Raw genomic sequence first — 56,000 nt, forward strand, 5'->3', positions numbered from 1 at the left:
GATCGAGACCGCGCCTTTCGGGCCGACGACATCCTTCACGAAATAGGCCGTCTCGCTCATCATCGGGCCCCAGCCGGCCTCGTACCAGCCGACCGAACCGTCATCGAAGGTGACATGCAGATGGCCGTAATTCTGCTTGTCGGCTTCGGCCCAGAGTTTGGCGCCGATGCCATGCACGCGTACCGGCTTGGCGCCGGTCAGCTGGCACATGACGTCGACATAATGCACGCCGCAATCGACGATCGGGATCAGCGAATCGATCAGGTTCTTGTGCCAGTGCCAGGCGCTGCCGCTGCTTTGCTGGTTGAGGTTGAGCCGCATGACCAACGGCTTGCCCAGCGTCTTGCCGACCTCGATGAACTTGATCCACGAGGGGTGGACGCGCAGGATGTAGCCGAGCACCAGCTTGCGGTTTTTCGCACGCGCGGCCGCCACCACCTTTTCGGCGTCCTCGATGTTGGTGGCCAAAGGCTTTTCCATGAACACGTGGCAGTTCGCCGCGATCGCCTTCAGCGCGTATTGAGCATGCGTGTTTGGCCAGCTGTTGATCGAGACCGCGTCGGGCTTGGTCTCCTTCAGCGCCAGATCGAAATCCTCGTAGAGCGGATAACCGGCGAGTTCGGCCGGGATTTTCGTGTTGCTCTTGATCGAGCGGCTCATGATGCCGACGATCTCAAACCCCTCCGAGCGGTGATAAGCGCTGGCGTGCGACGCACCCATATTGCCGAGACCCACCACCAGTACTTTTACCTTGTCGGCCATGTCAGCCTCCCAAATTCTTGATTGGATCGTGTGGGCGGCGCGCTGCCGCCCTTGTTGGTCATCCCGCGTTTGCGCTGCCCCTCATCCGCCTGCCGGCACCTTCTCCCCGTATAGAGGCGGGGAGAAGGGAGCTTGCCGCAACCTCCGCGCCCTTCTGGAAACATTGGAGATGGGCGAAACCATTGATGACAGCATCTTTCTCCCCGTCGCTATACGGGGAGAAATGCCCGGCAGGGCAATGAGGGGCTCCGCCGCCATCGACAGATCTCGGATGCGATTTGCGCAGCCCTACTTCACCGCCGAATCGAACAGATGCGCCTTGATCTTGTCGACATCGAGCGCGGCAAAGCCTTCCGACAGTTTGACGCCGTCGGCGTCGGCCTTGACCTTGGCCTTGTCGAAGTCGTTGGCGGCCGGGATCAGGTCGTTGGTGCAGACATCCTCGGCCTTCACCGGGTTGGTGATCTGGCCGATCTTGTGGATCTCGTCGAAGAAGCCCTGCCAGCTCGCCATGTCGTGAGAGCCCCAGCCGCCGCGCTTGTCCATGTCGCCGCGGAAGACGTTGATCTGCTGCAGGATCGAGGTGGTGCCGAGCTCCGGTCCGAGGTTCTTGGCCAGCGTCGGGAACTGCTCGAACACCGCTTCAACCGCCGCGCGTGGATTCTGATATCCAAACTCAAGGCCCATCGCCCAGCCGCGCAGATACTTTTCCAGGAACGCCTTCTTGTCGGGGTCCTCGAGGTCGGCGGCGCGCACGACGAAGGTGTTGGCCGGCAGCTTCGAGTTCTTCACGCCGAGCCAGTATTCGAAGTCGAGACCCTTGGCGATCCATTCGGCGCGCAGCCCTTCCCATGACAGCGCCGCGTCGCCCTGGCCGCCGGCAAGCGCGGTGCCCCAGGTCGGCCAGCCGGCCTCTACATATTTGACCTTCTTGATATCGACGCCTTGCGCGGCAAGCAGCGGATCGGTGATCGACTGCCAGGCGGCGGAGCCGAGCAGGATGGTCTTGCCTTCGAGCTTCTTCAGATCGTTCGAGCCCTCGCCCTTGCGGAAGGCAATGCTGAACGTGTCGCGCGCGCCCATGTGGAACACCGACTTCAGCTTCATGCCGTTCTGAATGGCGAAGGAAAACACGCCGGGCGAGGGAAAGCCCATATCGGCCTGGCCGACATCGACGAACTTCACCGTCGCCGTGCCGTCGGACGGTCCCGGCTGCATGTCGGTGTCCAGCCCGTCGAAATAGCCGGCCTTCTTGGCCGCCCAGTAGGGATAGTCGTCGAGCACTTCGAGCGTGCCGCGCGGCGAAATCCAGGTGAACTTTCCATAAGGCTCGGCCCTTGCCCTGAGGCCGGTGGCGCCGAGCGCGGTCGCCGTCACCAGCCCGGCGCCGGTCACCTGCAGGAAGGTGCGGCGGCTCATTCCCGCCTGTTGGATGAGATTGTCCTTGGTCATGGCACTCCCCTTTGTTGATTGTTGGTCTGCCGCCCGCCTCCGGGCGTGCTCATTGCCTTCGCTTCAAGCCTCCCAGCTCGCCCATTTCTTGCCGATGAGGAAGAACAGCACGTAGATCAGAATGCCGAGCATCGACAGGATCAGCACCACGGCGAAGAATTGCGGCATCTGGATCATCGACGAATAGGTGGTGAGCCGGTTGCCGAGGCCGAAGCCACCGCCGACCATCTCGGCGCCGACGGCGGTGAGCAGGCCGAAAATGGCGCCGATCATCAGCCCGACCAGGATCATCGGCAGCGCCATCGGCGCGCGGATTTTCCAGAAGATCTGCAAGGTGCTGGCGCCATAGGACCGCGCCAGCGCGATCTTGGCGCTGTCGACGCGACGAAAGCCGGTGGCGGCATTGATCATCACCATCGGTCCGGCGGCCAGCGCCACCGCGATGATACGCGGCGTGTAGCCGAAACCGAAACGCAGGATGAGCAACGGCACCAGCGCCAGCATGGGCGTGGTGACAAGCAGCAATATATACGGCGCGACGATCTTTTCCGCGAACGGGAACTGGGTGATGACGGCGGCCAGCATAAGACCGACGGCGGCGCCGACGGCAAAGCCGGACACCAGCTCGACCAGCGTATAGCCGAGATGCGGCGCGATCAGCGGAAACTCGTCGAACAGGGCATACGCGATCGAGCTCGGTGGCGGCATGATGTAGAGCGGCACATGGAACAGCCGCAGCGCCAGTTCGATGCCGCCGATGATGATGACGGCGACGGCGAGGATGGCCGCCACCTCCTTGCCCGACTTGATGCCCGGGCCGCTGGCGAAGGCCGAGAGGTTGGTCAGGCTGACGTCTTGCCCATCACCTGATTTCGCCCTCGAAAATTCGGGAATGGCGTCGCTCATGGCCTGATCCTCACGATCTCGGCGCTCGGTCGCTCCAGCGCCTTCGGTCTGGTGCGCTCTCCGACAATGTCCATCTTGATCCGGTTGGTGAGGTCGAACACCTCCTTCGTCGCCATGATCTCCAGGGAGCGCGGCCGCGGGAACGGCACGCGGTACTCCTTGGCGACGCGGCCCGGCCGCGCGCTCAGCACCACGACGCGGTCGGAGAGGAAAATCGCTTCCTCGATCGAGTGGGTGATGAAGACGATGGTGGTCTTGGTGTCGAGCCAGATCTCCTCGACCAGCCGGTTCATCTCCTCGCGGGTAAAACTGTCGAGCGCGCCGAACGGCTCGTCCATCAAAAGCACCGACGGTTTCAGCGCCAGCGCCCGCACGATCGCCGCACGCTGCTGCATGCCGCCCGAAAGCTCGCGCGGGAACTTGCCGCCGAAACCGTCGAGGCCGACGCGGTTCAGGAGATGCGCGATCCAGGCGCGGTCCGGTTTTTCGCCCTTGATCTCGAAGGGGAAGCGGATGTTGGCGTCGAGATTGCGCCAGGGCAGGAGGTTGGCTTCCTGGAAAACGATGCCGATATCGGGATGCGGCCCGGAAATCTCTTTGCCGTCGAGCTTGATCGCGCCGCTTGTCAGGCCGTGCAGCCCCGACATCGACCACAACAGCGTGGTCTTGCCGCAACCGGACGGGCCGACGATTGAGACGATTTCATTGGCTCTGACGTCGAGGCTGCAGCGGTCCAGCGCCAAGAGGTCGCCGGACGCCGTGTGATAGATCTTGGTCGCTGCCTGCACGCCAAGCTTCGGCGTTGTTATCTCGCCCGCGTTCATCCGCCCCTCGGAGATTGCGTGATGATCCAATGGTCATCAGACTGCCAGAAATCAGTGTGTAACTATCCTACTTTGCTGTCAAGCGTCGACGATGGCAAGCGTGGTACGAGAATCGCTGGCTTGGTATAACTATCTGTTTTGATGTGGTATTCTTTGCCTTGAAATCCGTGTTGCTTTCCTACATGATTTGTCAGACGCACACGCAGCTGCCCTGGCGGCACGCATCGGTTGCAGCGGTGCCGTGCGCATGGAACGACAGCGTGCGAACATGATAAGAGGTCAGGTCGAAAACGGGGTAGGGAACACCGCCTTCATGACCGAAGCTGCCAGCCATACGATCGCGGACGAAGAGGGAGCCGGGGGCGAACCCGTCCGGCGCATTCCCGACATCATCTCACTGGTGAAGGATTCCTACGGCGAATTGCGCCCGGCCGAACGCCGCGTCGCCGATGTCGTGCTCGAAAATGTCAAATATGCCGTCGACGCTTCCAACGCGGCGCTGGCCCAGCGAGCCGGGGTCAGCGAACCGACGGTGACCCGGTTCTGCCGGGCCATAGGCTGCGAGGGCGTGCGCGATTTCAAGCTGAAGCTGGCGCAGAGCCTCGTCGTCGGCGCACTCTACCTGGACACGTCGCCGGCCAGGGAGGGAGACGCCGCCATGCCGTTCTGGAACGCGGTGTTCGGCGAAGCGCGCCGGGCGCTGCAGGAAGCCGAGCGGCAACTCGATCCGGGTGAGCTGGAAAAGGCCGCCGAGCTGATCGCCCGGGCCCGCCAGGTCACCGTATTCGGGCTCGGCGGCAGCTCTTCGGCGCTGGCGCAGGAAACTCAGTACCGGCTGTTTCGCTATGGCATCTCGATCAGCGCCCAGTGCGACCCCTATTTGATGCGCATGACCGCCTCGACGCTGAAGCCCGGCGACCTGGTGGTCGCCATCTCGGCGACCGGGCGCACGCGCGAGGTGATCGAGGCGGTCGAACTCGCCAAGCACTATCGCGCCAACGCGATCGCCGTGACGGCACCCGATACCGAGCTCGCCCGCGCCTGCGACGTCAAGCTGACGGTTGCCGTGCCCGAATATCCCGACACGCTGAAGCCGACGGCCTCGCGCTTCGCCTTCCTGGCGATGATCGACCTCCTGGCGGTGGCCTCGGCCTACAAGCTCGACGGTCCGGCCCGCGAGACCGTGCGCCGCATCAAATACAACGCCCAGATCCACCGCACGGGCAAGGAAATGGAGCCGCTCGGGGATTAGGCAGGCGGATGAGGGGCAGCGCCGGGTTCAACAATTACCGTCCCAACTCAGGTTGGGCGGATGCAGCAAGAGGGAAGAAATGCTCGAAATGGCACCGACGAAACAGGCAGCCGCATGGCTCGCATCCCTGGCGCAAGCGCTCGAAGCCGGCGATGTTCCCGCCGCAAGCAACCTGTTCGTCGACGATTGCTATTGGCGCGACCTGCTGACCTTCACCTGGAACGTCACGACGATGGAAGGCCGCGAGGCCATCGCCGACATGCTGAAAGCGACGCTGGCGACGACCAAGCCTGCCGCGTGGCGGCTCACCGGCGAGGCGACCTCGGATGACGGCACCATCGAGGCCTGGTTCACATTCGAAACGGCGGCGGCCACGGGCGAAGGCATTATGCGGCTGCGCGACGGCCGCTGCCGTACCCTGTTCACGGCGATGACCGACTTGAAAGGGTTCGAGGAGCGCAAGGGCGCGGCGCGGCCGCTGGGCGTGCGCCACAAGGCGGACCCGGAACGCGAGACCTGGTCGGAAGCGCGGGCGCGCGAGGCGCGCGAACTCGGCGTAACGGAGCAGCCCTATTGCCTGGTCATCGGCGGCGGCCAGGGCGGCATCATGCTCGGCGCACGGCTGCGGCAGCTCGGCGTGCCCAGCATCGTCATCGAGAAGAACGCACGGCCGGGCGATTCCTGGCGCAACCGCTACCGCACGCTCGTGCTGCACGATCCGGTCTGGTACGACCATCTGCCCTACATTCCATTCCCCGACAATTGGCCCGTCTTTACGCCCAAGGACAAGATGGGCGACTGGCTGGAAATGTACACGCGCGTCATGGAGCTGAATTACTGGGTCGCCACCAGATGCCTTAGCGCCAGCTTCGACGAGGCGGAGAAGGAATGGACCGTTGTGGTCGACCGCGTCGGGCAGCGCATCACGCTGAAGCCGAAGCACATCGTCTTCGCCACCGGCGCCTACGGTCCGCCGCGCAAGATCGACCTGCCGGGTTCCGACCAGTTCAAGGGCGAGCTGCTGCACTCCAGCCAGTATGCCAGCGGCGAGAAACTCCGCGGCAAGAAAGTCGCCGTCATCGGCGCGGCCAGTTCCGGCCACGACGTCTGCGTCGACCTCTGGGAGAGCGGCGCCGACGTCACGATGATCCAGCGTTCGCCGACCACCGTGGTCAAGTCGGACACGCTGATGCAGGTCGGTTTCGAGATATTCTCCGAAGACGCGCTGAGGCGCGGCATCACCACCGAGAAGGCCGACATGATCGTTGCCTCGACGCCGTTCGCGCTGGTGCCCAAGGGCCAGCGCGCGCTCTACGACGTCATCCGCGTGCGCGACGCCGAATTCTACGAGCGTCTCGCCGCCTCCGGCTTCGCGCTCGATTTCGGCGACGACGAAACCGGCCTGCTGATGAAGGCCTACCGCACCGGCTCCGGCTACTACATCGACGTCGGCGCCTCGGACCTGATCATCGACGGCAAGGTCGGTATCCGCGGCGGCGTCGCGATAGAATCGCTGACGGCGAAAGGCATCCTGTTCGAGGACGGCAGCGAGCTCGAGGCCGACGCCATCATCGCCTGCACCGGCTACCAGTCGATGAACGAAAACGTGGCGGCGCTCGTCTCGCGCGAGGTCGCCGACAAGGTCGGACCCTGCTGGGGCCTCGGCTCCGGCGTCAAGGGCGACCCCGGCCCCTGGCAAGGCGAATTGCGCAACATGTGGAAGCCGACGGCGCAGGAAGCACTGTGGTTCCACGGCGGCAACCTGGCGCTGTCGCGTTTTTACTCGAAATACGTGGCGCTGCAGATCAAGGCGCGGATGGAGGGTGTCGGGACGCCAGTCTACGGGAAGCCGAGCAATTCCTGACCGGGTAACGCAAGTAGCGGTGGGCACGTACTCGAAATTGCTTGCGAACTTTTCAGATAGGGTGAGTAGTCGCCCCTGTATGCCTGGCAATTCTGGGGGGAAGCCGGTGGGACTGTTGAGAGGGCTTCGCATAAAGCTGGGACTGAAGAAGGACCCGTTGCCGCCACTGCCAGGCGTCGAGATCGGTCGTCATACTTACGGCCTCAACAAGGAATCGTTCTTCAGTCCGCACAAGAACGTGCCGGTTCGCATAGGTTCGTTCTGCTCGATTGGCCCGGGTGTTCTGTTCATCTGCGCGGCGAAGCATCGCCTCGACGCCGTGACCACCTATCCGATCCAGTTTGCGAACGGAAAAATCCGGAATGCGCCCGGCGACGAGGGCAACGGACCCATCACGGTCGGCCACGATGTCTGGATTGGCGCTCGCGGCATCATCCTTGGGGGTGTCACGATCGGCAATGGCGCTGTGCTGGGCGCCGGCAGCATCGTCACCAGGGACGTCCCGCCCTATGCCATCGCGGTCGGCAATCCCGCTCGTATCATCCGGTACAGATTCGCGCCTGAAATTATTGAGCGTTTGCAGTCGTCGCAATGGTGGAACTGGAGTGACGATCTTATCCGCGAGCGCGTCGAGCTTTTGACGACAGTAGGCGCCGAGAGTTTCGTCAACGCAGTGGATGCGGCGTACCCGTCCGATAGTCCTTCGACCGCTCACTGACTAACCGGCCTGGCTCAATCGTGGCTGTGGCCAAAGTGCCGGGCTGCGATATCGACATGGGTGTGCCGGGCATGCGCCTCGAAACCTTCGGTCTCGCCGACATCGTTTGCCGCCTCGTTCGGCCACCATGTGCCGCCGATGACGATGCCTTCCGACACCAGCCGCTGGTCGGTGACCAGCAATGCGCCGATCGCATCGACGAAGGTGAAGCGGCCCGACCGCTGGCGAAGCACGGCGACATCGCCGACGGTGCCGACCGCCAGCGTGCCGAGATCCGGCCTTGCGATCGCCCGCGCCGGCCCTTGCGTCGCCGCCCGCAGAACCTCGACCAGCGGCATGCCGAGGGCCATCAGCTTCGACATGCAGACCAGTATGTCGAAGGCCGGCCCGTCGACGCAGTAGAGATGCACGTCGCTCGAGATGACGTCGGGCGCCAACCCTTCGGCCAGCATGGCGCGGGCGACCTCGAAGTCGAACGAACCCATGCCATGGCCGAGATCGAAGATAACGCCGCGCTCGCGCGCCAGCCGCATGTCGGGCCGCACCATGCCGGAGGCGAACACCGGCGCATTGGGGAAGGGCCGAAAACAATGTGTGAGGATGTCGCCCCGGCGCAGGCGCGGCAGCACTTCGGAGCGGCCGGGCGGCGGCTCGTCTATATGCGCCATCAGCGGCAGGCCGGCCTTGTCGGCGGCCTCCAGCGCCAGATCCACCGGCGCGATGCCGCTTGTGCCGCCGGCATGCTTGCCGGACCGCACCTTGACGCCGACGACGACGTCGGCGTGCTCGCGCACCGCCGCCACCACCTCGCGCGGCTCGCAGAGACGGAGATCGCTGCATTCGCCGACCGACACCGTCTGCGAGAAGCCGAAGATGCCGGCAAAGGAAATGTTGACATAGGCCAGGATGCGCACCTTCGAACGCTCCATGACATGGCGGCGGAAGCCGAGGAAATTGCCCGCGCCCGCGCTGCCGGCGTCGATGAAAGTGGTGGTGCCGCTCTTGGCGGCGAGCCTGTCGGCGTCGACACCGAGCGAAGTGCCGCCCCAGTAGACGTGGCTGTGCAGGTCGACCAGACCGGGCGCCACGATGCAACCCGTGGCGTCGATCACCTGGGCGGCGCTGGTCGCTGGAATGTCGGCGTCGATCGTGGCGACCCGGCCATTGGCGATGGCGACATCGCGCGGCACATCGACGCCGGCCGCCGGGTCGATCAGCCGTCCGCCCTTCACCAGGAGGTCGAATTGCATTTGTTGGAACCTCCGATTGGCCCAATTATCGTTTCAAGCCGGTCTGTAGGCGACGGCCTCGACTTCGATCTTGATGTCGATCATCAGCCGCGATTCGACCGTGGTGCGTGCCGGCGGATTTTTCGGGAAATGCCTGGCATAGACCGCGTTGAAAGCGCCGAAGTCGCGCGCGTCCTCGAGCCAGACGGTGGTCTTGACCACGTCGTCCAGGGTGCAGCCGGCGAGCGCCAATGCGGCCTTCACATTGGCGAGCACCTGCTCGGTCTGCTCCGTGATGCCGCCCTTGACCACGATGCCGTCGCCGCCAACCGGAACCTGGCCCGAGACAAAGACAAAATCGCCGGCCCGCACGGCGGGCGACAGCGGCACATGGGACGTTCCGAAAGTCTGCTTGGGCAAGGGACGGCCTCCTCCGATGACATGGCCGGACACCGAGGTGGCGGCTTTGGGACGAGATTTACCGCGATCGCGGCGTTCCCGATAGAGGCCCTTGTTGGAAAGCAACATTGTTCGAAATCCGTGTTGCTTTATTACAGAAGCGCTTGCATCGTGCGCGTTTGCCGGACGGGCTCGACGCCACGACGGATAGACGCCCTTGCGAAACCGGAGATCCTCGACAATGACCTTCGACAAGAACCCGTTCCCTTCCGGCGACGCCGACCGTCACGCGCTGTGGGAGATGCTGGTGCGGCGCGACATCGATGCCTTCATCGGCCAGGACTGGGCCATGGTCGAAAACGATTTCATCGCCGAAAGCTTCTTCGGCATGCATGCGCATTTCCTGGCCAATGCCGATGCCTGGCGGCTGCAATTCCCGCGGCTGGAGATTTACCGCGACGAGTGGCTGCGCCAGGCAAAGGAAACGGCGGCGACCAAATTCGCCGAGCCGCTGCGCGAGGCGCTGTTTCGCGTCACCAATCTGCGCGACATCGATGTCGACGGCGACCGCGCCGTGCTGCACAAGAAGTTCGACGGCAGCGTCGCCAAGGCGGATGGCAGCGTCGATCGGCTGAAGTGGCAGACATTGTACTTCTGCCGAAAGGTTGGCGCGAGCTGGAAGATAGCCGGCTTCGTCGGCTACATGCCTTATCCGCTGGGAAGCTAGTTTCGATTCCCATGAACGACGATCGACATTCGTGATGGCCGATCAGCCGCGCAAATTCCCGTGGCGAACTGCTCAGTACAGCGTGATGAAGGCCGGGAACAGCACGCCTGTCTCCCTGAAATACTCGATCAGCTCGATGGCCGGGAAGATGGCGAGGAAATAGAGCCCGTCGAAAAAGGTGCGCCTCAGTGCCCGGGTCGAGAACTGCAGCTCGTCATTGTCGTGGTAGAGTAGCGGGTTTGGCCAGAACCGGGGCGTCGCCTTGATGTAAGCGCCATAGACCGGGCCGAACTTGCCCAGGAGATATTCCGCCTCCTTGCGCGCCGTGACGCGGAAGATCAGGAAGCTGGCGGCGCCGAGCGCGGCGGCGGCCACCAGCGAGCCGTAGAGCAGGCCGATGCCGACCGCGCCGACCGTCGAGAAGAAGTAGAGCGGGTTCTGGCTCATCGAGAATGGTCCCGTCGAGACCAGCTCTTCATTTTTCTTGCCGCCGACATACAGGATGCTCCACAGCCGGCCGGCGACGCAGGCGAGCACCAGGCAGAAGCCGAAGAATTCGAGCGTTTCGTGGCCGTTGGAGCCTTCGCTGAGCGCCGGTTTGGTCAGGAAGAGCAGCAGCACCGCCAGCGCCGCCGCGACCCGGATGAATATCAGCCGCTTGCGCTGGTCGAAAGCCTGTGAAACCGGCTTGAGGGAAGCGTAGGTCATTTTCGTGTTTTCCTGGGCACTGGTGCAGGCCCGGCCATTGGGGCACGCCATTGATGGCGGATACAAGGCGCTTATCCTCTATCAGCGCATCGCGAGGCATTCGTAAAGGCCTTTTGCGTCGGCCACCGCATCCTTACGAATTTGTATGGCGCCGGACAGGCTGGTGAGAAGTCACTTCCCTATGGTTGGAATACCGGCCCGCCACCTCGGCGGCCGGCTTCGACCAGGTCAGGGAAAGGATGCTTTCATGAGAAAATTTGCACTTGCCGTCGCAGTGGGGACCCTCGCCGTCTCGGCGTCGATTTCCTCCGTTTTCGCGGCCACCGCGCCTTGCGAGGAGACGTTGAAGACCCTTCGCGCCGCCGAGGCGACAGCCAAGCTGAGCGCCGGCGACAAGGGCAAAGTTTCGGAACTGGAGACCAAGGGCATCGAGCGCTGCAATGCCGACGACGACAAGCGCGCCGACGACTTCTTCGCCCAGGCCATGAAGGTCATGGGCAAGTAACCTGACCCGGCCATCGAGGACATCAGCCATGCTCGCACCCCACACACACCCGAGCCGAAACAGGGTGCCGGACGTCACCCTCGACTTCTGGCTGGTCAAGCTGATGGCGGTGACCATGGGCGAGACGGCGGCCGACTATCTCGCCGTCAACCTCGGCCTCGGCCTGACCGTCACCTCGCTGATCATGACCGGCGTGCTGATCGTCGCCCTCGCCCTGCAATTCGCGCAAAAACGTTACGTGCCCTGGGCCTACTGGCTGGCGGTGGTGCTGATCAGCGTCGTCGGCACGCTGGTCACCGATAATCTCGTCGACAATTTCGGCGTGCGCCTGCAGACCACCACGATTGCCTTCTCGGTGATGCTGGCGGCGACATTCGCGGTCTGGTACGCGAGCGAACGGACGCTCTCGATCCACACCATCTTCACCACCAGGCGCGAAATCTTCTACTGGCTGGCGATCCTGTTCACCTTCTCGCTCGGCACCGCCGCCGGCGACCTCGTCGCCGAGACCTTCGACCTGGGCTATCTGACCACGGGGCTGCTGTTCGGCGGCGTCATCGCGCTCATCGCGCTTGCCTGGTATCTCTTCCATCTGGACGCCATCCTGGCGTTCTGGCTCGCCTATATACTCACGCGTCCGCTTGGCGCCTCTTTCGGCGATTGGCTGTCACAGCCGGCCGAATATGGCGGCCTCGGTTTCGGCACCATTTTCACCAGCCTGATCTTCCTCGGCTGCATCATCGCGCTCGTTCTCTACATGACGCTGAAGACCACCCCCGACGATGCCGACGAGATTCTGCTGGAATCGGACTGAGCCGCCGGCGCGACCATCCTAGGAACGAACCCGAGCCGGTGATAGCCTGTCGCCGATACCGGCAGCCAGGGAACAGCGATGCGGCTACTTCTCGTCGAGGACGACCACAGGACGGCGGACTATATCGTGCGCGGCCTGACCGAGGCCGGCCATGTCTGCGACCTCCTGCGCAATGGCCATGACGGGCTTTTCGCCGCGACCAGCGGCGGCTACGACGTGATCGTCGCCGACCGGATGATCCCGGGCCTCGACGGTCTTTCGATGGTCAAGGCTGTCCGCGCCGCCGGCGTGCGCACGCCGGCGATCTTCCTCACTTCGGTCGGCGGCATAGACGACCGCGTCGAGGGGCTCGAGGCCGGCGGCGACGACTATCTGGTCAAGCCCTTCGCCTTTTCCGAGCTGCTTGCCCGCATCAACGCGCTCGGCCGACGGCCGGCCGCGCAGGAACAGAAGACCGTTCTGCGGGTCGCCGACCTCGAAATGGACCTCATCATGCGGCGCGTCGTCAGGCAGGGCCACCCAATTGACCTGCAGCCGAGGGAGTTCAGCCTGCTCGAGGTGCTGATGCGCGGCGAGGGCCGCGTCATCACCCGCACCATGCTGCTGGAACGCGTCTGGGATTTCCATTTCGATCCCAAGACCAGTGTCGTCGAAACCCATATCAGCCGATTGCGGACCAAGGTCGACAAGCCGTTCGGCACCCAGCTCATCCACACCATCCGCAACACCGGCTACACCCTGCACGCGCCGCTCTCCCAGTGATCGCGACCCGATGACCGCGACCCGGACCCGCCTGCTGCGCAGCACGCCATTCCGGCTTGCCCTGACGTTCGCCTTCCTGTTCATGCTGGCCTTCGTGCTGTCCGGCGCCATCGTCTACCAGATGATGAGCGCCGACCTTGCCGAGCAGCTCGACGACACCATCAGCGAGACCTTTGCCGTCATCGCCGCGACCTATGCCGACAAGGATCTCAGGGAGTTGGTGGAGACGGTCGAAAACCACTCCGCGCGCAGCCCCAGGAAGGAGCAGCTCTATTCGCTGACCGACGCGGCCGGCAGCCGTATTGCCGGGAACTTCACCGCGGCCGGGCTTCCCGATGGTTTCTCGATGTTCGGCGCCGAAATGCCGGGCCTGCCGCCGGACACCGAATATCGCGCCTATTCCGGCTCGGTCGGCGCCAACACGCTGACCATCGCCTTCAGCCTCTCCGAGACCGAGGAACTGGAAACGATCATGCTGATGAGCTTCGGTTGGGCGACGCTGATCATCACCGGCCTGGCTGTCGCCGGCGGCGCCCTGCTCGCCTCGCGCGTCCAGCGCCGTCTCGACGGCATTGCCGCCACGATGGTCGACGTTTCGCATGGCCGCCTCGACACCCGCATCCCGCTGACCGGCAAGGACGACGACATCGACATCGTCTCCGGCCAGATCAACGCGGCGCTCGACCGCCTGTCGGCGCTGGTCGAGGGCATGAAGCAGGTCAGCGCCGACATCGCGCATGATTTGAAGACGCCGCTGAACCGCCTGCAGATGATCCTGGAGAGCGCCGCCGACAAGGCCGCACGACGCCAGGACGTCTCCGATGATCTGGCCGACGCGCGCGGCGAGGGCCATCAGATCAACGAGACCTTCGACGCGCTGCTGCGCATCGCGCAGATCGAGGCCGGCGCGCGCAAGGCGCGCTTCACCGATGTCGCTCTCGGCGAGATCCTCGAGACCATCGCCGAAATCTACGCCGGTGTGGCCGAGGACGACGGCAAGGTGCTGTCATCGGTCGAGCTGCGTCAGACCGCCGACCGCATCCATGGCGATCCGGAACTGCTGACGCAGATGTTCGCCAACCTGGTCGAGAATGCGCTGCGCCATTGCCCGCCCGGCACATCCATCCAACTCTCGGTGACGCGCCGGGACGACCGCGTGCTTGCTGGCGTCGCCGACAATGGCCCCGGCATTCCCGCCGACGAGCGCGAAAAAGTGTTTCAGCGTCTCTACCGGCTGGACCACAGCCGATCGACGCCAGGCAGCGGCCTCGGCCTCAGCCTAGTCAGGGCCATTGCCGACCTGCACGGCGCGACCATCGCGCTCGAGGACTGCCGGCCCGGGCTGGGCGTGGCGGTGAGTTTTCCCTTGGTGATGGATTAGCCGACAAATTACCGGTGCTGGCCAAACCAGCTTGAAAGTCCATTCAGCGGTCGATGCGCGTCGACAGGATGATCGACGACGATGTCCGCTCCACGCCCTCCATGGCGCCGATCTGGTCGAGCAGCGTGTCGAGGTCGCGGATCGACGGCGCGTCGACGATGACGATCATGTCGAAATTGCCGCTGACGGAGTGCAGCGTTCTGACCGGCGGCAGCGCCTGCAGGCTGCGCACCACCTTGTCAGCCAGCTTGGGCGTTACGGTGAGCAGCACATGCGCCCTGACCAGCCCCTGCTCATAGTCCGGCGCCAGCCGGGCGCCATAGCCGGTGATGATGCCGCGCTGCTCGAGCCGCTCGATTCGGCTTTGCACCGTAGTGCGCGACACGCCGAGCCGCCGCGCCAGTTCGGCCGTCGAGGCGCGCGCGTTGGCGCGCAGCAGCGAGAGCAGGGCCTGTTCGGCATCACTGAGCATTTCGACGAAATCCTTCGGCGGATCGGCAAAAGATTGGGTTCAGTTTGCAGAATTCCATGCTTCCTTTCGACAGGCAAGTTGCGATGATTTCCGCGAACACGGATCGCAGGGGAATTTGATCATGAACAAGATCGTTATCGTCGGGGCCGGCAAGATCGGCTCGACCATCGCCGAAATGCTTGCCGGGACGGGAGACTATCAGGTCACCCTCCTCGACCGCTCGGCGGCGCAGCTCGCCGCGGCGGAAGTCCCAGCCGGCGTGGAGACGCTGGAACTCGACATCGCGGCGCCCGGTGCGCTTGAAGCAGCGCTCGCCGGCAAGTTCGCGGTGCTGAGCGCCGCCCCCTTCCATCTCACCACGCGCATCGCCGAGGCGGCGGCAAGTGCTGGCGTGCACTATCTTGATCTCACCGAGGATGTCGTCTCGACGCGCCGCGTCAAGGAACTGGCGCGCGACGCCAAGAGCGCCTTCATCCCGCAATGCGGGTTGGCGCCCGGCTTCATCTCGATCGTCGCCAATGATCTCGCCAGCCGCTTCGACACGCTGGAAAGCGTGCGCATGCGCGTCGGCGCGCTGCCGCAATACCCGTCCAATGCGCTGAACTACAATCTGACCTGGAGCACCGACGGCGTCATCAACGAATATTGCGAGCCTTGCGAGGCGATCGTCGAGGGCGAGCTGGTCGAAGTGCCGCCGCTGGAGGAGCGCGAGGAGTTTTCGCTCGACGGTGTCACCTACGAGGCGTTCAACACCTCCGGCGGCCTCGGCACGCTGGCCGAGACGCTGAAGGGCAAGGTACGCACGCTGAACTACCGCACCATCCGCTATCCCGGCCACGCAGCGATCATGAAGGCGCTGCTCAACGACCTTGGCCTGCGTCATCGCCGCGACGTGCTGAAGGATATTTTCGAAAGCGCCCTGCCGGCGACGCTGCAGGACGTGGTCATCGTCTTCGTCACCGTCTCCGGCCGCAGGAACGGCCGTCTGCTGCAGGAGACCTACGCCAACAAGATCTATTCCCGGCGCATCGGTCAAGAGGTGCGCAGCGCCATCCAGATCACCACCGCGTCTGGCATCTGCGCCGTGCTCGACATGCTGGCGGACGGATCGCTGCCGGCGACCGGCTTCGTCAAGCAGGAGGACATCGCACTCGATGCCTTCCTCGCCAACCGCTTCGGCCGGGCCTATGCCCAGCATGACATGGTGAGCCGGCTTGCGGGATGAGCGGCGTAGGGGCGCCGCCGTATCCTTCCAAGGGGTAGGCCCCACCGCCCGCTCAAATATGCAGGGCGTGCCCGAGCGCCTTGAGCGCAGCTTCCTGGAATCCTTCGCCTTGCGTCGGATGGGCATGGATGGTGCCAGCGACATCTTCCAGTCGTGCCCCCATTTCCAGCGCCAGCCCAAACACCGCCGACAGTTCCGACACGCCCTGCCCGACCGCCTGGATGCCGAGCACCAGGTGATTGTCGGCGCGCGCCACGACGCGGACGAAGCCGTCTTCGCCGAGCTTCGTCATGGCGCGGCCATTGGCGGCGAAGGGAAACAGGCCGATCTTGATCTCGCCGCCCTGCGCCTTGGCCTCTTCGGGCGACAGACCCGCCGTCACCAGCTCGGGATCGGTAAAGCAGACGGCCGGGATCGAGCGCTTGTCCCAGCTGCGCTTGTGGCCGGCGACGATCTCCGCGACCATTTCGCCTTGTGCCATCGCCCGGTGCGCCAGCATCGGCTCGCCGGTGACGTCGCCGATGGCGAAGATGCCGCGCATCGAGGTCCGGCACTGGTCGTCGATACGGATGAACTTTCCGGCCCTGTCGAGATCGATCTGGTCGAGCCCCCAGCCTTCCGTCACCGGCTTGCGGCCGACCGTCACCAGCACCTTGTCCGCGGCGACCTTGGTGCTCTTGCCGTCCGATGTCTCGACCAGCAGGGCATCGCCGTCTGTCGATAGCCCTTTGGCCTTGGCGCCCAGCATCACCTCGACGCCGAGCGCGGCAAGCCGCTTGACGACAGGTCGGGTCAGCTCCGCGTCATACTGCGCCAGCACGCGCGGCAAGGCTTCAACCACGGTGACCCCGGAGCCCATCTTGGCGAAGGCCATGCCGAGTTCGAGCCCGATATAGCCGCCACCGACGACAGCGAGTTTCTTGGGAACCTCACTCAGGGCCAGCGCGTCCGTGGACGAGATCACAGGCCCGCCAAAGGGAAGAAAAGACAATTCGACCGGCGCCGAGCCGGTGGCGATCACGATCGTCTCGGCCCGGATCACCTGGCTTCCGGTCTCGGTCTCGACCTCGACGGTCTTGCCGTCGCGAAACCTCGCCCAGCCATGCACGGTCTTCACCCCGGCCTTCTTCAGCAGGCCGGCGACACCGCTGTTGAGCCGGCTGACGATGCCGTCCTTCCAGGCGATGGTCCTGGCCAGATCGAGCACCGGTGCGGTGACCGAAATACCGAGCGGGCTGTTGCCGCCGGCCATGTGCGACACCTTCTCGAATTCCTCCGCCGCGTGGATCAGCGCCTTGGACGGGATGCAGCCGACATTGAGGCAGGTGCCGCCGGGCTTCGCAGCCTCGACGATGACCGTATCGACGCCGAGCTGTCCCGCACGAATGGCGCAGACATAGCCGCCCGGACCGGCGCCGATGACGAGCAGCTTGCAGGAGATTTCCTTCATGTTGGCAGCGTCCTTCTGGTGAAAACTGCCGGTGACGCCCTCCCATCCGGCCTAGCGCTGCCCCTCTTCCGCCTACCGGCACCTTCTCCCCGTATAGTGACGGGGAGAAGCGAGCTGGCCGCAACGCCGGCCTTCTCTTTGCAACGCTGGTGATTGGCGAAACCCTCGATGACAACGTCTTTCTCCCCGTCACTATACGGGCAGAAATGCCCGGCAGGGCAATGAGGGGCAGCGCGGCGCTCAATGTAAAGCGACTGGGAAACACGCTGAGAACGCATTAGATCATCCTCAATCCACGAATATCAGCGCCGGCGTCTCCAGCAGCGCCTTGATCCGCTGGATGAACACCGCCGCGTCCCAGCCGTCGATGACGCGGTGGTCGAAGCTCGACGACAGGTTCATCATCTTGCGCGGAATGAACCCCGTGCCGTCCCAAACCGGCCGCACCATCATCTTGTTGACGCCGACGATCGCCACTTCGGGGTGGTTGATCAGGGGCGTCGTCGCCATACCCCCCATGGCGCCGAGCGAGGTGATGGTGATGGTCGAGCCGGACAGCTCGTCACGTGTCGCCGTTCCCGACTTCGCAGCCTCGGCCAGCCTGGCGACCTCGGCGGCACAGTCCCAGACGTCGCGCGCCTCGGCATGCTTGACGACAGGCACCACCAGTCCCGACGGAGTCTGCGCGGCGATGCCGATATGGATGCCGCCATGCTGGTGGATGATGCCGGCCTCGTCGTCGAACAGGGAATTGAGCTGGGGCTGGTCCGCGATCGCCTTGACCATGGCCCGCATTAGGAATGGCAGCAAGGTCAGCTTCGGCCTCTCCGCGCCTCCCTTGGCACGCTTTTCCTTGTTGAGCGCGGCGCGCAGTTCCTCGAGCGCCGTGACGTCGATCTCCTCGACATAGGTGATGTGCGGGATACGCGACTTCGACAGCGTCATCTTCTCGGCGATCTTGCGCCGCAAGCCGACCAGCTTGATGTCCTCGACCGCATCGTTGCGGGCGAGGCCCGGTGCCCTGGCCACTTGCGGGCCGCGCGCCAGGAAGGCCTCGATGTCTTCATGGCCGATGCGACCGGCCGGGCCGCTGCCTGAAACTTGCCTGAGGTCGATGCCCGTCTCTTTCGCCCGCAGGCGAACGGAGGGCGAGGCCAGCGGCTTTTCGCCTTCCGGACGCGGCGCGCCCGAAGCCGAGGAGCGTGTCACGGTTTTCGGCGCCGACGACGACGATGCCGATTTCGCCGGTGTCTCGGCGGGCTTTGCCGGCTTGGGTGGCGAGGCGGCTTCGGGCTTCGGGCTCGGCAGCCTGGCGGGCGGCTCCACCCCGGTCGCCGGTTCAGCCACTTTGCCGGCTTTCATATTGCCCTCGCCCGCTACTTTCAGCCGCACGATGGGCGAACCGATCGCCACCGTGTCGCCGATCTCGGCGCCCAGCCACAGGATCTCGCCATCGACGGGCGACGGGATTTCGACCGTCGCCTTGTCGGTCATCACGGCGGCGAGCACCGTGTCCTCGCGCACGATGTCGCCGATCTTCACATGCCATTCGACGAGCTCGGCCTCGGCGACACCCTCGCCGACATCGGGCAGCTTGATGATGTGCTCGCCCATGTCAGGCCTCCATGGTTTCAAGCAAGGCGCGGCCGACACGCGCGGGACCGGGAAAATACTCCCACTCCTGCGCATGCGGATAAGGCGTGTCCCAGCCGGCGACGCGGGCCACAGGCGCCTCCAGGTGGTAAAAGCAGTTTTCCTGCACCAGCGCCGAAAGCTCGGCGCCGAAACCCGAGGTCAGCGTCGCCTCGTGCACGACGACGCAGCGGCCGGTCTTCTTGACCGAAGCCACGATCGTGTCGAGATCGAGCGGCAGCAGCGTCCTGAGATCGATGATTTCGGCGTCGATGCCGGTCTCCTCGGCCGCCGCCTGGGCGACATAAACCATGGTGCCGTAGGCGAGCACCGTGACTGCCCCGCCCGCCCTGCGGATGGCGGCCTTGCCGAGCGGCACGGTGTAATGGCCGTCGGCGACTTCGCCGAGCTCATGCTTCGACCACGGCGTCACCGGCCGGTCATGATGGCCGTCGAACGGGCCGTTGTAGAGCCGCTTCGGCTCCAGGAAAATCACCGGGTCGGGATCCTCGATCGCCGCGATCAGCAGCCCCTTGGCGTCATGCGGATTGGACGGAACCACCGTCTTCAGGCCCGACACATGGGTGAACAAGGCTTCCGGGCTCTGGCTGTGCGTCTGGCCCCCGAAAATGCCGCCGCCGGTCGGCATGCGGACCACGATCGGGCAGGTGAAATCGCCGTTCGAGCGGTAGCGCAGCCTCGCCGCTTCCTGCGTCAGCTGGTCGTAGGCCGGATACATGTAGTCGGCAAACTGAATTTCCACACAGGGCTTCAAACCGTAGGCGGCCATGCCGATGGCCGAGCCGACAATGCCGGATTCGTTGATCGGCGCGTCGAAGCAACGGCTCTTGCCGTATTTGGCCTGCAGCCCGTGCGTGACGCGAAAAACGCCGCCGAAGAAGCCGACATCCTCGCCGAACACGACGACTTTGTCGTCGCGCTCCATCGACACGTCCATGGCGTCGCGAATGGCCTCGATCATGGTCCGTCTTGGCATGGCTCAGACTCCCGCCTGCTGGCGCTGGCGCCTGAGATGCGGCGGCATCTCGGCAAACACACCTTCGAACATCTCGCGTGTCGACGGCTTGCCGCCGGCATGCAGCGTGCCGTGGCTTTCCGCTTCCTTCTGCGCCGCGATCACCGTGTCGAGGATTTCGGCCTCGGCCTGCGCATGCCGTTCGTTCGACCAGACACCGAGCTTGATGAGATGGTTCTTCAGCCGCACGACCGGGTCACCCAGCGGCCAAGCGTCGGACTCGGTCTTCGGCCGGTAGGCGGAGGGATCGTCCGAGCTCGAATGCGCGCCGGCGCGGTAGGTAACGTATTCGACCAACGTCGGCCCGAGATTCTCCCGCGCCCTTGTCGCCGCCCATTTGGCCACCGCGTGTACCGCCAGATAGTCATTGCCGTCGACGCGCAGAGACGGGATGCCGAAGCCGAGCCCCCGGGCCGCGAAGGTGCCGGAACCGCCGCGCGCGATGCCTTGAAAAGTCGAGATCGCCCACTGGTTGTTGACGACGTTGAGCACCACCGGCGCCTTGTAGGTGGAGGCGAACACCAGCGCCGAATGGAAATCGGATTCCGCCGTCGAGCCGTCGCCGATCCAGGCCGCGGCGATCCTGGAATCGTTGGAGATCGCCGACGCCATCGCCCAGCCGACCGCCTGGATGTACTGCGTCGCCAGATTGCCCGAGATCGAGAAGAAGCCGTGCTCCTTCGACGAATACATGATCGGCAGCTGCCGGCCCTTCAGCGGATCGGCCTCGTTGGAATAGATCTGGTTCATCATCGTGACCATCGGATAGCCGTCGGCGATGAGCAGGCCGGCCTGGCGATAGGTCGGGAAATTCATGTCGCCGGGGCTGAGCGCCTTGCGGAAGGCGCAGCTCACCGCTTCCTCGCCCAAATGCTGCATGTAGAAGGAGGTCTTGCCCTGGCGCTGCGCCATCTGCATGCGCGCATCGAACGTCCGCAGCGTCATCATGTTGCGCAGGCCCTCCAGCAATTCCTCGCTGGAAAGCAGCCCGGCCCACGGCCCGACGGCCTCGCCATTGCGGTTCAGCACCCGGATGATCGAAAACGCCATGTCGCGGATGATGCGCGGATCGACATCGATGTCGGGGCGTGGCACGGAGCCGGCCTCGGCGATAGTTACATTGGAGAAATCAGGCGTCCCGCCCGGCCGCACTTCCGGCTCCGGAACGTGAAACCGCAACATCCCAGCATCGGCCATGACCTCGAGTCCTCCAATGTTGCCTGGGTGGGATATTTGCATATCCGCGCCGCCAGTGCGAATGCGTCGGGGTGTCGGTTCCAGCCGCGCCGGCCGATCCGGCTTCCCGCGTTCAAGATGAAGATATGTCCGCGAAATTTCTTGTCGATGTTGGGCGGCCGCGCGCAATTTGGCGTATGGTTCCGCGCTGGTTGCCGCAAGAGAAGGTGATTGGTGCTGGACTTGGGGTTCGCCGACGTTGGCGATCCGAGCAGGAAGACGTTCACTCCCTCCCAGCATCATGCTAACCACCCTCCATGGCACAGAAGAAGGCATATGAGGTCGACGGTTGGCTGGCGCGGCCTGATCCGCGCATCTCGATCGTCCTGCTTTATGGCCCCGATCGCGGCCTTGTCTCCGAGCGGGCCAAGGCCTTTGCCGGAAAGACCGGCCTTCCGCTCGACGACCCGTTCTCGGTGGTCAGGCTCGAGGGTTCCGAGGTCGATCGCGACGAGGGCCGCCTGCTCGACGAGGCCCGCACCGTGCCAATGTTTTCCGACCGGCGGCTGCTCTGGGTGCGCAATGCCAGCGGCCAGAAGGCACTGGCCGACGACGTCAAGGCGCTGACGGCGGAGCCGGTGCGGGACGCCATCATTCTCATTGAAGCCGGTGATTTGAAGAAAGGCGTCGGGCTGCGCGCCGTGGTCGAGGGCGCCGACAATGCCATGGCGCTTCCTTGCTACGCCGACGAGGCGAGGGACATCGACACCGTCATCGACGACGAACTGCGCAAGGCCGGCATGTCGATGACGCTGGAGGCGCGGCAGGCGCTGCGCCGCAATCTCGGTGGCGACCGGCTGGCCTCGCGCGGCGAGATCGAAAAACTCGTCCTCTACGCGCACGGCGAGAAGGAGATCGGGCTGGAAGAGGTGAGAGCCATGTCCGGCGACGTGTCCGGCGCCTCTTACGACGACGCCGTCGACGCGCTGCTCGAAGGCAAGGTCGGCGATTTCGACACCGCTTTCACGCGCCACTGCCAGGGCGGCGGGCAGCCCTTCCAGGTCCTGTCCTCGGCGATGCGGCAGTTACAGCAGATCCAGGTCATGCGCGGCCAGATGGAGACTGGCGGCCGCAACGCCGCTTCCGTCGTTGCCGCCGCGCGCCCGCCGGTCTTTTTCTCCAGGCGCAAGCTGGTGGAGAAGACCCTGGAGCGCTGGAACAGCGAAGCGCTCGGCCGCGCGCTGACCCGGTTGCATCAGGCCGTGCTGCAGACGCGGCGACGCCCGGACCTGTCGGTCGCGCTGGCAAGGCAGGCGCTGTTGGGAATCGCGGTGGAGAGCGCTAGGCTGGGACAGCGGTAGAAAGCGGCCAGTCTCCCCCTTGTGGGGGTTCGGAGTGATCCGCGTCGCGGACGGGAAGCCAATTGCTTGGCTTTCCGAAACGACGAACGCCCGGAGCGACCAGCGAAGGGCCGGGTCCAGCAAGGCAGAGGGGCGCCGTCCCGCCGGCCTATCTCAATTGGGCCCACCCCCCCGCGCCAAGCTGATTTCCGCCGGCGCTGACCTCACCTGCCTGCCGGCATCCTCTCCCCGTAAACGGCGAGGGATGCTCTTCTCGCTGCTTTCGCCAAATCGCCAGCGCCACAGAAGGCGCCGGCGTCGCAGCCAGCTTCTTCTCCCCGTCTCTATACGCGGAGAAGGTCCCGGCAGGGGATGAGGGGCGGCGCCGATCGTGGGGAATAAAGCCGCATAATTTGCCGGCTAAACGCTTTAATCCTGCTTCAGCCGCCTGCACAGCTCGTCCAGCTGTTCCAGGCTCCGATAGGCGACCCGCAGCACCCCGCCCTTGCCCTTGTGGTCGATCGACACAATCATGCCGGTCGTGTCGGTGAGCAGCTTTTCCAGCGCCAGCGTGTCGGCGTCCTTTTCGGCTGCCGCGGCTGGCTTGGTGCCGGTGGAAACGGCGACGGCCGGCATCTGCGCCAGCGCTTCGGCCTGCCGCACCGAAAGTCCCTCCTCGACGATGCGCTTGGCGAGGCCGGCCGGATCTTCCGCCGTCACTAGCGTGCGGGCGTGGCCCGCCGACAGCGCGCCGTCGACCAGCATGTCGCGGATCACGTCGGGCAGCTTCAACAGTCTCAACGTGTTGGCGACATGGCTGCGGCTCTTGCCGATGACCTGGCCGAGATCGGCCTGGGTGTAGCCATGGTCGTCGATGAGTTGCTGGTAACCCTGCGCTTCTTCGACCGCGTTGAGGTCGGCGCGCTGGACGTTCTCGATGATCGCCAGCTCGAGCGCGGTGCGGTCGTTGACGTCGCGGATGATGACCGGAATCTCGGTCAGCCCGGCGCGCTGCGCGGCCCGCCAGCGCCTCTCGCCGGCAATGATCTCGTAGCGGCCGGCCTGCGTCGGCGAGGGCCGTGCCACGACCGGCTGCACCACGCCATGTTCGCGAATCGACTGGGCAAGATCGGTCAGTTCGGCATCGCCGAAATGCCGGCGCGGATTTTTCGGGTTGGCGCTGATGAACTCGATCGGCACCTTGCCGTCCGCGCTCATGCCGGGCTTTTCCGGGGCAGCCGACCGATCGATCTCGCCGATCAGTGCTGCCAGTCCGCGACCCAGTCTTTTCCTCGAGAGATCTTCGTTCATCTTTATTCCACGTCTATTTCAGATCGTTTCGGTATCGAATCGGCTCTTAGTATGCACTGGATCTGGTCAAGCGGCGCGCAATTTGCGCTCGCGGCGGATCACTTCGGAGGCCAATTGCAGATAGGCCTGGCTGCCCGAGCATTTCAGGTCATAGAGAATTGCCGGCTTGCCATAGGAGGGGGCTTCCGACACCCGCACATTGCGCGGAATGATCGTCTCATAGACTTTGTCACCCATATGCTCGCGCACGTCCTGCACCACCTGGTTGGCGAGATTGTTGCGACCATCATACATGGTCAGCACAATGCCCTGGATAGTAAGATCAGGATTGATCGAGCGGCGAACCTGCTCGACGGTTTCGAGCAACTGGCTGAGACCCTCCAGCGCGAAGAACTCGCATTGCAGCGGTACGAGAACAGAGTCGGCTGCCGCCATTGAATTCAAAGTCAAAAGATTGAGCGAGGGCGGACAATCGATCAGCACATAGCCGAAGGGCGCCCCGCGCTCGGTCGCGGCACGCAGCGCATTTCGCAGCTTGAGCACCCGGTCTGGCGCCGAGGCGATCTCCATCTCGATGCCGAGCAGGTCCAGCGTCGAAGGCACGATGGAAAGGCCGGGCACCGCGGTCGGAATGGCGGCGGCCTCCAGGTCCAGTTCGCCCGTCAGCACGTCATAGGACGAAACCGTCCGGTCCTTGCGGTCGATGCCGAGGCCGGTGCTGGCATTGCCTTGCGGGTCGAGGTCTACGATCAGCACTTTCTCACCGATTGCCGCCAGCGCAGTGGCCAGGTTGATGGCGGTGGTGGTCTTGCCGACACCGCCTTTCTGGTTGGCTACGGTGATAATTCGAGGGCCGTTCTTCATCATGGATCTATGCCAGAAATTCATCTTTGGGTCGCCAAACAATCAGACCGGTCTCGGTTCAGACAGGCCGTACATTGGACAATTCGAGAATGACGCCGCTGGCGTCGGTCACGCTTGGATGTTCTACCAGATCGAAGGTCCACCGGTTAACGCTTTCTTGCACTTCGGCGCGGTAATCCCGGCCTTTGTGGAACAGCGCCCGCGCGCCCGAGGTCAGCCATGGCGCCGACAGGTCCAGCAGCACCGATAGCGGTGCCAGCGCCCGTGCCGTGACGATTTCCGGCTTCGAAACAAGCACATGGCTATCTTCGATTCGTCGCGCCACGACCCGTGCCGGCAAGCCGAACTGGCCGACGACCGTCTGCAGGAACGAAGCTTTCTTGCGATTGCTTTCGACCAGATCGATGCTGGCGCCCGGGCGATCGCCGAGCAGAAAGGCCATAACAAGCCCGGGAAATCCGCCACCAGAACCGATGTCGACCCAGTGCGTGGCATCGGGCTCTATCCCAGCAAGTTGCGCGCTGTCCAGGATGTGGCGCTGCCACACATCGCCCGAGGTCGACTTTGCTACGAGATTAATGCTGCGGTTCCATTTCTGGAACATCGCTTCAAACGCCACCAGGCGATCGAATGTTTCACGTGAAACCGGGCCGGCGGCCTCCTGCAGGCCCTCACGGGAGAAAGAACTCACGCAACATCCCTCTGCTCGGCATTCTCCACCGATTCCCAATGCCGAACATGCGCGATGATGATTGCCAACGCCGCCGGTGTCATGCCGTCCATGCGCTGCGCCTCCGCGACGGAGCGCGGCCGCCGCGCCTGCATCTTCTGCTTCAGCTCATTGGACAGGCCAGGCACGCCGGCAAAGTCGACGGTGTCCGGGATCAGCCGGGCCTCTTCACGTCGGATCTGCGCGACATCCGTGCTCTGGCGATCGAGATAAACCGAATATTTCGCTTCCGTCTCAAGACGTTCCGCAGTCTTGGCATCGACGTCGTGAAAGTTCGGGTCGACCCCAGCGAGCCAAGCCACATCGACACCGGGATAGGCCAGCAATTCAAAGCCGGACCGGCGCACGCCATCGTGATTGATCTCCAAACCGTGCCGTGCCGCCTCGTTCGGCGTCATGGTCAGCGAAAGCGCCATCCGGCGCGCTTCATCCAGCCGCTGCATGACATCGTCATAGCGCTGCATCCGCCGCGCCGAGGCGATTCCCAGCGTCTGCGCCAGCGGCGTCAGCCGCTCATCGGCGTTGTCGGCGCGCAGCGAGAGTCGAAACTCGGCCCGCGAAGTGAACATCCGATAGGGTTCGCTGATGCCGCGACTGGTCAAGTCGTCGACCATCACGCCGATATAGGCCTCGGTACGGCTGAGCACGATCGGTGCGCCGCCCGCCGCCCGCCGCGCTGCATTGAGGCCGGCGAGGAGGCCCTGCCCGGCGGCCTCTTCGTAGCCCGTCGTGCCGTTGATCTGCCCGGCGAGAAAAAGTCCCGCAACGCGCAGGGTCTCAAGTGTGGGATTCAGTTCGCGCGGATCGACATGATCATATTCGATGGCATAGCCAGGCTGCAGCATAACCGCATGCTCCAAACCAGGAATGGTCTTCAGTATGTCCAGCTGAACGTCTTCTGGCAGCGAGGTCGAAATGCCGTTGGGATAGACTGTGTGGTCGTCGAGCCCTTCCGGCTCCAAAAAGACCTGATGTCCGTCCCGGTCGCCGAACTTGACGATCTTATCCTCGATCGACGGGCAATAACGCGGCCCAACCCCTTCGATCGAGCCGGAATACATGGCCGACCGGCCAAGATTGGCGCGGATCAAATCATGCGTGGCTGGCGTGGTGCGGGTGATGCCGCAATCGATCTGCGGCGTCACGATACGGTCGGTCATCAGTGAGAACGGTACGGGATTCTCGTCCGCCGCCTGGCTTCCCAGCGACGCCCAGTCGATGGTTCGTCCGTCCAGTCGCGGCGGCGTGCCGGTCTTCAGTCGCCCGAGCTTGAAGCCGGCGCGGTGCATTGTCTCCGACAGGCCCATGCTGGCCTTCTCGTTCATGCGGCCAGCGACAATCTTCTTTTCACCGATATGAATGAGTCCGCGCAGGAAGGTTCCCGTCGTCAGCACCACGGCGCCGCAGACAAGCCGCCGGCCGTTAGCCAGGAGAACCGCGGCGATCTTTCCATCGGAGATCTCAAAATCGAGAACCTCGCCCTCCACAACCTCCAGATCGTTCTGCTGCCGAATCGCTTCGTGCATGGCAAGGCGATAAAGTTTTCTGTCGGCCTGCGTGCGAGGGCCGCGCACCGCCGGGCCTTTGCGGCGGTTGAGCAGGCGGAACTGGATGCCGGCGGCGTCCGCCACGCGGCCCATCAGCCCGTCCATGGCGTCAATCTCGCGCACAAGATGCCCCTTGCCAAGCCCGCCGATGGCAGGGTTGCACGACATCACGCCGATCGTCTCGAAACGCAGCGTCACCAGCGCGGCCCTGGCGCCAGCGCGCGCGGCGGCGCTGGCCGCCTCGCAACCCGCATGGCCGCCGCCCACCACAACCACATCATAGTGATCGGTCATTCTATATTGGTCCCGAACTCAAAGAAGATGAGCGACACATGTCCCCGCGACGCGGGACTGTCAAGAAAACTCCGCGCGGCGTTTCACGTGAAACAGCGAAACCCGCCTCTCTATCTGCGTTTCACGTGAATCGCCGCGTAATTGTTTCACGTGAATCAGCAGAAGCATCATGTTTCACGTGAGTCATTTGCCTATGCAGAACTGGGAAAAGATCACGTCGAGCAAGTCTTCTACGTCCACCGCGCCCACGATGCGTCCTAGGCGTTCCACCGCCAAGCGCAGCTCCTCGGCGCGCAATTCCTGGGCCATGCGTTCATCGGCGGCACGGTGCAGATGCCGGTTCGCCGCGTCGAGCAACTCGACATGGCGCAGCCGCGACGGCAGGATATCGCCGGAGTCGCCGGCCGCCTCGGCAGCGCGACGACCGATCTCCGCCAGCAATCGCTCCACGCCCGTCCCGTCGACCACGGATATGCCGAACTCGTACCGCCCAGCTAAATCGTGGGGCGCTCTCTTATCGAGCAAGTCGAGCTTGGTGCCGACGCGCAATGCTGGTGCAGACATCGACAGCGGACCGGTATCCTTGGGGTTCGCGGCATCCTCGAGCAGCAGCAGCAGATCGGCGCGATCCGCCTTCGCTCTTGCCTTCTCGATGCCGATCGTCTCGATCTTGCCGGGCGCTCCTCGCAGGCCGGCGGTGTCGGTCAGTCGGACACGCAGGGCCCCGGAGATCTAGAACAACCTCCAGCAAATCTCGGGTCGTGCCGGGTTCATCCGTTACAATAGCGGCATCGCGCCGCGCCAAGGCATTGAACAGGCTGGACTTGCCGGCATTGGGCGCACCGAGAATGACGACTTCGAAGCCGTCCCGGATGATCTCGGCGGCATGGAAGCCGGCAATGTGGCGGTCGATCTCCGATATCATCGACCTTGCGTCAGACCAAACCGTGTCCGAAACGGAACCCGGTACATCGTCTTCATCGGCGAAGTCGATCTCGGCCTCGATCATGGCCCGCGCATGGATCAGCCGCCGCCGCCAGCCGAGATAGAGTGCGCTCTGTGCGCCCCCGGCGTTCAGGATGGCGAAACGCCGCTGCGCTTCGGTCTCCGCATTGACGAGGTCGGCCAGCGCCTCCGTCTCGACCAGATCGACCTTTCCGTTGAAGAAGGCGCGGCGCGTGAATTCTCCGGGCTCGGCATGCCTGACGCCGTCGAATCCAGCGATCGTTTCCAGCATCCTGGCCACCACGGCGCGCCCGCCATGAACATGGAACTCGGCGACATCCTCGCCGGTGAAGCTCGCCGGACCGGGAAAAAACAGAACCAAGCCGTTATCGAGCACGGTTCCATCTGGAGCCCTGAACCTGCGCAGGACCGCGGACCGCGCCTTGACCATGCCTCCGGCAATCGTTTCGACTACGAATCGAGTCTTCGGGCCGGATACGCGCAACACCGCAACGCCGGCAGGAAGCCTGCCGCTTGACAGCGCCACGATCGAATCGCCTGAAATCATTTGCCCGCTCTACCGAACCGCCCTAGCTTTCGCCTCGTCACTGCCCCGTATCGCTCCTGAAAGTTGGCCATTTTGACATTGCCCGCGCAAAACCTGCTTGCCGAAGAGGCCAGCCCCTATCTGCAGCAGCACAGCGGCAACCCCGTGCATTGGCGCGGATGGTCACCGGCGTCGCTGGGGGAGGCAAAAGCGCTGGACAGGCCTATCCTGCTCTCCATCGGCTATGCCGCCTGCCACTGGTGCCATGTCATGGCCCATGAAAGCTTCGAGAATGACGACGTCGCCGCCGTCATGAACCGTCTGTTCGTCAATATCAAGGTCGACCGCGAGGAGCGACCCGACATCGACCAGATCTATATGGCGGCCCTGTCCTCGATGGGCGAGCAAGGCGGCTGGCCGCTGACCATGTTCCTGACCCCCGAGGGCAAGCCGTTCTGGGGCGGCACCTATTTCCCCCGCGAGCCGCGCTATGGCCGTCCCGGGTTCATTCAGGTGATGGAAGCGGTCGACAAGGCCTGGCGGGAAAAAAGGGCAAGCCTGCACCAGAGCGCCGACGGCCTGACCTCGCATGTCGAGGCGCGGCTCTCGGCCACGCATTCCAAGGCGGTTCTCGATCGCGATACGCTGTCCGACCTCGCCGGCCGCGTCGGTGGCATGATCGACCGCGATCGCGGCGGCCTCGCCGGCGCGCCGAAATTCCCGAACGCGCCGTTCATGCAGACGCTGTGGCTGTCCTGGCTGCGCGACGGCAATACCGCACATCGCGACGATGTCCTCGTCAGCCTCGAACATATGCTCAGCGGCGGCATCCACGATCACATTGGCGGCGGGCTCAGCCGCTACTCGACGGACGCCGAATGGCTGGTGCCGCATTTCGAGAAAATTCTCTACGACAACGCGCAGCTCATCCGCTTCTGCAACTGGGCTCTCGCGGCGACCGGCAACGATTTGTTCCGATTCCGAATCGAGGATACGGTCGGCTGGCTGCTGCGCGAAATGCGCGTCGAAGGCGGCGCCTTTGCCGCCAGTCTCGATGCCGACAGCGATGGTGAGGAAGGTCTGTTCTACACCTGGAGCAGGGAGGAGATCGAATCCGTTCTGGGGGACGACTCAGTCTTGTTTTTTAATTACTTCACTCTCTCCAGCCCGCCCGGTTGGGAAGGTAAGCCGGTGATCCATCAGACCCTCTCCCAGCAGGCGCTTGGTGTTGCCGACCGGGAACGGCTTGTCCCGCTCAAGGCAAGGCTTCTCGCTGTCCGCGAACAACGCGTCAGGCCGGGCCTGGACGCAAAGACCCTTACCGACTGGAACGGCCTGATGATCGCCGCCATCGCCGAGGCGGGTCGTTCGCTGGCGCGGCCGGATTGGATCGAGGCCGCGGCCAAGGCCTTTGCCCATATCGGCAAAGCCGGCCGCGACGGTCGCTTGCCGCACTCCATGCTTGGCCTCCGGAAGCTGTTTCCCGCACTGTCGAGCGACTATGCCGCCATGACGAACGCGGCGATCTCGCTGTTCGAAGCCACTGATGACTGGAGCTATGTCGACCAGGCCGGCCGGTTCCTTGAACAGCTCGACCGTTGGCACGCCGACACGAAAGGCAAAGGCTACTATCTGACCGCCTCGGACACCACCGATGTGCCGATCCGCATCAGGGGCGATGTCGACGAGGCCATCCCCTCAGCCACCAGCCAGATCATCGAGGCCCAGGTCCGGCTCGCTTCTATTATTGGCAGTCTCGCCTTGCAGGAGAAGGCGTGGAAAACCGCCGAGCATGCCGCCGGCCGCGCCGCGCACCAGGCCTATGGCCAGGCGGGTATCGTCAATGCCTGCGCGCTTGCCCTTGAGCCGTTGAAACTGGTCATCGTGGACGAGCTGGAGGATCCGAAGCTCGTTCCGGTGGCGAATCGAAACCCGGATCCGCGCCGCGTCGATATCGCCGTGCCAATCGGTACGGAGGCGAATCGACCCTTGCTGCCCGGCGGAATCCTGCCGCCGACCAACCGGCGCGGCGCTTGGCTGTGCACCGGCCAGGTCTGCCTGCCGATGGTTACGGATGCCGATGAATTGGAAGGATTGTTGCGGCGAAAGTGATCCCGTCATCCCCGGCTTGACCCGAGGATGACGAGGAGAAGGCCCTGCCGCGCCTCGATTACGTGTTCATCGAATCGAAGAAATCGCCGTTGGTCTTGGTCTGCTTCAGCTTGTCGATCAGGAACTCGATCGCGTCGGTGGTTCCCATCGGCGCCAGAATGCGGCGCAGCACGAAGATCTTCTGCAGGTCCTGGCGCGACACCAGCAGGTCTTCCTTGCGGGTGCCGGACTTGAGGATGTCGATGGCCGGATAGATGCGCTTGTCGGCCACCTTGCGGTCGAGCTGGATTTCACAGTTGCCGGTGCCCTTGAACTCTTCGAAGATGACTTCATCCATGCGGCTGCCGGTGTCGATCAGCGCGGTGGCGATGATGGTCAGCGAGCCGCCTTCCTCGATGTTGCGCGCGGCGCCGAAGAAACGCTTCGGGCGCTGCAGCGCATTGGCGTCGACACCACCGGTAAGCACCTTGCCGGAGGACGGCACGACGGTGTTGTAGGCGCGGCCCAGACGAGTGATCGAATCAAGAAGGATCACTACATCCCGGCCGTGCTCGACGAGCCGCTTGGCCTTCTCGATGACCATTTCGGCGACCTGGACGTGGCGCACCGCAGGCTCGTCGAAGGTCGAGGAGATGACTTCGCCCTTGACCGAACGCTGCATGTCGGTGACTTCCTCGGGACGCTCGTCGATCAGCAGCACGATCAGGTAGCATTCCGGATGATTGGCGGTAATCGAGTGCGCGATGTTCTGCAACAGCACCGTCTTGCCGGTACGCGGCTGTGCGTTGATCAGCGCGCGCTGGCCCTTGCCGATCGGCGCCACAAGGTCGATCACGCGAGGCGATATGTCCTTGCCGGGCGGATTGTCGACCTCCATCTTCAGCCGCGAGGTCGGATAGAGCGGCGTCAGATTGTCGAAGTGTATCTTGTGGCGGATCTTTTCGGGATCGTCGAAATTGATCGTGTTGACCTTGAGCAGCGCGAAATAGCGCTCGCCCTCCTTCGGGCTGCGGATCGGTCCTTCGACCGTATCGCCGGTCTTCAGCGAAAAGCGCCGGATCTGCGACGGCGAGATGTAGATGTCGTCGGGCCCTGGCAGATAGTTGGCATTGGCGGAGCGCAGGAAGCCGAAACCGTCCTGCAGCACCTCGACCACACCGTCACCGATGATCTCGATGTCCTGGGCGGCGAGCTTCTTCAGGATAGCGAACATCAGTTCCTGCTTGCGCATGACGCTGGCGTTCTCGACCTCGAGCGATTCGGCATAAGCGATCAGCTCTGGCGGCTTCTTGTTCTTGAACTCGGTGAGTTTCATTTCTTGCATTAGACGGACTCTGGGTAGGCTTTGGGGGAAAGATCGGCGGGATGCGACAAATGCCGGGCGCGGCCGAAAGCAATGACGGGCGGCGCATGACGGGAAGGAAGACCCGTCTTGTATCGTCGGTCGGCTGAAAGAGCAAGCCGCCTTTTGAGCGGGTCCGATGAAGCCTCAGAAGGGCTTCACGACGACCAGGATCACGATTGCGATCATCAGCAATGTGGGAATCTCGTTGACGATCCGCCAGTGTCTTGCTGGTTTTTCGTTGCGGTCCTCGGCGAATTTACGCACCGCGGCCGCCAGATAACCATGAACACCGGACAAAATCAGCACAAGGCCGATCTTGGCATGCAGCCAGCCGCCCTGGAACGCAAAGATCTTCCAGGCCAGCCACAGCCCGAAGACCCAGGTGAGGATCATCGCAGGATTGATGATGCCGCGCAGCAGACGCCGCTCCATCACCTTGAAAGTCTCCGACTGCACGGAGCCTTTCGGCGCATCGACGTGATAGACAAACAGCCGCGGCAGATAAAGCATCCCAGCCATCCAGGAGATGACGGCGAGGATATGGATCGCCTTTGCCCAGGGGTAGAAGCTTTCCGGCGCGAAGAAAAACAAAAGCGCGGTGAGAACGATCAGGACCGCAATGCCAACGACCATGCGCTTCATCGCCTGGCCGGCGCTGTTGGTGTTATCTCTGTCAGCCATCAGCGTGCCGCGCTCCGAACCTGTTTTACCATCGCCTCGACATGCGCCACCGGCGTCTCCGGCGTGATGCCGTGGCCGAGATTGAAGATCAGCGGCCCATTCCCCAGCGCCTGGAGGATCGCTTCGACGCCATCCGCCAACGCTTGCCCGCCGGCGACCAGCCGCAACGGATCGAGATTGCCCTGGACGGCGCCTTGCCGCTGCAACGCCTTCGCGGCCTCCAGCGGCACCGTCCAGTCGATGCCCAGCCCCGTCGCGCCGGTCTTCTCGCGATAGCTCTGATAGCGGGCGCCGGCGCCCTTGGGAAAACCGATGATCGGCACGTCGGGATGGACCGCCCGAACCTGCCTGACGATCTCGGCCACCGGCTCGACGCAGAAGCGTTCGAAGGAGGCATCGTCGAGCACGCCCGACCAGGAATCGAAAATCTGCACAACGTCCGCGCCGGCCTCGATCTGCCGGATCAGGTAGGACGCCGAATGGTCGGCGAGCACTTTCAGCAACTGCCTAAACACCGCCGGCTCGCGGTAGGCGAACAGCCTCGCCGGCGCCTGGTCGGGGGTGCCGTGGCCGGCGATCATATAGGTCGCGACCGTCCACGGGGCGCCGCAGAAGCCGATCAGCGTCGTCTCGTCGGGCAATTTCACTCGCAGCCGGCGAAGCGTCTCGTAGACCGGTTCGAGATTCACGTGAAACATGTCGCTTCCCAGCGCCGGAATCTCGGCCGCCGAAATCGGCGTCAGCAACGGCCCACGCCCTTCCTCGAAGCGCACGTCGCGACCAAGCGCATGGGGAACGACAAGGATGTCCGAAAACACGATCGAAGCGTCGAAGCCAAAGCGGTCGATCGGCTGCAGCGTCACTTCCACGGCAAGGTCGGGGTCGTAGCAGAGATCAAGGAACGAGCCGGCCCGTCTTCGCGTCTCACGATATTCCGGCAGATAGCGCCCGGCCTGTCGCATCATCCAGAGCGGAGGAGGAAACACCGCCTCGCCTTTCAGCACATCCAGCATGATCCGTCTTGCACGCATCGAGCGCTCGCCTCTCCCGGCTTCCTCTTAATCAAATATCTTATTTTAAAAGAGTCTTCTGATTCTAAGAGTCTGTTGGTTGTGGTGGTTGTCACCTGTCCCGCTTTGGCCGCCGAAACGCCAGCAAGCATATTGTCGCGCATTCCCTACCGCGGCTGGCAGGGTTCTGGGGACAATCAGGAATCCGCCATTGGAGTCAACGCGCTAGGTCAGATGCCCTCGAGACCTGCCCTGTGGACAGTCAAACGGCAAAACTCCTCGTCCACGGACTTGTCCCCAACAGCCCGGAGAAGCTGACAGCGCATCGAATTGTGGACAAACCGGCATCTGATACAGTCGCCTCCGGCCGGCATGCCTGCCGGTCCGATCTTATCCACATCCGCCCACAGCCCCAGGTGATCCCTGTGAACAAACCCCAGAGCTTCTTCCACCTGCATCTGATTTCCGATGCCACGGGCGAAACCCTGCTCGCCGCCGGCCGCGCGGCTTCAGCGCAATACAAGGATGCACGCGCCATCGAACACATCTACCCGCTCATCCGCACCGAAAAGCAGATAGCCAAGGTCTTCGAGGACATAGAGGAGGAGCCGGGTATCATCCTCTACACGGTGGTCGACCAGAAGCTGGCGCATGGCATCGACGAACGCTGCGCGGCCATGGGCCTGCCCTGCGTGTCCGTGCTGGAGCCCGTGCTGACTGTCTTCCAGTCCTATCTCGGAACGCCGGCCGGCCGCCGCGTCGGCGCCCAGCATGTTCTCGACGCCGAATATTTCCGGCGCATCGATGCGCTCAACTTCACCATGGACCATGATGATGGCCAGCTGCCGGCAAACATGGATGACGCCGATGTGGTGCTGATCGGCATTTCACGCACCTCGAAAACGCCGACCAGCATCTATCTCGCCAATCGCGGCATCAAGACCGCCAACATCCCGATCGTGCTCGGCGTGCCGGTGCCCGAAAGCCTTGTCAACGCCAGGGCGCCGCTGGTCGTCGGGCTGATCGCCACCGCCGAGCGCATCTCGCATGTGCGCCAGAACCGCATCCTCGGCAATTCGAGCACCTATGTGCCGACCGAATATGTCGACCGCGCCGCCATCAACGAGGAACTCGCCTATGCCCGCCAGATCTGCACCCGACACGGCTGGCCGATGATCGACGTCAGCCGCCGCTCGATCGAGGAAACGGCGGCGGCGATCGTTGCCCTGCGGGGAAAGACGCGATAGATCAGCCAAGAGGTTTTCCGAGGCTTGCCGCGGAGGGTCGGCGCCGCCCCTCACCTGCCTGCCGGCATCCTCCCCCGTATAGAGACGGGGAGAGGGGCCATGTCGTCGATGGTTTCGCCAATCACCAGCGTGGCCGAAAAGAGAGCCCACGTTGAAGCTGCCCCTTTCTCCCTGTCTCTATGCGGGGAGAAATGTCCGGCAGGACAATGAGGGGCGGCGCTAACTTTAAAGAGTAAAACAGCTCACACTCTAACCGCGCCTATGTCTGTGCCCGAGTGCAAAAATGACGGAAAAAATCATCCTCGCTTCAGGCAGCCCGTTCCGCAAGGCGATGCTGGTCCATGCCGGCGTCGACATCGAGGCGGTTCCCGCGACGCTGGACGAGCGGGCGCTGGAAGCACCCTTGCAGGACAGCGGCGCCTCGCCCGAGGACGTCGCCCTAGTGCTCGCCGAAGCAAAGGCCACCGACGTCAGCGAGCGCAGGCCCGGGGCACTGGTGCTTGGCTGCGACCAGACCTTGTCGCTCGGTGACGAGGTGTTCCACAAGCCGGCCGACATGGAGGGCGCGCGCCGCCATCTCCTGGCGTTGTCGGGCAAGACCCATCAGCTCAACAGCGCCGCCGTGCTGGTGCGCGACGGCAAGGTGCTGTGGCGCCATGTCGGCATCGCCTCGATGACCATGCGCAAGCTCGACCCCGCCTTCGTCGGCCGGCATCTGGCCCGTGTCGGCGTCAAGGCGTTGTCGAGTGTCGGCGCCTACCAGGTCGAGGGAGAAGGCATCCAGCTGTTCGAAAAAATCGAAGGCGACCATTTTACCATTGTCGGCCTGCCGCTGCTGCCGTTGCTGGCGGAGCTGCGCGCACTGGCAGCCATCGATGGCTGAAACCTCGAAAAAGGCCTTCGTCACCGGCCACCCCATAAAACATTCGCGCTCGCCGATGATCCACGGTCACTGGCTGGTCAAGCATGGCATTGAAGGCAGTTATCGGGCGATCGATGTCGCGCCCGAAAACTTCGCCGAATTCCTGGCGACCCTGCAGGCGAACGGCTATCGCGGCGGCAACGTCACCATCCCGCACAAGGAGGCGGCTTTTGCCAGGGTCGCGCGCCGCGACCATGCGGCCGACGAGATCGGCGCTGTCAACACGCTGTGGTTCGAGGACGGCACTTTGTGGGGCGGCAACACCGACGGCCATGGCTTTGCCGCCAATCTCGACGACCACGATCCGGGCTGGGCGTCCAACGGCCCGGCCGTGGTGCTGGGTGCCGGCGGCGCCTCCCGTGCCGTCATCCATGCGCTGAAGGAGCGCGGCGTCGGCGACATCCGCATCGTCAATCGCACGCTCGCCCGGGCAATCGAATTGCGCGACCGCTTTGGCGGCGGGGTGTCGGCGCACCCCCTGGCCGCGACCGGCGAATTGCTGCGCGACGCCGGCCTGCTGGTCAACACAACTGCGTTGGGCATGCAAGGCAATGAGGGTCTGTCCGCCGACCCCAGGGGTCAGCCCGCCGACCCCAGACTGCTGCCCGACCACGCGGTGGTCAACGACATCGTCTATGTGCCGCTCGAGACCCCCCTGCTCGCCGCCGCACGGGCACGAGGGCTGAAGACGGTCGACGGGCTCGGCATGCTGCTCAACCAGGCGGTGCCCGGCTTCGAACGCTGGTTCGGCGTCAGGCCGAAGGTGACGGCTGAACTGCGCTCACTCATCGTTGCCGATCTGGTGCCCAAATCTCCGGCGCCGAAACCATGATCGTGCTCGGCCTCACCGGCTCGATCGGCATGGGCAAGTCGACCACGGCCGGGATGTTCGCCGAAGCAGGCGTGCCGGTGCATGATTCCGACGAGACGGTGCACCGCCTCTATGCCGGCAAGGCGGCCCCCCTGGTCGAGGCCGCCTTTCCAGGCACCACGGTTCACGGAAGCGTCGACCGCGCGAAGCTCGGCGCCCGTGTGCTCGGCGATGCGGCATCCATGAAAAAACTCGAGGCCATTGTCCACCCGCTGGTCCGTGCCGATGCCGATGCCTTCCTGGCCAGGCATCGTGACGCAGGCGAATCGCTCGTGGTTCTCGACATCCCGCTGCTGTTCGAAACGGGCGGCCGTGGCCGCGTCGACAAGGTCGTCGTGGTGACGGCGCCGGCCGAAGTCCAGCGCCGGCGCGTGCTGGCGCGGCCTGGCATGAGCGAGGAAAAACTTGCATCGGTTCTGGCCAAGCAGGTGCCGGATGCCGAAAAGCGCCGGCTGGCCGATTTCGTCATCGACACCGGCGAGGGGCTGGACGCCGCGCGTGCGGCGGTTGCTTCGGTCATTGCCGAAATCAAGGGATAAGTCGGCTCCTGACGCAGGCGTCAGCATTGCCCATTGCCATTTTGTTCCGTCCTGACGATTCTGCTCCCAGGAGCAACCTGATTCGATGCGTGAGATTATTTTCGATACGGAAACCACCGGCCTCGATTCGCGCGACGACCGCGTCATCGAGCTTGGCGGCGTCGAGCTGGTCAATCGCTTTCCGACCGGCAGGACCTTCCATTATTATATTAACCCGCAAGGCCGCGCGATCCATGCCGAGGCGCAGTCCGTGCACGGCATCAGCGCGGCCGATCTCGCGGGCAAGCCGAGCTTCGCCGAAATCGCCGAGGAATGGCTGAAATTCACGGAAGGCGCCAAGCTGGTCGCCCACAATGCCACCTTCGATATCGGCTTCCTCAATGTCGAATTCGGCCGGCTCGGTCATCCGCCTGTCGATAACGGGCTTGTCGTCGATACGCTGGCCCTGGCGCGCCGCAAGCACCCGATGGGACCCAATTCGCTCGACGCGCTGTGCCGGCGCTACGGCATCGACAATACCAAGCGGACCAAGCACGGCGCCCTGCTCGATTCCGAATTGCTGGCAGAGGTCTATATCGAGCTGATCGGCGGCAAGCAGGCCGCACTGATCCTCGACAGCGCCACCGCGCCGGCCCAGGGCGGCAACAATGTCAGGCATATCGAGATCATCGTTGCCGAGCGCCCGGCGCCGCTTGTGCCGCGCCTGACCGAAGCGGAGCGCACGGCGCACGCCGCCATGGTCGCGACGCTCGGCGAAAAGGCGCTGTGGCTGAAAGCCTCCCCCCAGCAAGCAGCCCAGGCGCTGTCCTCGTAAAACCATCCGAGGAGCGGCCTCAGTAGGGCCACTCCCTCCGGCCCAGCGCGGCAACCGCCGCAATTATGCGCGCAAAAGCCTCCGCCGCGGCCGGCACGGTCGTGCGGGCGCGCAGGAAACTGTGCACGAGGCGGGGCTCCTCATGCCACCAGGCCTTGCCGCCGGCCTCCAGGACAAGGTCGCGATAGACTTCACCGTCCGACGACAGCGGATCGCATTCGGCCGCGATGACCACCGTTGGCGGCAGGCCGGAAAAGTCGCGGTCGCGCAGCGGCGAGAAGGTCGGATCGTCGGGCGATTGCTTCCTGGCTGAGCGCAGGTCCCGGTAGAAGGCGGCGTCGCTCGTCGACAGCAACGGCGCATCGGCGTGTTCGACGTAGGAGCCGATCGCCTCGTTGCCGCCGAGATCGGGATAGATCAGCACCTGGCCGATCGCGGCGCGAGGATGGTGACGCGTGGCCTGTGCCACCGCCGCCGCCAGATTGCCGCCCGCGCTTTCACCGCAGAGCAAGAGCGGCAACTCGCTGGTCGCTGCCGCCCATTCGAAAGCCACCAGCGCATCGTCGAAGGCGGCCGGGTGGAGATGCTCGGGTGCCAGCCGGTAATCGACCGACAGCACGTCGAAGCCGGTGCCGGCGCAGATTTCGGCGCAGATGTCGTCATGGCTTTCGAGCCCGCCGAGGATGAAACCGCCGCCGTGGAAATAGAGCACTGTCGCGCGCGGTGTGGCGCCGGCGTGCCGGTAGCGGCGAACCGGGATATCATTGCTCGAAGCGGCGACTAGGCTGTCCGTGGCCATGACTCCGGGCGGGCGGGCTTGGTGGAAGGCCCGGCACATCCTGGCATAGACCGCGCGCTGCTTGTCGATCGGCAGGCCGACGATCTCAGGCGGGTACCAGGCGTTGACGCTGTCGATATAGGCCCAGAGCGCCGGGTCGAGCCATGGTCCGTATTTGCCGCGGCTGGTCATTTCAGTCCGAGGGGCACGTCAAAGCTCGGCATAGAGATGGGCGGCGTTTTCAAAAGTGAAGCGCAGGGGTACCGAGCCTTCGACCTGCCAGACGGTGACCGTCTCGCCGGCCAGCAGCCGGCAGGCGCCGCCGGTGTCGGTAATCGCGCCGCCATAGAGCCGGTTGGCTAGGTTGAGGATGCCGGTCTGGTGCATGGCCATGCTGCCGCTGCCGCAGGCATCCTTGACCAAAAGCACGCGAAAGCCCCTTGCCACGGCATCCCTGACCGACGCGTCGATACAGGCCTCGGTCCACACGCCAGCTATGACAAGCCATTCGATGCCGGAAGCCTTGAGCCGGTCGCCAGCCGGACCGGAGCGGAAGGCGCTGGCCTCGGCCTTGATCAGCAGCGCCTCGCCATTGCCGGGCGCCACCTCGTGGCAGATCTCGGTCAGCGGGTCGCTCTTGTCGGAAAAGGCAGACTTGCCGTCTTCGCCGACCGGATGAAAGGGCCGGTCCTGGCTGTCGAGATCGACGATATAGGCCCAGTGATGAAGCGGCACATGGTTTTGCCGCGCCGCCGCCTGCAGGCGCTGCACGTTGGCGAGGATTCTTTCGTAGCCCTCGACAAGGTAGCGCTTGTCCTGCCGGTGCTCTTCCTGCAGGTCGATGAACACGGCGGCCACCGTGCCGCGCTTGAGGGAGATAGGGCTTTTCATGCGAGTGGTCTCATGCGAGCGCGCCTGGTTCGAAAGCCAACGCCAGTCCGTCCCGTGGGCTGTCGGAACTTTTGCAGACCGGCCGAAGCCTCCCCGACTTCGTCATCCACGGGCGGAGCGGGAGCGAAGCGGACGCGCAGACCCGAGGATCCATGCGGTGACCTCGACCGTGGCGTGCAGCGGAGCAGATCCGCACCGTTGCCGGCGCGCTGAAGTCGCGGCATGGGTCCTAGGGTCCGCGCCGCGTCGCAACGCTCCTTGCTTCGCCCTGGGATGACGAAGCGAGGGGTGTTTCGCCCGTTTACGGTGAGGTGGCCAACCCACATCAAACCTGCGTCTCCAGAAACTCATCCTCATAGGGAAAGCGCGACAGGAGCTCGGTGCCGGTCTCGGTGATCAGGATTTCGTCCTCCAGCTTGACGCCTTCGCGGCCGCCCTTCTCGCCAATATAGCTTTCCACGCTCACCACCATGCCTGGCACGATATGGCCGTCGCGGCCATAGGTCTCGTAATCCATGGCATGCGCGATGAACGGCGTCTCGCCATGCATGCCGACGCCGTGCATGACCGAGGTGTAGCGCTGGTCGACGAAGCGGTCCGGAATTTTCCACGCCTTCTCCGCGATCTCGCGGAACGCCATGCCGGGCTTCACGATCGAAATATTATGCTGAACCTGATCGTGCGCCATGCGGTAGAGCGACTTCTGATAGGACGTCGGCTTGCCCGGCCCGCAGCGGAAGGTGCGGGAAAAATCCGAATAATAGCCGTAACAGCCGATCGTGTCGGTATCGAGCGCCAGCAATTCGCCGGGCCTGATCTTGCGGCCGCTGGCCTCGTTGAACCACGGATTGGTGCGCTGGCCCGAGGTCAGCAGCCGGGTCTCGATGAATTCGCCACCCTGGCGGATGACCTCGCCATACATGATGGCGAACAGATCGTTTTCGGAAACGCCGGGCTTGATCGCCTCGCGCACCGCATAGACGGCGGCCTCGGCGCCGGCCATCGACACCTGCAGGCATTTCACCTCCTCCGGCGTCTTCACGGCGCGCACGGCCAGGATTTCGCCCTGGCAATCCTTGACCTCGCAGCCACGCCTTTCCAACGCTAGGGCCTGCAGATGGCTGCAGCGGTCGAGCCCGAGTTTCATCGAGCCGCCGCCGTGCCTTCTCAGCAGTTCGGCGATCTCGTCGGCGAAGGGCCCGGCGGTCTCGTCGTCGCGGCCGGAGACCGAAGACCAGACCAGCTTGGAAGGACGCGCCTCGTCGATCGTGTCGAGCACCATCGAGACATGGTAGCTCTGCGGATATTCGAACAACACGATCGGCCCGTCGGTCGGAATGAAGAAATAGCGGGTCGAGTTGCGCAGGAAATAACCGAACATGTTGCGCGAGCCGGTGGCATAGCGCTGGTTGTAGGGATCGAACAGCACGACGCCGCCATAGCCAGCGTCACGCATCCAGCCGCGCAGTTTGTTGAGCCGGCCTTTGCGCAAGGCGTCGGCATCGATGAAGGACGGCTCGGTGTCTGACAGCCACATGCCGCCGGCCGGATCGGCCGCGGCCGGGTGGCGCATGCGATCCTTGAAGTCGACGTCCTCGGTGCTGTCTGGGTCGAATACGACGATGCTCATGGGGTGCCTGGCCTTGGCTGGATTGCAAGGCGAGACCATGGCGCAGAAGGTGAGAAAACATTGTGCGGAAAACCGCGTTTGTTATGCGGTATGCCGCTGAGCTAATGCCGCCGCGCCAGCTTCGGCGGATGGCCGTGCTCCTCGCGAAAGGCACGGGCAAAGCTCGACATAGAGGCAAAACCGCAGGCCAGCGCCACGTCGCGCACAGCCAGCGTCGAGTGCGCCAAGAGGTCGGCGGCGCGTTTCAGCCTGAGCCGCCGATAATAGCCATTGGGCGAGATGGAGAGTTCGGAGCGGAAGGAGCGCTCGAGCTTGTCGGAGGAAACGCCGAGCCTTGCCGTCAGTTCGGCCATGCCGAGCCGCTCCTCCACCGCGTCCTCCATGATGGCGATGGCCGACAGCACCAGTTCGTTTTGCACGCCGGTGCGCAGGCGCAAGGGCATCAGCTTGCGGTCGACGCTGGAGCGCAACTGGCTGTGCACGAACCACTCGGCGACGCCTGCGGCAAGTTCGGCGCCGTAATCCCGGGTGATGATCTCCAGCATCATGTCGAGGCTGCCGACGCCGCCGGCCGAGGTGAAACGCTTGCGGTCGATCACATAGAGATCGCGCCGCAGCTCGATGTTGGGAAAGGCCTCGGTGAAGGCGGCCTGGCTGGTCCAGTGCAAGGTGCAGGCATGGCCGTCGAGCAGGCCCGCACGGGCCAGGAAGAACGCCGCATCCGCGACCGCGCCGATATGAGCGCCGGCGCGCAGGCTGCGGCGGATCCAGCTCGCGGCGTCCTCGGCGACGAGATGATCGGCGTCGCCGCCAGAGCAGACCACGATGCGGTCGACCTTGGGCGCTGCCTCGGCGTAAAAGCCTGGCTGGATGACGACGCCGTTCGAGGCCCCGACCGGACCCTGGGTCGCCCCGACGATGATCCAGCGGTAGCATTGCCGCTTCGCCAGTAGGTTGGCGGCGCGCAGTGGCTCGATGACCGAGCTGAACGCCATCATCGGAAAGCCGGGGAACACCAGCACCGCGAAGGTGAGCGGGGCGTCCGAGGGTTTGGGTGGTTCGCGCGTGGCCATGGCGTCCGGAACCGGGAGGATCGGGGGCTACAATTCGGGCAGATGGGCTTCGGGGTCAACGGTGTTCGGCCGAAGGCAAAGGGGCGAACGCAAGCGCTCAGTCCAGATACCGGGACACGCGCGCCTTCAGAAGCGCGATCAGCTCCGGGTCCATGAATTCATAGTCGTCGGGGATATCGAGGCAGATCACCTTGGCCGCCTTCAGGCCAGCCCTGAATTGCTTCCGCAGTTTCGTCCGGTGGGTTTTCTCCATGACAAAGATGATGTCCGCCCAGGCGACGAGTTCGTGCGTCAGCGGCGTGTCGGCATCATGATTGGTGCCGGCCGAGGCGACTTCGATGTCGCGCCGCGTGGAAAACACCTGCTCGGCGGTCGGGCTGCGCAAGCGGTTCTGGCTGCAGACGAAAAGGACGTTTTTCAACGGTTACTGTCTCTTGGTGAGCATGATCTCGTCCGAAAACCGGTTCCTATTTTTCGGGATCATGCTCTACCGCGCCAGATCGGCCACAACGGCGTCGAGCACGATCATACCGGCCGGCGTGGCGCGCAGGCGGGAATTGCCGATCGGCGCCACCAGGCCTTCGCCCTGCAGCACCGACAGCCGCGCGCTCGACAGGCCGCGCCCGGAGAAGGCCTCGTAGCGGGAGAGGTCGATGCCTTCGGCGAGCCTGAGCCCCATCAAAAGAAACTCGTCCGCCTCTTCGGAGCGCGTCAGGAGCTCGCCGCCAGTGATGCCATGGCCCTTGGCCTCGACCAGATTGGCCCAGGTTTCCGGCATCCGTTCGGCGATGGTCACCACACGATGGCCGTTCTCGACGAAGCGGCCATGCGCGCCGGGGCCGACGCCGACATATTCGCCGTAGCGCCAGTAGGTCAGATTGTGCCGGCTTTCGGCCCCCGGCCTGGCGTGGTTGGAGATCTCGTAGGCCGGGAGGCCGTGCGCCGACGTGATCTCCTGCGTCAGTGCATAGAGATCGGCGGCGTGGTCGTTATCGGGAACGACGAATTTCTTCGCCGCGTGCAGCGCATGGAAGGGCGTGCCTTCCTCGATGGTCAGCTGGTACAGCGATAGGTGGTCGGCGGCATGGCCGATCGCCTGTTCGAGTTCCGCCTGCCAATCCTCTGGCGTCTGCCCGGGACGCGCATAGATCAGGTCGAAGGACAGGCGCGGAAAGATGTCGCGCGCGAGCCCGATGGCGTGCAAGGCTTCCCTTACGTTGTGCAGCCGGCCGAGAAAACGCAAATCCTTGTCGTTCAGCGCCTGCACGCCGAGCGAGACGCGGTTGACGCCCGCCGCCCGGTAACCGCGAAACCGCTCCGCCTCGACCGAGGACGGGTTGGCCTCGAGCGTTACCTCGATGCCGTCAGGCACCGTCCAGTTCCTGGCCACGGAGTCCAGGACCCTGGCCACGGTTTCCGGCTTCATCAGCGACGGCGTGCCGCCGCCGAGGAAGATGCTGGTCACTTCGCGTGGCCCGGTGCGCTGGCGCATCGTTGCCAACTCGGCCTCGAAGGCCGCGGCAAAGCGCTCCTGGTCGACCGGCTGGTGGCGGACATGGCTGTTGAAGTCGCAATAGGGGCACTTGGCCGCGCAGAACGGCCAATGCACGTAGACGCCGAAGCCGGGACCGCGGTCGAGAGCCATGGTGGTGCCGGATCCGATCATGCCGAGCCAAGCCTCACCGAACCAAGCCGGGCTTGGGCGAATTTCTGGAAGGCGCGGGCGCGGTGCGACAGCGCCGTCGCCTGGCCGGGTTTCCAGCCGTGCTTTTCCTCCGCGCTCATTTCGCCGAAGGTCTTGTCGAAGCCATTGGGCAGGAACACCGGATCATAGCCGAAGCCGAGCTCGCCGCGCGGCGGCCAGACCAGCGTGCCCTCGGCCTCACCGCGATAATATTCGGCCTCGCCGTCGGGAAAGGCGAGGCAGATGACGGCGACAAAGCGGCCCGTGCGCCGTTCGGGCGTGGCCGCGCCGACTTCCTGCATCGCCACTTCGGTGCGCTGCATGGCCATGGCGAAATCGCGCGATCCGTCCGGAGTCTCGGCCCAGTTCGCTGTATAGACGCCGGGCGCGCCGTCGAGCGCGTCGACACACAGGCCAGAATCGTCCGACAGTGCCGGCAGCCCGGTCGCCTTTGCGGCGGCAAAGGCCTTGATGTAGGCGTTTTCCTCGAAGGTGGTGCCGGTTTCGTCCGGCTCGGGCAGGCCATACGCCTTGGCCGATTTCGCCTCGAAGCCGAACGGCCCCATCAGCTCGGCGAATTCGCGCAGCTTGCCTTCATTGTGGCTGGCGACGACGATCTTCTTGCCATCAAGCGTATGGAGGTTTGGCGAATGCATCAAAGGCCCCAGATTCTCGGCTCGGCGAACTCGATCGAATTGCCCGAAGGGTCGCGTATATAGATCGAACGGCCACCTTGCGGCCATTCGAATTCGCTTTCGATGGCGATTTTCTTCGCCATGAGATGGGCTTTCCAAAGCTCAATTTCATCGGCGGTCGCGGCAAAGCACAGATGGCCCTCGCCGACCGCGCCATGCGGCGGCACTTTCAGCCTTGCATCGGGTGCGGGCGGAATTTTGGTCGCCTCGGCGTTGAAGACGAGCAGCACGCCCACGCCACAGCGGAAGAACAGGTGGCGGCCGTCGACCTTGCCGAGGGGAGTGAGGCCGAGAATGTCGGTGTAGAAGACTTCTGCTTCAGCGAGGTCGGTGACGTAGAGGGCCGTTTCCAGGATTGCCGAGGGTGTCACGAGGCGCCCCGCTCTGCCCTGCCGGGCATCTCCCCCTCAAGTGGGGAGATTGGCGGTTTCAGCTCCGCCGCACATCCTGCGCCGTTGATAGATGTCGAAAGCCGATCGAACATCCGATCTCCCCCCTTGAGGGGGAGATGGCCGGCAGGCCAGAGGGGGGCGTTCAAGCTCGGCATCGAAAACTCAGGCCACCGCCATCTGCTGCAGGCTGACCAACCGGGAAATGCCCTTCTTGGCCAGGCCCATCAAGGCCGCGAATTGCTCTTCGGAGAAAGGCTCGCCTTCGGCGGTGCCCTGGATCTCGACGATGCCGCCCTTGCCGGTCATGACGAAATTGGCGTCGGTGCCGGCCGAGGAATCCTCGATATAATCGAGATCGATGACCGGCTGGCCGTCATGGATGCCGCAGGAAATCGCCGCGACATGATCCTTCAGCACTTTCGAAACGCTGGCCATCTGCCGCGCTTCCATCCAGCGCAGGCAGTCATACAGCGCCACCCAGCCGCCGGTGATCGAAGCGGTGCGAGTGCCGCCATCGGCCTGGATGACGTCGCAGTCGACGGTGATCTGCTGTTCGCCCAGCGCCTGCAGGTCGACCACGGCGCGCAGCGAACGGCCGATCAGCCGCTGGATTTCCAGCGTGCGGCCGCCCTGCTTGCCGGCTGAGGCCTCGCGGCGCATGCGCTCGCCGGTCGAGCGTGGCAGCATGCCATATTCGGCCGTCACCCAGCCCTTGCCGGAATTGCGCATCCAGCCAGGCACCTTTTCCTCCAGGCTGGCGGTGCACAGGACATGCGTGTCGCCGAACTTCACCAGGCACGAGCCTTCGGCATGCTTGGAGACGCCGCGCTCGAAGGATATGGCGCGCATTTCGTCGAATTGGCGTTTGGAGGGGCGCATTCGGCCTGCTTTCTTGTCATTTTTTGAATCGTGGCCGGCTTGTAGCCCCACCAAGCCCATGGCGCAAAGGAAAATGGCCGAGCGATCCGGCACAGACACCGGGTTGCGCGCGGCGCACCGAAGTCTATATCCTTGAACCGGAGGTTTTTGGCCGAATGACCAAGGCAGTCGATCCCGTTTCGCAGTCGTTGGCTCTTCAGTCACTCGACATGCGCTCGCGCGACATCTTCCGGCGCATCGTCGATTCCTACCTGCGGGACGGCGAACCCGTGGGCTCGCGCAGCCTGTCGCGCATCCTGCCGTCCTCGCTGTCGCCCGCCACCATCCGCAACGTGATGAGCGACCTCGAGCATCTCGGGCTGATTTATGCGCCGCACATCTCGGCCGGGCGCCTGCCGACCCAGGCTGGCCTGCGTTTCTTCGTCGACGCCTTCATGGAGCTTGGCGACCTCTCCGACGAGGAGCGCCGCACCATCGAGGCACAGGTGCGGGCCTCCGGCTCGGGCGCGACGCTTGAGCATATGCTGACCGAGGCCAGCCAGATGCTGTCGGGCATGTCGCGCGGCGCCGGCCTGGTGCTGGCGGCCAAGAACGAGGTGGCGCTCAAGCATATCGAATTCATCCAGCTGGAGCCGACCAAGGCGCTTGCCGTGCTGGTCTCGCAGAATGGCGATGTCGAGAACCGCGTCGTCGAACTGCCCGCCGGCATCACCGTCTCGCAACTGCACGAGGCCTCGAACTTCCTCAACGCGCATATTCGCGGCCGCACGCTGGCCGAGGCGCGCACCGAGATCGCCCGCATCAAGGAAGAGACGAGAGCCGCCCTCGACACGCTGTCGCAGGACCTCGTCGAGAAGGGACTTGCGGTGTGGGCCGGCGCCGAAAGCGGCCTGCCGGCGCGGCTCATCGTGCGCGGCCGCGCAAATCTGCTGGAAAACGTCACCGCCCAGGCCGACATCGAACTCTTGCGCCACCTGTTCGAGGACATGGAGACGCAGGACGGGCTGATCCAGCTGCTCGACCTCGCCGAGCAGGGATCGGGCGTGCGCATCTTCATCGGCTCGGAGAACAAGCTGTTCTCGCTGTCGGGCTCGTCGCTGGTGGTGGCGCCCTATCGCGACAAGGACGCCCGCGTCGTCGGTGCGCTCGGCGTCATCGGCCCGACCCGGCTCAACTATGCCCGCATCGTGCCGATGGTGGATTATACGGCGCAGCTGATTTCCCGCATGCTGAGGTAAGAGAGCCGAGGAATTATCGCTTTGGTTTCCATGCCGGAATTCGACCGCGAGTGACTTCGAGAGTCGCCATCCCCGGGCTTGTCCCGAGGACGATGACTTTCCTGGCGGGGCCCAATCCAAACAGGCTGCAAAGGAGAAAAAGAATGGCGCTCGAATCGTTCAAGGCCCAGATCAGTCTGCTGCTCGAAGAGATGGTCAAACAGCCGGAGGACCAGCACGAAATTCAGGAACAGCTGCGCGAAAAACTACGGGAAATGCGCGCCATGGGCCTGCCGTTGCCGGCCGATCTCGTTGAATTGGAAAAACGCCTGGACGACGATTTTTACGCTGCCGGGACCTGATTCCAGGAGGTTGCTTCAAGTCATTGTGCGTCACGGAACCCACGGGCAAACCGATCGTTGATTTCCCTCACGACTGATTGGAGGAAGTGATGCGACTGGCTGGACTGGCGATGTCCGCACTGTTTATCACGACCGCGGCGCTCGCCCAGCAAGCGGACCAGCCTCTGCTCAAAGGTACGGCCGCCTTCGGCGACTGGCGGGCGGACAGGCCCGGCATACGCCGGCTGATCAAGCCGGAAGACCTGCCGAAGCCCTATGTAACCGAATCCGCCTCCAACAGCGCCGGCGTAATCGACATGCCGGCGGATGCAAAGCCGCATCTGCCGCCGGGGTTTTCGGCCGAGTTGATCGCCTCGGGGATCGACAATCCGCGCGTCGTGCGCATCGCACCCAATGGCGACCTGTTCGTTGCCGACAGCAAGGCCAACCAGGTCCGCGTCTATCGCCTGGCGAAGGGCAGCGCGAAAGCCGCTGAGAAAAGTATCTTTGCCGGCGGTCTCAACCGGCCCTATGGCATTGCCTTCTATCCCCCGGGCAAGGACCCGCAATGGGTCTACGTCGCCAATAGCGACAGCATCGTGCGTTTTGCCTATGGCAATGGCGACCTGAAGGCCTCGGGCGAGCCGCAAACCATCGTCGGTGACATCCCCTCGACCCACCACTGGACCCGCGACATCGCCTTCTCGCCCGACGGCACGACACTGTACCTCTCCGTCGGCTCCGGCTCGAATGTCGCCGAGGACATGGGCAAGAGGCCCAGGGGCGGGCTCGACGCCTGGGCCAAGGCTGAGCCGCTCGGCGCCAGTTGGGGTTCCGAGGCGGGCCGGGCCGAGGTCCGGGCCTTCGATCCCGACGGCAAGAATGGCCGCACAGTCGCCACCGGCTTGCGCAACTGTTCGGGCATGACCGTCCAGCCGGCGACCGGCGCGCTATGGTGTGTCGTCAACGAGCGTGACGGGCTCGGCGACGATGTGCCCGCCGAATACGCGACATCGGTCAGGGAAGGCGCCTTCTATGGCTGGCCCTGGTATTATATCGGCGACAATGAGGACCCGCGTCACAAGGGCGAGCGGTCCGATCTCGCCGGCAAGGCTGACAATCCCGACGTGCTGATGCAGGCGCATTCCGCGCCGCTCAACATCGCCTTCTACGATGGCAAGGATTTGCCCGCCGACGCCGGCTTTCCCCAGGCGTATCGAGGCGACGCCTTCGTTGCCCTGCACGGCTCTTGGAACCGCGGCAGCAGGACCGGCTACAAGGTGGTCCGGCTCAAGTTCAAGGACGGCAAGCCGACCGGCGAATACGAGGATTTCATGACCGGCTTCGTCGTTTCCAATGGCGAGGTGTGGGGCCGCCCGGTCGGCGTTGCGGTGGCCAGCGACGGATCCTTGATCGTCTCCGAGGACGGCAACGGCACGATCTGGCGCGTGACTTACAATGGCGACCGCTCCTGATCCTTCCTTGCGAACCGGGCCATTGCCGTCTGGTGCAAGCGAATCCCGCGCTCAGGGCGTTCTCCTGGAGGCCGTCCCGTGCGACAAGGCCGCGACCGCCCTTGGACGCCACGCCATGACCCTCACCGGATTCCTCGCCTATAGTGCCGCTCTCGGGATCGCCGCCGCCATTCCTGGCCCCGGTGTCACCGCGCTGGTCGCGCGTGCGCTGGGCTCCGGCTTTCGCTCGTCGCTGGCCATGTCCTTTGGACTCATGCTTGGCGATCTCACCTACCTGACCGCCGTGGTGCTGGGTCTCGCTTTCGTCGCGCAGGAGTTCGGCATGGTGTTCCTGGCCATCAAATGGGCCGGCGTCGCCTACCTGGCTTTTCTCGGCTGGCGCTTCTGGACCGCCGGCATCAGACCCGAAACCGTCGAAGCCCGGAAGGGCAAGGGCGGATTGCTGTCGAGCTTCGTCGCCGGCCTCACCGTGACGCTCGGCAATCCGAAGACGATGATCTTCTACCTCGCCATCACGCCGACCATCGTCGACCTGAAGACGATCACGCTTGCCGATTACGGCATTCTCGTCGCGCTGACGGTCATCGTCCTGTTCGTCGTGCTGCTGCCTTACCTGGTGCTGGCGGCCAAGGCGCGCTGGTTCCTGAAGTCGCCGCGCGCGCTGAGGGTGCTGAACCGCACCGCCGGCGCCTTCATGGTTGGCGCGGCGGCGGCGATCGCCGCCCGCCAGTAGGTCGTTTCAGCCAAACCATTCCCCGGCCTGGGCTGTTTCGAGAAATGCGTTTCCGAGGGCCAGGCGTTTTCAGCACGCGCCCCCACTCGGATATTTTCCAGCCGCGGCCTATCTTGCGCGGTTGAAAGCCCTATTCTGTCGGCGACTGCCAATTGCCTGAAATCCAGGGAGCGAAACCAATGAACAAGCCCGTCACTTCAGCCCGTGTGCCCGGCCGCGGCCGCATCTACAATTCCATCACCGACACGATCGGCGACACGCCCCTGGTACGGCTCGACAAGTTCGCCAAGGAGAAGGGCATCGTCGCCAATCTGGTCGCCAAGCTCGAATTCTTCAATCCGATCGCCTCGGTCAAGGACCGTATCGGCGTGGCGATGATCGAGGCGCTGGAAGCGGCGGGCAAGATTGCCCCAGGCAAGACCACGCTGATCGAGCCGACATCCGGCAACACCGGCATCGCGCTCGCCTTCGCCGCCGCCGCCAAGGGCTACAAGCTGATCCTGACCATGCCGGAGACGATGTCGGTAGAGCGCCGCAAGATGCTGGCGCTGCTCGGCGCCGAACTGGTGCTGACCGAAGGTCCGAAAGGCATGAAGGGCGCCATCGCCAAGGCTGACGAACTGGCCGCGACGATCCCCAACGCCATCATTCCGCAGCAGTTCGAAAACCCCGCCAATCCGGAAATCCATCGCACGACGACGGCCGAGGAAATCTGGAACGACACGCAGGGCGAAGTCGACATCTTCGTCGCCGGCATCGGCACCGGCGGCACCATCACCGGCGTCGGCCAGGTGCTGAAGAAGCGCAAGCCCTCGGTCCAGATCGTCGCGGTCGAACCGGAGGCCTCGCCGGTGTTGTCGGGCGGCCAGCCCGGCCCGCACAAGATCCAGGGCATCGGCGCTGGCTTCGCGCCAAAGATCCTCGACACAACGATCTATGACGAGATCGTCAAGGTCTCGAACGAGGATTCGGTCGCCAATGCGCGCCTCATCGCCCGCCTCGAAGGCGTGCCGGTCGGCATCTCGTCGGGTGCCGCCCTGCAGGCAGCAATCGTCGTCGGCTCGCGGCCCGAGAACAAGGGCAAGACCCTGGTGGTGATCATCCCGTCCTTCGCCGAGCGGTATCTGTCGACGATCCTGTTCGAGGGGCTGGGGGCTTAGGGCTTCGATACCCAGGAACGGCAGCGCTGGCCCGCTAGCGTGGTTTGTATTGCGCGTGAGCCTGGCCCGCAGAAAAACTCCCCTTGGCGCCGCCGCGCCGCTTGAGCCGACCACTGCTTCCGGTTCATATCACCCCCGGCTCGCGAGAAGACGGGCCGGGGAGGATTTCATGTACAAGCTCTACACGCGTCCGGGCAGCGGCGGCTTTGTCGTCGAGGCAGCGCTGGCGCTGATCGATGCGCCTTTCCAGCAGATCGACGTGCCGAAAAGCGAGGCGCCCGATCCTGCCTTCCTCGCCATCAGCCCGTTGAACCAGGTGCCGGTGCTGACCTTGCCGGACGGACGCTCGATCACCGAATCGGCGGCGATCTGCATCCTGCTCGCCGAGCGCCACCCGCAAGCCCGCCTGGCGCCGACCGCCGACGAACCGGCGCGCGCGGAGTTCCTGCGCTGGATGGCGTTCATGTCCTCGGTGCTCTACCCGGCGGTGCTGCGGCTCTACTACGCCCATCGCTACACGACGGATGCCGAAGGGTCGAAGGCGGTGAAACAGGCGGCGGTCGCCGAGATGGACCGCGGTTTTGCCGTCGTCGACGCAGCCTTGCGCGACCGCGACTGGCTCGCCGGCGATCAGATGTCGCTGGCCGACATCTATCTCGTCATGCTGGTGGCCTGGCATCCCGACATCGAGATGGCGCGGGCGGTCTGGCCCGGTATCGAACGCCTGTGGGCGCGGTTGCGCGAGCATCCGCTGATGAAGACGCTCAACACGTCGCACGAGATGTGGCCGGCCTGAGCGGACACCTCACTGTCCGAGCGCGGCGCGTTTGGCCTGCAGGAACCGGCGCACCGCCGGATCGCGCTCGAGGCCGATCGCCCGATCATAGGCTTCGACCGCCTGCGCTCCCTGGCCGAGCCTGGCCAGCAGGCCGGCACGCGCGGCCCAGTAGGGCTGGTAGTCATTGAGCCGCTTGTCGTCGCCCAGCACGTAAAGAGCCGCCAAACCCGCCACCGCGCCCTCGGTCTCGGCGATCGCCACCGCGCGGTTGATCGCCACGACCGGCGACCCGGCGATCGAAAACAGCGCTTCGTAGAGCCCGCGGATCGCCGCCCAGTCGGTGCGGCCACGAAGCCGTCGCGCGGCATGCGCCGACTGTACCGCCGCCTCGAGCTGATAACGGCCGATCGTGCCCATGGTGGCGGCGCGGCCGAGCAGGGCTTCCGCCTCGTCGACCAGGGCATGGTCCCACAATGCATGGTCCTGCTCGGCGAGCGGCACATACTCTCCGGCCGGGTCGCGCCGCGCCGCGCGGCGCGCCTCGGCGAACAGCATCAGAGCCAGCAGGCCCAGCGCTTCCGGCTCGTCGGGCAGCAGCGAGGCCACCAGCCGGCCGAGCCAGATACCTTCGGTGGCGAGGTTCCGGCGCCGCGTCTCGGTACCGGCCGGATCGGACCAGCCCTCGGCGAAGGCGGCGTAGATCGCCTCCAGCACCGCGCCCAGCCTTTCGCCGAGTTCGGCCCGCTCCGGCACGCGGAACGGAATGCCGGTCTCGCGGATGCGGCTCTTGGCGCGCACCAGGCGCTGGCCCATCGTTGACGGCGAGAGCAGGAAAGCGGAAGCGATCGTCGCGGCATCGAAGCCGAGGATGGTCTGCAGGATCAGCGGTGCCCGCACGCCCGGTTCGATCGCCGGATGGGCGCAGGCAAACATCAGCCGCAATCGTTCGTCGGGCAGGTCGTCATCGATCATGCGCGCCTCCGCCTCCTCGGCAATCAACTTGAGATGCTCGCGGCCGGCTTCGCTGGTCAGTCGCCGCCGCACCGCATCGACACGCCGCCGCCTTGCCACCGCGAGCAACCAGGCTTCCGGCTTTTCCGGCACGCCGGTTCGCGGCCAGCGTTCAAGCGCCGCCGCAAAGGCGTCGGCCAGCGCATCCTCCGCCGCGGCCACGTCGCGCGTGCGCGCCGCCAGCCAGGCGACCAGCTTGCCATAGCTCTGCCGGGCGGCTGTCTCGGCCGCCGCCCGGGCAATTTCGGGTCGAGCGTCCATCACGCCGTCACTTCTTGGGCAGATAGTCGGCCATTTCCCAGATCGGTCGCACCTCGACGGTCCCGGTGCTGGCCGCCGGACAGCGCGCCGCCCAGGCGATCGCGGCGTCGGCGTCCTCGGCTTCGATCATGTAGAAGCCGGCAAGCTGCTCCTTGGTGTCGGCATAGGGGCCGTCGAGCACGCTGGTCTTGCCGTCAGTCATCCGGACCAGGGTGGTGGCCTGGCTCGGGCGCAGCCTGTCGCCGGCCAGCCAGGTGCCGGACTTCTTCAGCGCTTCCGTGTAGGCGTCGTAGGCGGCGCTCATCTGATAGGTCGCCTCGGTCGGCACGTTCGCCATCGCGGCCTCGTCGGCGTAGATCATAAGCATGTATCGCATGGGTCTTCTCCCGTGGTTTGGAAGGCCGCTTCGTTGCGGGCCGAACGTATGTCGCGCGGCGGCGACCGATTTCGACAGGTCACGGAAAAACTTTCGGCTTCGTCGCGAAGTTTCGCAAGAACCGTATCTCACCTTCGGTGCCGGGCGACATCCACTGCCGCACTGGCGGCGATACCTGGCGGCCCTATCCTTGTCGCAGACAAGCAGACGAGGCGGAGCGACAGGAGTAAGACAATGGAACTCGTCACCCACAAGAAGTTCAAGAACGGCCGCTTGATGCCATGGGGGAAGGGCACGGTCGTCAGCGGCGCGAAGGGAACTGTCTATCTCTGTGGAAACACGGCGACATCGGACGACTACGATCCGGCCGGCAAAGCGGGCGGCGGCTTCGCTGGCGATGTGGCGGCGCAGTGGCGCGCGGTTCTCGGCTCCATCAAATCGGACCTGGAAGAGCTCGGCAGCGGGCTGGACCATCTCATCAGGCTGACCTTCTTCGTCAGAGGGCCCTTTCCCGACGGCGGTGTTCTCAGCTCTCCCAATTTTCGCCTCGACGTGCTGGACGCTTTCTTTGCCGAGCACTGCCCCAAGCACTGCAGTTACAACAATCCGCCGCCCTCGGAAGTAATTGGCGTCGCGGCGCTTGCCCAGGCAGACATCATGATTGAGATCGTCGCGGTCGCGGCGCTGCCGGATTGAAAGGCAATGCGGCCGCGACGTGCCGTGCCGCGGTTTTGCCCCTTAACCGTCGGTCTAATGCGCCCGGGGTGGGTGCTCAGCGTTGTGTCCTGCTCGCCGCGACCGGCGCGACCGGCGATGGCTGGACGCTGTGCACGGTTCAGGGCTGCCTGGAACTCGGCCAGGCGGCGGGCGGCGTTATCGTGCTCGAACCCCTGTGTGCCGGACAGCGCGAGCGAGGCGCGGTAGATCAGCGGCTGCACCGAAGGATTCAGAGGGACGGCCTGCGTTGGGAGGACTCGTCGCGGACGGGCGGTCACACTGGCCTCGGCTGCTTATGTCCTATGACACTAAGGCAGCCGATGGCGGCGTCAAAGACGCGGCGTTGCCGCACGGCGGCGGTCGGCCAGGGCAGGGCGTTCGGCGCGATAGGCGGTGGCGCGGCTGTCGGCGCCCGGCCTGCAGATGCGGCTGTTGTGGCGGCTTTCGAAGCTCATGGTCAGTGCGCGCCCAGCGACGTGCCGCGACGGGCGCAGGCCGGACCCGGTCCGCGCATGTAATAGCGCTCGGGCCGGTAGGTCGGCGCGACGAATTCGCGGATGGCGGCGGCATAGCCGATGAGTTGCGTGAGGAAGTTCATTTTATCTGGTCCCTGTCCCGATTTTCGGACGTCCCTTCCGAAGTGCGGGAACGATAGCATCGAGGCGTGAATACTCAGTGAACGTGATGTTAATTTTTGGTCGAAAACCCGCCGCTTCATGGCGGGATTGCGGCTGATTCGGGGTGTTTCGACGCCTTTTGTCACCATTTCGGTCCGTGTGACTTTTGCATCACATATGTTTCGTTTGAATGTCGCCTTGGCGCGCTTGTGTTTCAACTTTCGTGCCGCCCGGGAATTTCCTTGCCGCGCCGCGCGGCCGCGAGCGTTCGGAACCCGCCCCACCAATGGACGTTGAGACGCAGGACCGGCATTGCCGGCTCACAGGCACTGCCCAGGCAGGCCGGAACCTCCCGAGCAAGCAAGAGCAATGGAAAGGCTGAAATCATGGGCTTCTTTTCGAAGGACATCAAAACGCTGGACGACCTCTTCGTGCACACGTTGCGCGACATCTATTACGCCGAAAAGCAGATCGAGAAGGCGTTGCCGAAGATGGTCGACAAGGCAACCGATCCGCAATTGAAGGCCGGCTTCGAAAAACACCTCGAGCAGACCAAGGGCCATATCGAACGCGTCGAGCAGGTGTTCGAGCTGCATGGCGTCAAGGCCAAGCAGGTGAACTGCCCGGCCATCGACGGCATTCTCGAGGAGGCCGACGACGTCAGCGGCGATGTCGACGACAAGGACGTTCTGGATGCCGCGCTGATCGCCTCCGCGCAGGCCGTCGAGCACTACGAAATGACCCGCTACGGCACCTTGATCGCCTGGGCCAAGCAGCTCGGCCGCAGCGACTGCGCCAATGTGCTGGCCAAGAATCTCAAGGAAGAGCAGGCAACGGATCGTAAGCTGACCGAAATCGCGGAAAGCAAGATCAACCTGC

The 56,000-nt window shown here is 64.3% G+C and carries 55 protein-coding genes and 2 pseudogenes (2 of these 57 only partly in view); 24 read left to right on the top strand and 33 right to left on the bottom strand.

What is annotated here, in order from left to right; all coding sequences use genetic code 11:
- The 4 genes from ACVWWD_RS07645 to ACVWWD_RS07660 all read right to left on the bottom strand — a co-directional run.
- On the bottom strand, window positions 1–762 hold the 5' portion of the coding sequence (locus ACVWWD_RS07645) for a Gfo/Idh/MocA family protein (protein ID WP_352553659.1). 330 nt of this gene lie to the left of the window's left edge; only the first 762 of its 1,092 coding nucleotides appear in the window; its start codon is at window positions 760–762; the stop codon falls past the left edge of the window.
- Between the two features lie 288 nt (window positions 763–1,050).
- Window positions 1,051–2,214 carry an ABC transporter substrate-binding protein gene (locus tag ACVWWD_RS07650; protein WP_023793511.1) on the bottom strand — a complete coding sequence of 388 codons (1,164 nt, stop codon included), beginning with the start codon at window positions 2,212–2,214 and terminating at the stop codon, window positions 1,051–1,053.
- 63 nt (window positions 2,215–2,277) lie between these two features.
- Entirely contained in the window at window positions 2,278–3,120 is an 843-nt protein-coding gene (locus ACVWWD_RS07655; protein ID WP_023771916.1) for an ABC transporter permease, read from the bottom strand.
- Window positions 3,117–3,944, bottom strand: a complete 828-nt coding sequence (locus ACVWWD_RS07660) for an ABC transporter ATP-binding protein (protein ID WP_023771917.1) — start codon at window positions 3,942–3,944, stop codon at window positions 3,117–3,119. Before ACVWWD_RS07660 ends, ACVWWD_RS07655 begins: the two co-directional genes overlap by 4 nt.
- A 313-nt stretch (window positions 3,945–4,257) precedes the next feature.
- Here ACVWWD_RS07660 and ACVWWD_RS07665 point away from each other — a divergent pair, with 313 nt between their 5' ends.
- The 3 genes from ACVWWD_RS07665 to ACVWWD_RS07675 all read left to right on the top strand — a co-directional run bounded on the left by ACVWWD_RS07665 (window position 4,258) and on the right by ACVWWD_RS07675 (window position 7,778).
- Window positions 4,258–5,196: a MurR/RpiR family transcriptional regulator gene (locus ACVWWD_RS07665; protein ID WP_352553656.1), complete on the top strand. Its 939-nt coding sequence runs from the start codon at window positions 4,258–4,260 to the stop codon at window positions 5,194–5,196.
- Window positions 5,197–5,275: 79 nt separating this feature from the next.
- Window positions 5,276–7,060, top strand: coding sequence for an NAD(P)/FAD-dependent oxidoreductase (locus ACVWWD_RS07670; protein ID WP_352553655.1), 1,785 nt, complete (start codon window positions 5,276–5,278; stop codon window positions 7,058–7,060).
- 157 nt (window positions 7,061–7,217) lie between these two features.
- On the top strand, window positions 7,218–7,778 hold the full coding sequence (locus ACVWWD_RS07675) for a CatB-related O-acetyltransferase (RefSeq protein ID WP_352553653.1): 561 nt from the start codon (window positions 7,218–7,220) through the stop codon (window positions 7,776–7,778).
- A 14-nt stretch (window positions 7,779–7,792) separates the two neighbouring features.
- Here ACVWWD_RS07675 and ACVWWD_RS07680 read toward each other — a convergent pair whose 3' ends face one another.
- On the bottom strand, window positions 7,793–9,028 hold the full coding sequence (locus ACVWWD_RS07680; RefSeq protein ID WP_457102985.1) for an amidohydrolase/deacetylase family metallohydrolase: 1,236 nt from the start codon (window positions 9,026–9,028) through the stop codon (window positions 7,793–7,795).
- A 33-nt stretch (window positions 9,029–9,061) separates the two neighbouring features.
- Window positions 9,062–9,427, bottom strand: coding sequence for a RidA family protein (locus ACVWWD_RS07685; protein WP_023782057.1), 366 nt, complete (start codon window positions 9,425–9,427; stop codon window positions 9,062–9,064).
- 220 nt (window positions 9,428–9,647) lie between these two features.
- On the opposite strand from ACVWWD_RS07685, the gene ACVWWD_RS07690 reads away from it, so the two are divergent.
- A complete protein-coding gene (locus tag ACVWWD_RS07690; RefSeq protein WP_140788985.1) occupies window positions 9,648–10,133 on the top strand; it encodes a hypothetical protein in 486 nt (161 codons plus the stop codon).
- A 72-nt stretch (window positions 10,134–10,205) separates the two neighbouring features.
- Here ACVWWD_RS07690 and ACVWWD_RS07695 read toward each other — a convergent pair whose 3' ends face one another.
- Window positions 10,206–10,841: a methyltransferase family protein gene (locus ACVWWD_RS07695; protein WP_023782055.1), complete on the bottom strand. Its 636-nt coding sequence runs from the start codon at window positions 10,839–10,841 to the stop codon at window positions 10,206–10,208.
- Window positions 10,842–11,088: 247 nt separating this feature from the next.
- On the opposite strand from ACVWWD_RS07695, the gene ACVWWD_RS07700 reads away from it, so the two are divergent.
- The 4 genes from ACVWWD_RS07700 to ACVWWD_RS07715 all read left to right on the top strand — a co-directional run bounded on the left by ACVWWD_RS07700 (window position 11,089) and on the right by ACVWWD_RS07715 (window position 14,303).
- Window positions 11,089–11,346 (top strand): hypothetical protein, encoded by a 258-nt coding sequence (locus tag ACVWWD_RS07700; RefSeq protein WP_352553902.1) that lies wholly within the window; start codon window positions 11,089–11,091, stop codon window positions 11,344–11,346.
- 28 nt (window positions 11,347–11,374) lie between these two features.
- Window positions 11,375–12,160 carry a COG4705 family protein gene (locus ACVWWD_RS07705; protein ID WP_352553900.1) on the top strand — a complete coding sequence of 262 codons (786 nt, stop codon included), beginning with the start codon at window positions 11,375–11,377 and terminating at the stop codon, window positions 12,158–12,160.
- A gap of 78 nt (window positions 12,161–12,238) precedes the next feature.
- Window positions 12,239–12,922, top strand: coding sequence for a winged helix-turn-helix domain-containing protein (locus ACVWWD_RS07710; protein ID WP_457102986.1), 684 nt, complete (start codon window positions 12,239–12,241; stop codon window positions 12,920–12,922).
- A gap of 10 nt (window positions 12,923–12,932) precedes the next feature.
- Complete coding sequence (locus ACVWWD_RS07715) at window positions 12,933–14,303, top strand: sensor histidine kinase (protein ID WP_457102987.1); 1,371 nt, start codon at window positions 12,933–12,935, stop codon at window positions 14,301–14,303.
- Between the two features lie 43 nt (window positions 14,304–14,346).
- On the opposite strand, the pseudogene ACVWWD_RS07720 reads toward ACVWWD_RS07715, so the two are convergent.
- Window positions 14,347–14,799 (bottom strand): annotated as a pseudogene (locus ACVWWD_RS07720) (Lrp/AsnC family transcriptional regulator); the annotation flags it as partial.
- A 97-nt stretch (window positions 14,800–14,896) separates the two neighbouring features.
- Here ACVWWD_RS07720 and ACVWWD_RS07725 point away from each other — a divergent pair.
- A complete protein-coding gene (locus ACVWWD_RS07725; protein ID WP_352548879.1) occupies window positions 14,897–16,000 on the top strand; it encodes a saccharopine dehydrogenase family protein in 1,104 nt (367 codons plus the stop codon).
- 52 nt (window positions 16,001–16,052) lie between these two features.
- On the opposite strand, the gene lpdA is transcribed toward ACVWWD_RS07725, so the two are convergent.
- The 4 genes from lpdA to ACVWWD_RS07745 form a co-directional block, all read right to left on the bottom strand.
- A complete protein-coding gene (gene lpdA / locus ACVWWD_RS07730) occupies window positions 16,053–17,450 on the bottom strand; it encodes a dihydrolipoyl dehydrogenase (protein WP_352548880.1) in 1,398 nt (465 codons plus the stop codon).
- 288 nt (window positions 17,451–17,738) lie between these two features.
- A complete protein-coding gene (locus tag ACVWWD_RS07735; protein WP_457102988.1) occupies window positions 17,739–19,064 on the bottom strand; it encodes a dihydrolipoamide acetyltransferase family protein in 1,326 nt (441 codons plus the stop codon).
- A gap of 1 nt (window position 19,065) precedes the next feature.
- Entirely contained in the window at window positions 19,066–20,079 is a 1,014-nt protein-coding gene (locus tag ACVWWD_RS07740) for an alpha-ketoacid dehydrogenase subunit beta (protein ID WP_023771932.1), read from the bottom strand.
- 3 nt (window positions 20,080–20,082) lie between these two features.
- Window positions 20,083–21,315: a 3-methyl-2-oxobutanoate dehydrogenase (2-methylpropanoyl-transferring) subunit alpha gene (locus ACVWWD_RS07745; RefSeq protein ID WP_023771933.1), complete on the bottom strand. Its 1,233-nt coding sequence runs from the start codon at window positions 21,313–21,315 to the stop codon at window positions 20,083–20,085.
- Window positions 21,316–21,611: 296 nt separating this feature from the next.
- Between ACVWWD_RS07745 and holA the strand changes: the two genes are divergently transcribed.
- Window positions 21,612–22,655 (top strand): DNA polymerase III subunit delta, encoded by a 1,044-nt coding sequence (gene holA / locus ACVWWD_RS07750; RefSeq protein WP_352548884.1) that lies wholly within the window; start codon window positions 21,612–21,614, stop codon window positions 22,653–22,655.
- A 408-nt stretch (window positions 22,656–23,063) separates the two neighbouring features.
- On the opposite strand, the gene ACVWWD_RS07755 is transcribed toward holA, so the two are convergent.
- From ACVWWD_RS07755 to mnmE, 5 genes and pseudogenes are all read right to left on the bottom strand, one after another.
- On the bottom strand, window positions 23,064–23,945 hold the full coding sequence (locus tag ACVWWD_RS07755; RefSeq protein WP_457102989.1) for a ParB/RepB/Spo0J family partition protein: 882 nt from the start codon (window positions 23,943–23,945) through the stop codon (window positions 23,064–23,066).
- Between the two features lie 66 nt (window positions 23,946–24,011).
- Window positions 24,012–24,812, bottom strand: a complete 801-nt coding sequence (locus ACVWWD_RS07760) for a ParA family protein (RefSeq protein WP_031251964.1) — start codon at window positions 24,810–24,812, stop codon at window positions 24,012–24,014.
- A gap of 55 nt (window positions 24,813–24,867) precedes the next feature.
- Entirely contained in the window at window positions 24,868–25,500 is a 633-nt protein-coding gene (gene rsmG, locus ACVWWD_RS07765) for a 16S rRNA (guanine(527)-N(7))-methyltransferase RsmG (RefSeq protein ID WP_352548886.1), read from the bottom strand.
- A complete protein-coding gene (gene mnmG / locus ACVWWD_RS07770; RefSeq protein ID WP_352548888.1) occupies window positions 25,497–27,380 on the bottom strand; it encodes a tRNA uridine-5-carboxymethylaminomethyl(34) synthesis enzyme MnmG in 1,884 nt (627 codons plus the stop codon). Before mnmG ends, rsmG begins: the two co-directional genes overlap by 4 nt.
- 183 nt (window positions 27,381–27,563) lie before the next feature.
- A pseudogene (mnmE, locus tag ACVWWD_RS07775) lies at window positions 27,564–28,893 on the bottom strand (tRNA uridine-5-carboxymethylaminomethyl(34) synthesis GTPase MnmE).
- Between the two features lie 72 nt (window positions 28,894–28,965).
- Here mnmE and ACVWWD_RS07780 point away from each other — a divergent pair.
- The gene (locus tag ACVWWD_RS07780; protein ID WP_352548890.1) at window positions 28,966–30,984 is read left to right on the top strand and encodes a thioredoxin domain-containing protein; all 2,019 of its coding nucleotides are present in this window, start codon (window positions 28,966–28,968) and stop codon (window positions 30,982–30,984) included.
- 58 nt (window positions 30,985–31,042) lie between these two features.
- Here ACVWWD_RS07780 and rho read toward each other — a convergent pair whose 3' ends face one another.
- The 3 genes from rho to hemE form a co-directional block, all read right to left on the bottom strand.
- Window positions 31,043–32,308, bottom strand: coding sequence for a transcription termination factor Rho (gene rho, locus ACVWWD_RS07785; RefSeq protein WP_015314810.1), 1,266 nt, complete (start codon window positions 32,306–32,308; stop codon window positions 31,043–31,045).
- 165 nt (window positions 32,309–32,473) lie between these two features.
- Window positions 32,474–33,010 (bottom strand): protoporphyrinogen oxidase HemJ, encoded by a 537-nt coding sequence (gene hemJ, locus ACVWWD_RS07790; protein ID WP_023771941.1) that lies wholly within the window; start codon window positions 33,008–33,010, stop codon window positions 32,474–32,476.
- Window positions 33,010–34,041, bottom strand: a complete 1,032-nt coding sequence (gene hemE / locus ACVWWD_RS07795) for a uroporphyrinogen decarboxylase (protein ID WP_352548893.1) — start codon at window positions 34,039–34,041, stop codon at window positions 33,010–33,012. Before hemE ends, hemJ begins: the two co-directional genes overlap by 1 nt.
- Before the next feature lie 293 nt (window positions 34,042–34,334).
- On the opposite strand from hemE, the gene ACVWWD_RS07800 reads away from it, so the two are divergent.
- From ACVWWD_RS07800 to dnaQ, 5 genes are all read left to right on the top strand, one after another.
- Window positions 34,335–35,267, top strand: a complete 933-nt coding sequence (locus tag ACVWWD_RS07800) for a pyruvate, phosphate dikinase/phosphoenolpyruvate synthase regulator (protein WP_435053015.1) — start codon at window positions 34,335–34,337, stop codon at window positions 35,265–35,267.
- 283 nt (window positions 35,268–35,550) lie between these two features.
- Window positions 35,551–36,150 carry a Maf-like protein gene (locus ACVWWD_RS07805; protein ID WP_352548894.1) on the top strand — a complete coding sequence of 200 codons (600 nt, stop codon included), beginning with the start codon at window positions 35,551–35,553 and terminating at the stop codon, window positions 36,148–36,150.
- A complete protein-coding gene (locus ACVWWD_RS07810) occupies window positions 36,143–37,021 on the top strand; it encodes a shikimate dehydrogenase (RefSeq protein ID WP_352548896.1) in 879 nt (292 codons plus the stop codon). The genes ACVWWD_RS07805 and ACVWWD_RS07810 overlap by 8 nt, the downstream gene beginning before the upstream one ends.
- Complete coding sequence (gene coaE / locus ACVWWD_RS07815) at window positions 37,018–37,599, top strand: dephospho-CoA kinase (RefSeq protein WP_352548897.1); 582 nt, start codon at window positions 37,018–37,020, stop codon at window positions 37,597–37,599. Before ACVWWD_RS07810 ends, coaE begins: the two co-directional genes overlap by 4 nt.
- 85 nt (window positions 37,600–37,684) lie before the next feature.
- Window positions 37,685–38,413: a DNA polymerase III subunit epsilon gene (gene dnaQ, locus ACVWWD_RS07820; protein WP_352548899.1), complete on the top strand. Its 729-nt coding sequence runs from the start codon at window positions 37,685–37,687 to the stop codon at window positions 38,411–38,413.
- Window positions 38,414–38,432: 19 nt separating this feature from the next.
- On the opposite strand, the gene ACVWWD_RS07825 is transcribed toward dnaQ, so the two are convergent.
- The 9 genes from ACVWWD_RS07825 to rph form a co-directional block, all read right to left on the bottom strand.
- Window positions 38,433–39,383 (bottom strand): alpha/beta hydrolase, encoded by a 951-nt coding sequence (locus ACVWWD_RS07825; protein ID WP_352548900.1) that lies wholly within the window; start codon window positions 39,381–39,383, stop codon window positions 38,433–38,435.
- Between the two features lie 18 nt (window positions 39,384–39,401).
- Window positions 39,402–40,082 carry an isochorismatase family protein gene (locus tag ACVWWD_RS07830; protein ID WP_352548901.1) on the bottom strand — a complete coding sequence of 227 codons (681 nt, stop codon included), beginning with the start codon at window positions 40,080–40,082 and terminating at the stop codon, window positions 39,402–39,404.
- Between the two features lie 325 nt (window positions 40,083–40,407).
- Entirely contained in the window at window positions 40,408–41,712 is a 1,305-nt protein-coding gene (locus ACVWWD_RS07835; RefSeq protein WP_023782033.1) for a M24 family metallopeptidase, read from the bottom strand.
- 101 nt (window positions 41,713–41,813) lie between these two features.
- A complete protein-coding gene (locus tag ACVWWD_RS07840; protein ID WP_352548903.1) occupies window positions 41,814–42,785 on the bottom strand; it encodes a GlxA family transcriptional regulator in 972 nt (323 codons plus the stop codon).
- A gap of 97 nt (window positions 42,786–42,882) precedes the next feature.
- Window positions 42,883–43,206, bottom strand: coding sequence for a low molecular weight protein tyrosine phosphatase family protein (locus ACVWWD_RS07845; RefSeq protein ID WP_352548905.1), 324 nt, complete (start codon window positions 43,204–43,206; stop codon window positions 42,883–42,885).
- Between the two features lie 66 nt (window positions 43,207–43,272).
- Complete coding sequence (gene hemW / locus ACVWWD_RS07850; protein WP_023793455.1) at window positions 43,273–44,451, bottom strand: radical SAM family heme chaperone HemW; 1,179 nt, start codon at window positions 44,449–44,451, stop codon at window positions 43,273–43,275.
- Window positions 44,448–45,125 (bottom strand): RdgB/HAM1 family non-canonical purine NTP pyrophosphatase, encoded by a 678-nt coding sequence (gene rdgB / locus ACVWWD_RS07855; protein WP_023782029.1) that lies wholly within the window; start codon window positions 45,123–45,125, stop codon window positions 44,448–44,450. Before rdgB ends, hemW begins: the two co-directional genes overlap by 4 nt.
- A complete protein-coding gene (locus ACVWWD_RS07860) occupies window positions 45,125–45,535 on the bottom strand; it encodes a VOC family protein (protein WP_352548908.1) in 411 nt (136 codons plus the stop codon). Before ACVWWD_RS07860 ends, rdgB begins: the two co-directional genes overlap by 1 nt.
- Before the next feature lie 183 nt (window positions 45,536–45,718).
- Window positions 45,719–46,435, bottom strand: a complete 717-nt coding sequence (rph, locus tag ACVWWD_RS07865) for a ribonuclease PH (protein ID WP_015314794.1) — start codon at window positions 46,433–46,435, stop codon at window positions 45,719–45,721.
- A 155-nt stretch (window positions 46,436–46,590) separates the two neighbouring features.
- Between rph and hrcA the strand changes: the two genes are divergently transcribed.
- The 6 genes from hrcA to ACVWWD_RS07895 all read left to right on the top strand — a co-directional run bounded on the left by hrcA (window position 46,591) and on the right by ACVWWD_RS07895 (window position 52,157).
- Window positions 46,591–47,673, top strand: a complete 1,083-nt coding sequence (hrcA, locus tag ACVWWD_RS07870) for a heat-inducible transcriptional repressor HrcA (RefSeq protein ID WP_023771957.1) — start codon at window positions 46,591–46,593, stop codon at window positions 47,671–47,673.
- A 143-nt stretch (window positions 47,674–47,816) separates the two neighbouring features.
- On the top strand, window positions 47,817–48,014 hold the full coding sequence (locus ACVWWD_RS07875) for a hypothetical protein (protein ID WP_352548910.1): 198 nt from the start codon (window positions 47,817–47,819) through the stop codon (window positions 48,012–48,014).
- Window positions 48,015–48,103: 89 nt separating this feature from the next.
- Window positions 48,104–49,468, top strand: coding sequence for a PQQ-dependent sugar dehydrogenase (locus ACVWWD_RS07880; RefSeq protein ID WP_352548912.1), 1,365 nt, complete (start codon window positions 48,104–48,106; stop codon window positions 49,466–49,468).
- Window positions 49,469–49,583: 115 nt separating this feature from the next.
- Window positions 49,584–50,201 carry a LysE family translocator gene (locus ACVWWD_RS07885; RefSeq protein ID WP_023771959.1) on the top strand — a complete coding sequence of 206 codons (618 nt, stop codon included), beginning with the start codon at window positions 49,584–49,586 and terminating at the stop codon, window positions 50,199–50,201.
- A gap of 179 nt (window positions 50,202–50,380) precedes the next feature.
- Complete coding sequence (cysK, locus tag ACVWWD_RS07890; RefSeq protein ID WP_023782025.1) at window positions 50,381–51,361, top strand: cysteine synthase A; 981 nt, start codon at window positions 50,381–50,383, stop codon at window positions 51,359–51,361.
- A gap of 169 nt (window positions 51,362–51,530) precedes the next feature.
- Window positions 51,531–52,157 carry a glutathione S-transferase family protein gene (locus ACVWWD_RS07895; protein ID WP_023771961.1) on the top strand — a complete coding sequence of 209 codons (627 nt, stop codon included), beginning with the start codon at window positions 51,531–51,533 and terminating at the stop codon, window positions 52,155–52,157.
- Between the two features lie 9 nt (window positions 52,158–52,166).
- Here ACVWWD_RS07895 and ACVWWD_RS07900 read toward each other — a convergent pair whose 3' ends face one another.
- Both ACVWWD_RS07900 and ACVWWD_RS07905 read right to left on the bottom strand, forming a co-directional pair.
- On the bottom strand, window positions 52,167–53,411 hold the full coding sequence (locus tag ACVWWD_RS07900) for an RNA polymerase sigma factor (protein ID WP_023771962.1): 1,245 nt from the start codon (window positions 53,409–53,411) through the stop codon (window positions 52,167–52,169).
- Window positions 53,412–53,418: 7 nt separating this feature from the next.
- A complete protein-coding gene (locus tag ACVWWD_RS07905) occupies window positions 53,419–53,787 on the bottom strand; it encodes a YciI family protein (protein WP_023771963.1) in 369 nt (122 codons plus the stop codon).
- Window positions 53,788–54,021: 234 nt separating this feature from the next.
- Here ACVWWD_RS07905 and ACVWWD_RS07910 point away from each other — a divergent pair, with 234 nt between their 5' ends.
- Entirely contained in the window at window positions 54,022–54,483 is a 462-nt protein-coding gene (locus tag ACVWWD_RS07910; protein ID WP_023782022.1) for a RidA family protein, read from the top strand.
- A 350-nt stretch (window positions 54,484–54,833) separates the two neighbouring features.
- Here ACVWWD_RS07910 and ACVWWD_RS07915 read toward each other — a convergent pair whose 3' ends face one another.
- Entirely contained in the window at window positions 54,834–54,959 is a 126-nt protein-coding gene (locus ACVWWD_RS07915; protein WP_023771965.1) for a hypothetical protein, read from the bottom strand.
- A gap of 2 nt (window positions 54,960–54,961) precedes the next feature.
- Window positions 54,962–55,102 carry a hypothetical protein gene (locus ACVWWD_RS07920; protein ID WP_015314782.1) on the bottom strand — a complete coding sequence of 47 codons (141 nt, stop codon included), beginning with the start codon at window positions 55,100–55,102 and terminating at the stop codon, window positions 54,962–54,964.
- A gap of 405 nt (window positions 55,103–55,507) precedes the next feature.
- On the opposite strand from ACVWWD_RS07920, the gene ACVWWD_RS07925 reads away from it, so the two are divergent.
- Window positions 55,508–56,000, top strand: the 5' portion of a protein-coding gene (locus ACVWWD_RS07925; protein WP_015314781.1) for a YciE/YciF ferroxidase family protein. 14 nt of this gene lie beyond the right edge of the window; the window shows 493 of its 507 coding nt (coding positions 1–493); it begins with the start codon at window positions 55,508–55,510; its stop codon lies off the right edge, out of view.

This window comes from Mesorhizobium sp. URHB0026, from assembly GCF_054059755.1.

Coding starts and splice junctions, on each gene's coding strand:
- ACVWWD_RS07650 (WP_023793511.1), bottom strand. CDS start 2,214: ATGACCAAGGACAATCTCATCCAACAGGCGGGAATGAGCCGCCGCACC.
- ACVWWD_RS07655 (WP_023771916.1), bottom strand. CDS start 3,120: ATGAGCGACGCCATTCCCGAATTTTCGAGGGCGAAATCAGGTGATGGG.
- ACVWWD_RS07660 (WP_023771917.1), bottom strand. CDS start 3,944: ATGAACGCGGGCGAGATAACAACGCCGAAGCTTGGCGTGCAGGCAGCG.
- ACVWWD_RS07665 (WP_352553656.1), top strand. CDS start 4,258: ATGACCGAAGCTGCCAGCCATACGATCGCGGACGAAGAGGGAGCCGGG.
- ACVWWD_RS07670 (WP_352553655.1), top strand. CDS start 5,276: ATGCTCGAAATGGCACCGACGAAACAGGCAGCCGCATGGCTCGCATCC.
- ACVWWD_RS07680 (WP_457102985.1), bottom strand. CDS start 9,028: ATGCAATTCGACCTCCTGGTGAAGGGCGGACGGCTGATCGACCCGGCG.
- ACVWWD_RS07690 (WP_140788985.1), top strand. CDS start 9,648: ATGACCTTCGACAAGAACCCGTTCCCTTCCGGCGACGCCGACCGTCAC.
- ACVWWD_RS07695 (WP_023782055.1), bottom strand. CDS start 10,841: ATGACCTACGCTTCCCTCAAGCCGGTTTCACAGGCTTTCGACCAGCGC.
- ACVWWD_RS07700 (WP_352553902.1), top strand. CDS start 11,089: ATGAGAAAATTTGCACTTGCCGTCGCAGTGGGGACCCTCGCCGTCTCG.
- ACVWWD_RS07705 (WP_352553900.1), top strand. CDS start 11,375: ATGCTCGCACCCCACACACACCCGAGCCGAAACAGGGTGCCGGACGTC.
- ACVWWD_RS07710 (WP_457102986.1), top strand. CDS start 12,239: ATGCGGCTACTTCTCGTCGAGGACGACCACAGGACGGCGGACTATATC.
- ACVWWD_RS07715 (WP_457102987.1), top strand. CDS start 12,933: ATGACCGCGACCCGGACCCGCCTGCTGCGCAGCACGCCATTCCGGCTT.
- ACVWWD_RS07725 (WP_352548879.1), top strand. CDS start 14,897: ATGAACAAGATCGTTATCGTCGGGGCCGGCAAGATCGGCTCGACCATC.
- lpdA (WP_352548880.1), bottom strand. CDS start 17,450: ATGAAGGAAATCTCCTGCAAGCTGCTCGTCATCGGCGCCGGTCCGGGC.
- ACVWWD_RS07735 (WP_457102988.1), bottom strand. CDS start 19,064: ATGGGCGAGCACATCATCAAGCTGCCCGATGTCGGCGAGGGTGTCGCC.
- ACVWWD_RS07740 (WP_023771932.1), bottom strand. CDS start 20,079: ATGCCAAGACGGACCATGATCGAGGCCATTCGCGACGCCATGGACGTG.
- ACVWWD_RS07745 (WP_023771933.1), bottom strand. CDS start 21,315: ATGGCCGATGCTGGGATGTTGCGGTTTCACGTTCCGGAGCCGGAAGTG.
- holA (WP_352548884.1), top strand. CDS start 21,612: ATGGCACAGAAGAAGGCATATGAGGTCGACGGTTGGCTGGCGCGGCCT.
- ACVWWD_RS07755 (WP_457102989.1), bottom strand. CDS start 23,945: ATGAACGAAGATCTCTCGAGGAAAAGACTGGGTCGCGGACTGGCAGCA.
- ACVWWD_RS07760 (WP_031251964.1), bottom strand. CDS start 24,812: ATGATGAAGAACGGCCCTCGAATTATCACCGTAGCCAACCAGAAAGGC.
- mnmG (WP_352548888.1), bottom strand. CDS start 27,380: ATGACCGATCACTATGATGTGGTTGTGGTGGGCGGCGGCCATGCGGGT.
- rho (WP_015314810.1), bottom strand. CDS start 32,308: ATGCAAGAAATGAAACTCACCGAGTTCAAGAACAAGAAGCCGCCAGAG.
- hemJ (WP_023771941.1), bottom strand. CDS start 33,010: ATGGCTGACAGAGATAACACCAACAGCGCCGGCCAGGCGATGAAGCGC.
- hemE (WP_352548893.1), bottom strand. CDS start 34,041: ATGCGTGCAAGACGGATCATGCTGGATGTGCTGAAAGGCGAGGCGGTG.
- ACVWWD_RS07805 (WP_352548894.1), top strand. CDS start 35,551: ATGACGGAAAAAATCATCCTCGCTTCAGGCAGCCCGTTCCGCAAGGCG.
- ACVWWD_RS07810 (WP_352548896.1), top strand. CDS start 36,143: ATGGCTGAAACCTCGAAAAAGGCCTTCGTCACCGGCCACCCCATAAAA.
- coaE (WP_352548897.1), top strand. CDS start 37,018: ATGATCGTGCTCGGCCTCACCGGCTCGATCGGCATGGGCAAGTCGACC.
- dnaQ (WP_352548899.1), top strand. CDS start 37,685: ATGCGTGAGATTATTTTCGATACGGAAACCACCGGCCTCGATTCGCGC.
- ACVWWD_RS07825 (WP_352548900.1), bottom strand. CDS start 39,383: ATGACCAGCCGCGGCAAATACGGACCATGGCTCGACCCGGCGCTCTGG.
- ACVWWD_RS07830 (WP_352548901.1), bottom strand. CDS start 40,082: ATGAAAAGCCCTATCTCCCTCAAGCGCGGCACGGTGGCCGCCGTGTTC.
- ACVWWD_RS07835 (WP_023782033.1), bottom strand. CDS start 41,712: ATGAGCATCGTCGTATTCGACCCAGACAGCACCGAGGACGTCGACTTC.
- ACVWWD_RS07840 (WP_352548903.1), bottom strand. CDS start 42,785: ATGGCCACGCGCGAACCACCCAAACCCTCGGACGCCCCGCTCACCTTC.
- hemW (WP_023793455.1), bottom strand. CDS start 44,451: ATGATCGGATCCGGCACCACCATGGCTCTCGACCGCGGTCCCGGCTTC.
- rdgB (WP_023782029.1), bottom strand. CDS start 45,125: ATGCATTCGCCAAACCTCCATACGCTTGATGGCAAGAAGATCGTCGTC.
- rph (WP_015314794.1), bottom strand. CDS start 46,435: ATGCGCCCCTCCAAACGCCAATTCGACGAAATGCGCGCCATATCCTTC.
- hrcA (WP_023771957.1), top strand. CDS start 46,591: ATGACCAAGGCAGTCGATCCCGTTTCGCAGTCGTTGGCTCTTCAGTCA.
- ACVWWD_RS07875 (WP_352548910.1), top strand. CDS start 47,817: ATGGCGCTCGAATCGTTCAAGGCCCAGATCAGTCTGCTGCTCGAAGAG.
- ACVWWD_RS07880 (WP_352548912.1), top strand. CDS start 48,104: ATGCGACTGGCTGGACTGGCGATGTCCGCACTGTTTATCACGACCGCG.
- ACVWWD_RS07885 (WP_023771959.1), top strand. CDS start 49,584: ATGACCCTCACCGGATTCCTCGCCTATAGTGCCGCTCTCGGGATCGCC.
- cysK (WP_023782025.1), top strand. CDS start 50,381: ATGAACAAGCCCGTCACTTCAGCCCGTGTGCCCGGCCGCGGCCGCATC.
- ACVWWD_RS07895 (WP_023771961.1), top strand. CDS start 51,531: ATGTACAAGCTCTACACGCGTCCGGGCAGCGGCGGCTTTGTCGTCGAG.
- ACVWWD_RS07900 (WP_023771962.1), bottom strand. CDS start 53,411: ATGGACGCTCGACCCGAAATTGCCCGGGCGGCGGCCGAGACAGCCGCC.
- ACVWWD_RS07905 (WP_023771963.1), bottom strand. CDS start 53,787: ATGCGATACATGCTTATGATCTACGCCGACGAGGCCGCGATGGCGAAC.
- ACVWWD_RS07910 (WP_023782022.1), top strand. CDS start 54,022: ATGGAACTCGTCACCCACAAGAAGTTCAAGAACGGCCGCTTGATGCCA.
- ACVWWD_RS07915 (WP_023771965.1), bottom strand. CDS start 54,959: ATGAGCTTCGAAAGCCGCCACAACAGCCGCATCTGCAGGCCGGGCGCC.
- ACVWWD_RS07920 (WP_015314782.1), bottom strand. CDS start 55,102: ATGAACTTCCTCACGCAACTCATCGGCTATGCCGCCGCCATCCGCGAA.